Here is a 57,671-nt window from a genome sequence, read left to right as displayed (position 1 = left end):
ACCACGTGCACCTTGCAGACGCCGTCGGTCGGCCACTCGCGTTCCTCGCTGCCCACCGCCACCCACGTCGCGGGCGCGTAGGACAGGCCGTGGCCGAACGGGTACAGCGGCGTCGGGTCGACGTTGCTGACCTCGGAGCGCCGCCCGAGCTGGGGGCTCAGGTAGGTCGAGGGCTGGGTCGACCCGGCGCCGGGGAAGCTCACCGGGAGCCGGCCGGACGGGTTCACGCGTCCGCCGAGCACCCCCGCGAGCGCCGCCGCGCCCTCCTGGCCGGGGTAGAAGCCGCACACGACGGCGGCGAGCCGGTCGGCCTGCCGCGACAGGTCGTAGGGGCGGCCGGACAGCAGCACGAGCACCACCGGCATGCCGGTGCCGAGCACCGCCTCCAGCAGCTCCTCCTGCCGTCCCGGCAGCTTCAGGTCCTCGGCGTCGCAGCCCTCGCCGGACGTGCCCCTGCCGAACAGACCGGCGTGGTCGCCGAGCACGACGACGCAGACCTCGGCCTGCCGGGCGGCCTCGACGGCCTCGGCGATCTCCTCGTCCGTGCCGCCGAGCACCGGGCAGCCGAGCGCGAACACCACGTCGTGGTCCTCGCGCAGCGCGTCCAGCACCGTCGGGACGTCGATGCCCATGTCGACGTCCGGGTGGTGCACGCCGACGTGCAGGGGGAACGAGTAGCAGCCCATCATCGCGCCGGCCTCGTCCGCGCGGGGACCGACGACGGCCAGGCGCTTGCCGGACAACGGCAGCACGCCGTCGTTCTGCAGCAACACGATCGACCGCTCGGCGACCTCGCGGGCCAGTGCGCGCGACTCCTCGTCGTCGAGGTCCACGTTGGACTCGGCGGCGGGGGAGTAGCCGGGGTCGAGCAGACCCAGCTCGAACTTCTGCGCCAGCACGCGGGACAGCGCCCTGTCGACGAGCTCCAGGTCGACGCGGCCGTGCTGGAGGCCCTCCAGCAGCGGCTCGCCGAAGCAGTCCACGGTGGGCAGCTCGACGTCGATGCCCGCGGTGAGCGCGAGCGCGGCGGCGTCCTCACGGCCGGCGGCGACGCCGTGCAGCTTGTGCAGGAACGCCACCGAGAAGTAGTCGGCGACCACGGTCCCGGTGAAGCCGTACAGGTCGCGCAGGCGGTCGGTGAGCAGCGTGGTGTCCGAGGCCGCGGGCACGCCATCGTTGTCGGCGTAGGAGTTCATCACCGACCTGGCGCCCGCCCGCAGTGCCATCTCGAACGGCGGCAGGATCACGTCCGCGAACTCGCGCGGCCCGATCGACACCGGCGCGTGATTGCGGCCGGCCCGCGAGGCCGAGTATCCCGCGAAGTGCTTCAACGTCGACACGACGCCCGACGACTCCAGGCCGGCGACGTAGGCCGACCCGATGGTGCCGACCAGGTGCGGGTCCTCGCCGATGGTCTCCTCGACACGACCCCAGCGCAGGTCGCGCGTGACGTCGAGGACGGGCGCGAGGCCCTGGTGCACGCCGAGGCGGCGCATCGACTCGCCGATCTTCGCGGCCATGCGCCGCACCAGGTCCGGCTCGAAGGTCGCGCCCCAGCCCAGCGGCGACGGGTACACCGTGGCCTGCCAGGCGGCGAGCCCGGTCAGGCACTCCTCGTGCACCACCGCGGGAATGCCGAACCGGCTCGACTCGATGACCTGCCGCTGGGTGCGGGCGAGCGTGCGCGCACCCACCTCCGGCGCGATCGGCCGGGTGCCGAAGACGCGGGTGAGCTGACCGATGCCGTTGCTGGTCAGCGCGTCGAAGTCCTGTGGCGTCACGGCGAACTCGTGCTGGTGCGGTGCCATCTCGCCGACGGCGTCGATGCCCACCCAGATGCCCTGCAGCTGGGCGATCTTCTCCTGCGGCGTCATGCGGGCGACGAGGTCGCGCACGCGGTCGGCCACGGGGACGTGGGGGTTGCGCCAGAGCTCGGCCGGCGTCGTGGCTTCTGTTGTCACAGGAACGACCTCACGGAGTCAGGGGGCGGGTCGACTGCCGGACGACCAGCTCGGTGCCGAGGGTGATGTGGGTGTCGGCGGGCTCGTCGCCGTTGATGAGCCGCACGAGCAGTTCGAGGGCGCGGTGGCCCATTTCGCGGATCGGCTGTTCCACCGTGGTGATCGGTGGTGTGCACAGCGCGGACTCGGGGATGTTGTCGAAACCGACCACCGACAGGTCCTCCGGCACGCGCAGCCCGAGCTCGAGCGCCGCGCCGATGGCCGCGATGGCGGTGGTGTCGTTGGCGGCGAACACGGCGGTCGGCCGGTCGGGCGCGCTCAGGAGCTCGCGTGCCGACGCGGCGGCGACCTCGGCGTCGTAGTCACCGCGGCGGACCAGGCTCTCGTCCACCGCGATGCCCGCGCTGGCGAGGGCTCCCCGGTAGCCGGTCTCGCGCTGCTGGGCGGACTTCAGGTCCTCGCGGCCGGTGAGCATCGCGATCCGGCGGTGGCCCAGCGCGAGCAGGTGCTCGGTCGCGAGCCGTCCGCCGTGCAGGTTGTCGGAGTCGACGGTCGGCAGCGCCGCGCGCCCGGTGTGCGGGTCGACCGCGACGACGGGCGTGCCGGGAATGCCTTCGAGGTCGACGGCGGGCGTGACCAGCACGGCGCCGTCGACGAGGGTGCCGCTGAGCCGCGTCAGGTAGCGGTGCTCCCAGCCCTGCGGGTCACCGGTCCGGCCGCCGGCCGAGTAGACGACCAGTTCGAAGCCCGTGCCGCGGATGGCGTCCGCCGCGCCCTTGAGCAGTTCGGTGCTGAACGGCTCGATGTCGGCGACGAGGATCCCGATGACGTTCGTGCGGTGGTTGCGCAGGCTCTGCGCGACGAGGCTGGCCTCGTAACCCAGTTCCTTGATCACGGCCGTGACCCGCGCGAACGTGTCCGCTGAGACGCCGTACCGCTGGTTGAGGACCTTGGACACGGTGGCCACCGAGACGCCGGCTTGGGCGGCGACGTCTCGAATGGTGACGCGTTGGCGAGGAGGCACCGGCTCAGGCTAGCCGTGTAAAACGTTATCGACAACGATTGACACGAGGCGGGCTGAGGCGGGAGTCTCTTGCCCCAACACACGCAGTCCAACTCGGCCGACGTCGTCAGGAGTGGACCCCTCATGCGTTCCAAGAAGCCCCTTGCTCTCATCGCCGCCGCGGCGTTAGTGCTGGCCGGGTGCAGTGGTGGAGGCTCAGACGCCTCCACCGAAGGACCGGTCACGCTCACCTGGTGGCACAACCGCACCACCGAGCCCATGAAGTCGAAGTGGCAGCAGATCGCCGACGACTTCCACAAGAGCCACCCGAACACCTCGTTCACGATCGAACCGATCCAGAACGAGCAGTTCCAGACCAAGGTGCCCCTGGCCTTGCAGGGCAGCACCCCACCGGACCTCTACCAGCAGTGGGGCGGCGGCGCGCTCGCCGACCAGCTGAAGTCCGGCAAGGTCGCCGACATCACGCAGGCGTCGTCGGGCTGGATCGGCCCGCTCGGCAAGAACGCCGACGGCTGGAAGGTCAACGGCAAGCAGTACGGCGCGCCGTACCTCGTCCACGCGGTCGGGTTCTGGTACCGCAAGGACCTCTTCACCGCCGCGGGAGTCACCTCGGCGCCGAAGACGCTGGACGAGCTCAACGCGGCCGTCGCCAAGCTCAAGGGCGCGGGCACGGTGCCGATCGCCATCGGCGGCAAGGACCGCTGGCCCGACGCGTTCTACTGGGCCTACTTCGCGGTGCGCCAGTGCTCGGTCGACACGCTGAAGAAGGCCGTCGAGAAGACCGAGCTGACCGACCCGTGCTTCCTCAAGGCGGGGGAGAACCTCAAGGCGTTCCTGGACACCAAGCCGTTCCAGGAGGGCTTCGTCGGGACGCCCGCCCAGCAGGGCGCCGGCAGCTCGGCCGGCATGCTCGCGAACGGCAAGGCCGCCATGGAACTGCAGGGCGACTGGAACCCGGACGTGATGCAGGCGCTGACCGAGGACAAGGAGCTCAGCTCCAAGATCGGCTGGTTCCCCTTCCCGACCGTGCCGGGCGGACAGGGCGACCCGAGCGTGCTCGTGGGCGGCGGTGACGGGTTCTCCTGCACCACCCGCGCGGCCCAGGCGTGCGCGGAGTTCCTCGGTCACATCGTGAGCGACGACGTGCAGAAGATCCTCGCCGAGACCAACTCCGGTCTGCCGGTGACCCCCGCGGGTGTGGCCGCGCTGAAGAGCGAGAACCACAAGACGATCGCCGACACCGTGAGCAAGGCGTCGCACCTGCAGCTCTACTTCGACACCGCGTTCCCGACCAAGGTCGGCCAAGCCCTGAACGACACCATCGCGAACTTCTTCGCGGGTCAGGGCGGACCCGACACCATCGTGAAATCGGTGAGCGAAGCAGCCGCCGGGAACAAATGATGAGTGCCGCGATCACCACGCGGCCGCCGACCGCCCCCGTGCCGCACGCGCCAGCGGCCGGGGGCACCCGGCGGCGGTCCCGACTCCGCACCCGCCTCGAGCTGGCCCTGCTGCTGGCCCCGGCACTGGTGTTGTTCGTCGGGTTCGTCATGATCCCGATCGGGGTCGCCGCGTACTACAGCCTCTACTCGTGGAGCGGCTTCGGCCCCCTCACGGACTTCGTGGGGCTCGACAACTACGTCGACGCCCTGTCCGGTGACGTCTTCCAGAGCGCCGTCGGGCACAACCTGATCATCGCGGTGCTGTCCATCGTCGTGCAGCTGCCGCTGAGCATCGGCCTGGCGATGCTGCTCAACCGCAAGCTGCGCGGCCGGACGTTCCTGCGCATGGTCGTCTTCGCGCCGTACGTGCTGTCCGAGGCCGTGACCGCCGTGATCTGGCTGCTCATGTTGCAGCCGGGCGGGTTCGTCGACGAGATCCTGCGCGCGGTGGGACTCGGCGGCCTCGTGCAGCTGTGGCTCGCCGACCAGTCGATGGTGCTCTACACGCTGTTCCTCGTGATCACGTGGAAGTACATCGGGTTCGGCGTGATCCTGTTGCTGGCAGGGCTGCAGGGCGTGCCGGAGGAGCTGCGGGAAGCCGCCGCCCTCGACGGCGCGAGCCCCTGGCAGATCACCCGGCACGTCGTGCTCCCGTTGCTGGGCCCGACGATCCGCGTGTGGATCTTCCTGTCGGTGATCGGGTCGCTCCAGCTGTTCGACCTGGTCTGGATCATGACGCTCGGCGGTCCCGCCAACGCGTCCACGACCATGGCGGTCTACCTGACCGACCACGGCTTCAAGCGCTACGAGTTCGGCTTCGGCAGCGCGGTCGCGGTGATCCTGTTCATCATCTGCTTCGTCTTCGCATTGTTCTACCAGCGGTTCGCCCTGCGCCGGGACACCGAGGGCGCCGTGACGTCGGGGGTGCGCTGAGGTGTTGCGCCGCAACAACATCACCGGGTACGTGGCCGCGATCGCCGTCGTCGGCGTGACGGTGGTGCCGCTGCTGTTCGTCGTGCTGGGCGGTTTCCGCACCACGGCGCAGATCAACTCCTCACCCGCCGGCCTGCCGGGTCCGTTCGTCTTCGACAACTACGTCGAGGTCGCCACCTCGCCGCAGTTCTGGCGGCTGCTCGGCAACAGCGCGCTGATCGCGGTCATCGCGACGACGCTCGCGGTCGGGCTCGGCTCGATGGCGGCGTTCGCGCTGTCCCGCTACGCGTTCCGGGGCAGGGAAGGGCTCTACACCCTGTTCACGCTCGGCCTGCTGTTCCCGCTGGGCGTCGCGGCGCTGCCGCTGTACCTGTGGCTGCGCCAGCTCGGCCTGCTGGAGAACCCGCTCGGCGTCGCGATCCCGGAGGCGGCGTTCTCGCTGCCGGTGACGATCGTGATCCTGCGGCCGTTCATGCACGCGATCCCCGGTGAGCTCGAGGACGCGGCGCTGCTCGACGGCGCGGCGAAGCTGGGCTTCTTCTGGCGGATCCTGCTGCCGCTGTCGAGGCCGGCGCTGATCACGGTGTCGGTGCTGGCGTTCGTCACCAGCTGGAACTTCTTCCTGTTGCCGCTGCTGGTGTTCAACGACTCCACGAACTTCACGCTGCCGCTCGGCGTGGCCATGTTCCAGTCAGAGCACACGCAGGACACCGCGAAGGTCCTCGCCTTCACCGCGCTGTCCATGATCCCCGCGCTCACGTTCTTCGTGCTCGCCGAACGCCGCATGGTCGGAGGCCTCACCGGCTCGGTGAAGGGCTGACTCACAAGGGAGTGAATCCGTGCGAACCCGATTAGCCGTTGGTGCCGCGGTGTTGATGGTGCTGACGCAGACCGTCCCCGCGTCAGCCGCGGGACCTCTGAAGCACAGCACGAACCGGTGGGTGGGCAGCGCGGTGGCTGCCCAGCACCTGGCCGCCGAGGCGGACTACCAGAAGGTGCTGACGCGCGAGTTCGACAGCGTCACGCCCGAGAACGAGATGAAGTGGGGCACGGTCGAGGCCGTGCGCGGCCAGTACGACTGGTCCGGCGCGGACGCGATCGTGGACTACGCCAAGAAGACCGGCAAGTCGATCCGCGGGCACACGCTGGTGTGGCACAGCCAGCTGCCCGACTGGGTCGGCGGCCTGGAGGCGGCGGAGCTGCGCGGCGTCGTCCGGCAGCACATCGCCGTCGAGGCCGGCCGCTTCCGCGGCAAGATCCGGGCGTGGGACGTCGTCAACGAGGCGTTCAACGAGGACGGCACGCGCCGGCCGACGGTGTTCCAGACCAAGCTCGGCGACGGCTACATCGCCGACGCGTTCCGCTGGGCCCACGCCGCCGACCCGTCGGCGAAGCTCTACGTCAACGACTACAACATCGAAGGTCTCAACGCGAAGAGCGACGCGACCTACGAGCTCGTGAAGTCGTTGAAGCGCCAGGGAGTCCCGATCCACGGCGTCGGGATCCAGGCGCACCTGTCGCTGATGTACGGGTTCCCGGAAGGCGTGCGGGAGAACATCCAGCGGTTCGCCGCGCTCGGCGTGGACGTCGCGATCACCGAGGCCGACGTGCGGATCCCGTTGCCCGTCACGCCGGAGAAGCTCACCGCCCAGGCCGACTACTTCGGCCAGGTGTGGGACGCCTGCCACGCGGTGAAGCGGTGCGTCGAGTTCACGACGTGGGGCTTCACCGACCGGCACTCGTGGGTGCCGGACGTGTTCCCCGGTGAGGGCGCGGCCTGCCTGTTCGACGAGAACCTGCGGTCCAAGCCCGCGTACCACCGGCTGAACCACCGCTAGTGGCGCGACTCGGAACGTCGGCGAGGTAATACACGCTCAGCAGGACACCTCGCGGCACCGCCCCCACGCCCCCGTACAACCAGTACGAGGACGTGGGGGCGGCACCACGATGCGCCCGTCTGACCGCGCATTCCCCCGGCAACGTTCCGAGCCACACCACTAGAAGCCTCGCGGGGTGACCGGGAGTTTGCGGCACTCCCGGTCACCCCGCCTGCCTCATCGGCGGGTGGCGACCGCGTGTTGCAGCAGGGCCAGTGCCTGCTTCGCCACGACGTTGAACATCCCCATGGTGGTGTCCCGGGTGCCGAGGACCACCAGCAACGTGTCGGCGTCGACGGCGAACACGCCGACCTGCCCCGAGTCCCCCTCGAAGAACACCGCCCGCGGGTTGCCGACGCCCGCCTGCGCGGTGAACTGGCCGGCCAGACCGGCGGCCGCCGCGGCCATCGCCGCCACCCCGTCGTCCTCGATGCCGCGCGTGACGCCGCACAGCACCAGGCCGTCCCTGGTCGCGATCAGCACGCCGTTGATCGAGATCGAGTCGATGTCGCCGTGGACGTCGCGCAGCGCCTCCGTCATCAGCTTCGCGACGGAGCCCTGCCCGATGGGCCTGGACATCGGCGCAGCCGCCTCCGGCATGGCCCTGCGCCTGCGCATGGGCAGCGCGCCGTGGTCGTGCGCTGCCTCTGTGGCCATGTCGCTCACACCGTCAGGTCGGCTTCGATGCCCCGCAGGCTGTGCCGGGCTAGCGCGAGGTTGGCCCGCTCCCGGTCCAGCACGAGGTAGAGGAACAGCATCGAGTCGCCGCGCTGACCCGGCTTGAGCAGGCGGATCAGGTGGTACTGGCGGTTGAGCGTGATCAGGATGTCCTCGATCTCGTCGTTCAGCTTGAGGGCCTGGATCACCCGCTGCTTGGAGCGCACCACCTCGGTGTTGCCGGCCGCCGCCACCTCGAGGTTCAGCCAGTCGCCACCGCCGATCGAGCCGAGCGACATGCCGCTGTCGTAGTCGACGAGCGCGGCACCCACCGCTCCGCTGATGTTCATTGCTTCTTTCAACGCCGTTTCGATGTTCATTCGACGACTCTCTGCTCGTGCGCGACCTGTCACTCACGGCGACGACGTGGGCGAACTTCCCCGAAATCCGCTGGCAGGGCCGCGTGATCTGATCACCCTACGTCGCGATCGCAGTAGTGGAACTGCCGTTTGGAGCAACGTGGTCACGAGTTCCGTCCGTTTAGGACCGAACGTTCACTCCACACTGGACGATCACCGTTCCCAGTCTTCGTTGCGGTGTGGGCACCGTGTTGTCACGTCCATGAGATACGAAACTTATTCGTATTGTCCTACGGTCGCGGCGTCGTGCTGGAACTCGAGGCAGGAGTCGAGCCGTGAGGTCGACGAGAGCGGTTGCCGTCGTCGGGGTGGTCGTGGCGAGCGTGCTGGCGGGCGCGGAGGTCCCCGCCGCGGCCGCACTGCCCACCACCGGGACGTTCTCGGTGCTGAGCTACAACGTGGCGGGGCTGCCGGAGGGGCTCTCCAGCGGCAACCCGAGGGTGAACACGCCGGTCATCAGCCGGCGCATCGGGCGGTACGACGTCGTCCACGTGCAGGAGGACTTCAACTACCACGCGGCGCTCTACGCCGGCGACGACCACCCGTTCCGCACGCCCACCAGCGGCGGTGTACCGTTCGGCGACGGGCTGAACACGCTGTCCTCCTACCCGTACTCCGAGCTCACACGGGACAAGTGGGACAGGTGCAACGGCACCGACTGCCTGACGCCGAAGGGGTTCACGTTCTCCCGCGTGCGGTTCGCGGAGGGCGTCTACGTCGACTTCTACAACGTGCACTCCAACGCGGGGACGGCGGAGGCGGACCTGGCCGCCCGCCGCGCCAACATCACCGAGCTCTCCCGCGCCATCACGGCCAACTCGGCGGGCAACGCGGTCGTGGTCGCGGGTGACACCAACACCCGCTACACCCGCGCCGGGGACAACATCCGGGACCTCGTCTCCGCCAACGGCCTCACCGACGCGTGGGTGCAGGAGGAACGCGGTGGCGTGCCGCCCGCCGCCGGCAGCCCTGCGCTGGTGTGCGACGACGCCGCCGTGACCGACGCGTGCGAGGTCGTCGACAAGATCCTGTTCCGCGGCAACAGGTACATCTCGCTGGAGCTCACCCGGTACGCCAACGAGAACGCCGCCTTCCGCACCGCGGACGACGAGATGCTCTCCGACCACTACCCGATCACGGCGGGCTTCCGGTGGACGCTCGACCCCGCCCTGTCGCTCAGCGACGTCTCGGGCGGCCCGCACGGGACCCCGTTCACCGACGTCGCCGCGGTCCCGGCCGGACAACGCGTCACCTCGGTGAGCCTCCGCGCCGGTGCGCGCGTCGACCAGGTCGGGCTCGCGCTCGCCGACGGCACGTCGTTCAGCCACGGCGGGAACGGCGGCACCGCGCAGCAGCTGGCGCTGGCCGCGGGGGAGCACCTCACGTCCGTGACCCTGCACTCGGGGCAACGCGACGGGCGCACGAGGATCTTCCACGCCCGCTTCACGACGAACACCGGCCGCACGCTGTCCGGCGGCACGGAGACGCCCGACGCCGTCACCTACACCGCGCCGCCGGGGTTCCAGATCGCCGGGTTCCACGGCCGGGCCGGCAGCGAGATCGACTCGCTCGGCGTGATCTTCACCCGGATCGCGTGACCGGTGCCGCGCAGATCGCCGATCCCCCTGGTGGCGCTGCTCGCCGCCGCCTGCACCGCCGAGCCGGTCCCGAGCGCACCGGCCGGGACGTTCCCGCGGGCCACCACCGAGCAGGAGGCGTCCGCCGAGGTGGTGCGCGGTGTCGTCGACGGCCGCACCGTCGAGCTGGCGGACGGGGTGCGCGCCCGGATCTCCCTGCTCGACCCGCCCGCCCCCTGCTGGGCGGCCGCCGCGCGGGAGTTCGCGGAGACGACGCTGCGGGGCCGGCCCGTGCGGTTCACGAGCATCATCCCCGGTGAGGTCGCCCTGCAGCTCCCGGACGGCACCGACTACGCCTACCTCGCCGTGCGGCAGGGAGTCCTGCGGGCCAGGGGAGCGGCGGGCGCGCTCGCCGAGGCGGAGAAGACCGCGGAACAGGAGGGCCTCGGCCTGTGGGGGTACCCCTGCCGGGGCTCGGGGACCGCACCGGCCACGCCGGGCTGACCCGCCGTCCGGCGCTGTGCGGGAGCCGGGGTTCCCGCTACGGTCGGGGTGGAGCGCCGCCTCGCCCCGACCGTCCACAGTGGAGGAACCTGTGCACAGGACGAGATCCACGGCACTGCTCGTCACCGCGTTCGCCACGGCGGTGACCGCCACCGGCACGGCGTGCGCGGCCCCGGCACCGGTCGCGGCCGGCCCGCTCACCCACGCGCACACCGCGGGCCGCGTCACGAAGGCGGGCCAGTACACCTGGCCCGGCGTCTACTTCGAGGGGCGGTTCCGCGGCACCGGCGTCGGGATCGTGCTGAACGACCCGGCCAACGACTACGACGTGCAGGTCGACGGCAGGACCACCGCGACCCTCGTGACACCCGGCAGCACCACCTACCGGGTCGAGGGCCTCGACGACGGCGAGCACCGCGTCCGGGTGGTCAAGCGGACCGAGAGCCCGTGGCAGGCGGGACAGTTCGGCGGGTTCGTCGCGGCGGAGGGCGGGAAGGTCCTGCCCAGGCCCAGGGCGCGCACCCGGCAGATCGAGTTCGTCGGCGACTCGCTGACGGCGGGCTACGGCAACATGTCGGCCGGCCGCGACTGCTCGGCCACCGGCGGCGTCGCCCGCAACACCAACACCGACCTGAGCTTCGGGGCGCTCACCGCCCGCGCGCTGGACGCCGACTACCAGGTCAACGCGTTCTCCGGCCTCGGCGTCGTGCGCAACTACGACGGCCACTCCGCCGGCACCAGCTACCGCACCTACTACGACCGGGCGTTGCTGAACGTGGAGGGCGACGTGTGGCGCAACCCCGGCACCTGGCGGCCGGAGGTCGTCGTGGTGGGCCTGGGCACCAACGACTTCTCCACTCCGGTCAAGCCGGGCGAGCCGTGGACCCCGGAGAGTCTCGTCACCGAGTACAAGGCCGCCTACCAGGGCTTCCTCGGAAAGCTGCGCACCAGGTACGGCCCGGCGACGACGATCGTCGTGGGCGTCCCGGAGGCCACGGGGACGTTCGCGGACGCGGCCCGGCAGGTCGTGGAGGACCTCGGCGACGCCCGCGTCCGGTACTGGAACTACGCCGACCCGGCGCTCGACCGCCTCGGGTGCGACTGGCACTTCTCGGCCCGCGACCACCGGCTGATCGCGGACAAGCTCCGCGACTACCTGGCGGGGCTGTCCCTGCGCTGGTGAGCGGGACAGCCCCGGCGGGTCACCTGGGGTCGAGCACGAACAGCGGGATCAGCCGGTCGGTCTTCTCCTGGTACTCGGCGTAGTTGGGGAACGCCTCGACGGCCCGGTCCCACCACTCGGCCCGCTCGGCGCCGTCGACCTCGCGGGCGACGTAGTCCTTGGTCTCGGTGCCGTCCTGCAGGCGGATCTCCGGGTGGGCCACGATGTTGTGGTACCAGGTCGGGTGCTCGGGAGCCCCGCCCTTGGACGCCACGACCGCGTAGCTGCCCTCGTGCTCCACCCGCATCACCGGGGTGTAGCGCAGTTCGCCGGTCTTGGCGCCGCGCACCGTGAGCAGCACGATGGGCCTTCCGGTGACCTTGATGCCCTCGGTGGTGCCGGTCTCCAGGATCTGCGCCGTCTGGTCGCGCACCCACTCGGTGGGGCTGAGCTTCACGTCTGCCATGTCCACGATCAACGATTCTGGCGCAGCTCGCATTCCCCCGCAGGTCAGTGCGCGGCGAACTGCACGTTCGTGGTCTGCACGGCGTCGGGCCGCACCGGCAGCGCCGGGACCTCCAGGCGTTCGCCGTAGACGTCGGTGATCGCGAGGGCACCGCCGCAGCCCGCGCCGGTCTCGGAGAGGAAGTAGTTGTAGTCGGCGCGCTTCAGCTGCCGCCACTGGCCGCCGGCCCGGACCTCCAGCCGTGCGACGGTGTTGCGGTGGTCGATCGCCTGGATCCCGCACCAGTACTGGCTGGAGCCGGACTTGTAGCGGATCGCGACCGGCTTCTGCGTCTGCGGGCTGACCAGCGTCCAGGTGATCGGGATCTCGCCCTTCACGGGCGGCGCGAGCTGGGCGAACGCCTGCGCGCTCAGGTCGAGATGACCGGACCGGCACTCCGGGCAGAGGTTCGTAACCCGCACGGTGACGCTCTTGCCGCCGGACCTCACCAGCAGGTGCGCGCCGCAGGCGGCGGAGCCCTCGAAGTCCGGCGCGTTGATCGCCGTGGTGAGGGGGTCCGGGCCGGGGGTGTAGGAGCAGGCGCCGCCGCCGTCGGAGTCGTAGAACGTCGCGATGCCGGACCGCTCCTCGCCCGGCTTGACCTTCCCGGCCAGGACGGGCGCCGCCGGCCGGGTGGTGGTGGTCGCCGGTGGCGTGGTCGTCGTGGTGCTCGTGACCGCGGTGGTCGTGGTGGTGGGTGCGGTGGTCGCGGGCGCGGTGCTCACGCCGGCCGCCGCCACGGGAGCACCCGCGACGCCCGGCCGGTCGCGCAGCACCGCCACGCCGAGGATCGCGACGAGCGCGACCAGGACGAACAGAACGGGACCGGTGCGTCTCACCGCCGAACCATAGTCCGCTGCACGGCGATGAACACCAGCAGCAGGACACCGATGACGATTTTCGTCCACCACGAGCTGAGCGTGCCCTGGAACGAGATCAGCGTCTGGATCGTGCCGAGCACCAGCACCCCGACGACGCCGCCGAGCACGTACCCGACGCCGCCCGCCAGCAGCGTCCCGCCGATGACGACGGCCGCGATGGCGTCCAGCTCCATGCCGACGGCGTGCAGGCCGTAGCCGGAGAGCATGTACAGGCTGAACAGCAGGCCCGCCAGCGCCGAGCAGAACCCGCTGATGACGTAGACGCCGACCTTGGTGCGCGCGGTCGGCAGACCCATCAGCAACGCGGACGACTCGTTGCCGCCGACCGCGTAGACCGTGCGGCCGAAGCGCGTGCGGTGCAGCACGTACATCGCGGCGAGCACGACCAGCAGCGCGATCACGACGTTGTAGGTGATGGTGACGCCGCCGGGCAGCTCGATCGCGGCGGTGGCGACGTCGCGGAACGTGCTGTTCTTGATCGACACCGACTCGACGCTGATCAGGAAGCACAGCCCGCGGGCCAGGAACATGCCGGCCAGCGTGACGATGAACGGCTGGATGTCGAACTTGTGGATCACGATCCCCATCAGCAGTCCGAGCGTCGAGCCGATGAGCAGCACCGCGAGCACGACCAGCGGCACCGGCCAGCCCGCCCGCAGCCCCGCGGCGGTGACCATCGTCGAGAGCGCGACCACGGACCCGACGGACAGGTCGATGCCGCCGCTGAGGATCACGAACGTCATGCCGGCGGCGAGCACGATCAGGAAGGCGTTGTCGATGAACAGGTTCGCGACCACCTGACCGGACGCGAAGCCGTCGTAGCGCGCCGACCCGACCCCGAAGGCGAGGACGAACAGCACGACGGTCGCGATGACGGGCAGGAACCGCGACGGCACCCGTTGGGCGAGAGCGGTCATGACGAGACGGCCACCTTCCGGAAGCTCAGTGCCGCACGGGCCTTCGGCGCCTGCACCAGGCACACGGCGATGACGACGATCGCCTTGAAGACCAGCGTCACCTCCGGGGCGACGCCGATCGTGTAGACGGTGGTGGTGAGAGTCTGGATGATCAGCGCGCCGATCAGCGTGCCGGTGAGCGAGTACCGGCCGCCCGCGAGCGACGTGCCGCCGATGACGACGGCGAGGATGGCGTCCATCTCGATCCACAGCCCGGCGTTGTTGGCGTCGGCGGCGCTGACGTTCGAGCTGATCATCAGCCCGGCGATGCCCGCGCAGACCGCGGCGAACACGTAGACCGTCCAGATGATGGTCCGCGACCGCACCCCGGCCAGCCGCGAGGCCTCGGGGTTCACGCCGACCGCCTCGATGAGCATGCCCAGCGCGGTCCTGCGGGTCACGAACGCCACCGCGCCCAGCACCGCCAGGCTGATCAGGATGGACGTCGGCAGCACCACGAACCCCGCGCCGACCTGCTTGTAGGCGGTGTTGTTGACGGTGACGATCTGCCCCTCGGTCACCAGCATGGCGACACCGCGGCCCGCGGTCATCAGCACCAGCGTGGCGATGATCGGCTGGATGCCCAGCCCCGCCACGAGGAAACCGTTCCACAGCCCCAGGACCGCGCACAGCACCAGCGCGATCGCCATGCCGGCGATGGCCGTGCCCGCGTCCCCGGACGATCCGATGTGGACGCACGTGATGGCGCCGGCGATGGCGGCGACCGCGCCGACGGACAGGTCGATGCCCCTGGTCGCGATCACCAGGGTCATGCCCAGTGCGATCAGCAGGGTCGGCGCGCCGTTCTTGAGGACGTCGACCAGGCCGCCGTAGAGGTGGCCGTCCTGCATGCGCAGGTCGAAGAACGACGGGGTGACGACGAGGTTGAGCAGCAGCAGGGCCACCAGGGCGACGAGCGGCCAGATCAGCCGGTTCTTCACGACACCACCTTCTCGGTCTCCGGCGCGGACCCGCCCGCGATCAGCTCGACCACCTCGTCCACACCCGTCGCCGACCCGTCCAGCTCGGCGATCTTGCGGCGGTCGCGCAGGACCACGATCCGGTCCGCGATGCGCACGACCTCCTCCAGCTCCGCCGAGATGAACAGCACGGCGGTGCCCTCGGCGGCCAGCGTTGTGACGAGCTGCTGGATCTGGGCCTTGGCGCCGATGTCGATGCCGCGCGTCGGCTCGTCCAGGATCAGCAGCCGCGGTTCGGTGACGAGCCAGCGCGCCAGCAGGACCTTCTGCTGGTTGCCGCCGGACAGGGTGCGCACCAGCGCGTCCGGGTTGGCGGGGCGGATGTCCAGCGCCTTCAGGTACTTCTCGACGAGCTGGTCCTTGGTGCGGCGGGGGAGCGGGCGCGTCCAGCCGCGCGCCGCCTGCATCGCGAGCACCAGGTTGTCGCGGATCGACAGGTCCGCGACGAGACCCTCGCCCTTGCGGTCCTCCGAGCTGAACGCGATGCCCGCCGCGATCGCCGAACGGGGACCGCGCAGTCGCAGCGGTTTGCCGTCCACGACCAGCCTGCCGGAGTCCGCGCGGTCGGCGCCGAAGAGCAGCCGGGCGAGCTCCGTGCGGCCGGAGCCGAGCAGACCGGCGAGGCCGACGACCTCGCCCGCGTGGATCTCCAGGTCGAACGGCTCGATCGCGCCGCGCTTGCCGAGACCGGACGCCTCCAGCAGGACGGGACCGTTCACCCGGTGCTTCTCCGACGCGTCCTCGATCGCCTCCAGCGCGCCGAGGTCGCGGCCGATCATCTGCGCGATGAGCGTGCGCCGGTCGACGTCCGCGGTGAGGTGCTCGCCGACGAGGCTTCCGTTGCGCAGCACCGTCATCCGGTCGGAGATCTCGTAGACCTGGTCGAGGAAGTGCGACACGAACAGGATCGCGACGCCCTCGTCGCGCAGCACGCGCATGATCCGGAACAGCTCGGCGACCTCGCCGGCGTCCAGGCTGGACGTCGGTTCGTCGAGCACCAGCACGCGGCAGTCGACCGCGATCGCGCGGGCGATCGCGACCAGCTGCTGCACCGCGATCGGGTGCTCGCCCAGGCTCGACGCCGGGTCGATGTGCACGCCGATGCGCGCGAGCACCTCCGCGGCCCGCCTGCGCATCGCGGGGAAGTCGATGCCGCCGAGCTTGCGCGGCTCGCGGCCCAGCAGGATGTTCTCCGCGACCGTGAGGTTCGCGCAGAGGTTGACCTCCTGGTAGACCGTGCTGATCCCGGCGTGCTGGGCCTCGCCGGGGGAGGAGAACGCCACGTCGTCGCCCCCGAGCGAGACGTGGCCGCTGTCGGGGCGGTGCACGCCGGTCAACGTCTTGATCAGGGTGGACTTGCCGGCGCCGTTCTCACCCATGAGGGCGTGCACCTCGCCGGGGAACAGCCGGAAGTCGACGTCCTGCAACGCCTTCACGCCGGGAAACGCGAGGCTGATGCCCCGCATCTCGACGACGGGTGGCGGCGACTCGGTCATGGGCTCTGGCTTTCGTCGCTGGGGCCACGGGGCCCGTCACCGGATGCGCCGGGTGACGGGCCCCGCGGGGCTGGGGGATCCTGCCTGCGGCGGGGACTCAGTACTGGCGCTGCGGGAGCGCGGCCTTGGCCTGCTCCTGCGTGAACGTGCCCTCCTCGGTCACGACCCGCGCCGGCACCTCCTGACCCGCCACGACCTTCTTCGCGAGGTCCATGAGCTGCTTGCCCAGCAACGGGTTGCACTCCACGATGAAGTTGATCTCGCCGTTGGACAGGGCGGTCATGCCGTCCTTCACCGCGTCGACGGTGATGATCTTGATGTCCTTGCCGGGCACCTTGCCGGCGGCCTTGATCGCCTCGATCGCGCCGAGACCCATGTCGTCGTTGTGCGCGTAGACGACGTCGATCTTCGGCTGGGACTTGAGGAACGCCTCCATGACCTGCTTGCCGCCGGAGCGCGTGAAGTCACCGGTCTGCGACGCGACGACCTTGATGTCCGGCTTGGAGGCGATCTTCTCCTCGAAGCCCTTCTTGCGGTCGATCGCCGGCGCGGCACCGGTGGTGCCCTGCAGCTCCACCACGTTCGCGGGGCCGGTGGTGTTGGCGACCAGCCAGTCGCCCGCCTTGCGGCCCTCCTCGACGAAGTCCGAGCCGAGGAACGTCTTGTAGAGCGAGGTGTCGTCCGAGTCGATCGACCGGTCGGTGAGGATCACCGGGATGTTGGCGCGCTTGGCCTCCAGCAGCACCGTGTCCCAGCCCGTCTCGACGACCGGGCTGAACGCGATCACGGAGACCTTCTGCTGGATGTAGGACCGGATCGCCTTGATCTGGTTCTCCTGCTTCTGCTGCGCGTCGGAGAACTTCAGGTCGATGCCGGCGGCCTTCGCCTCGTCCTGGATCGACTTGGTGTTGGCCGTGCGCCAGCCGCTCTCGGCGCCGACCTGGGCGAAGCCCATCGTGATGGTGTCGCCGCCGGACGAGCCGGTGCTCCCACCACCTCCCGAGCCACAGGCCGTGAGCGCGCTCAGCAGGACCACGCTGGCGACTGTCGTGATCTTCTTCAGCACTGGGATTCCTCCGGGGTGACGGCTTTGTCGCGGAGCAGGACCGCGTGTCCGCGGTATCAGGCTGCCAAGAGTGAACGTTCACAACTACGGCGTCAAGACCTTGCCCGTAACGAAGTCGCAGTCCTATGTTAACGCTCACTTCCGAGCGGGGAGGAAACCGTGCTTCGCTTGCACGCCCTGGTCTGCGCCGCGCTCGCGGCGAGTCTGCTGGTCGCCGTTCCCGGTTCGGGGACGGCCGCCGAGACCGACTACACGATCCGGATCGACGCCGGCAAGAAGGGCGCGTCCATCGACGACTCGATGTACGGGGTGTTCTTCGAGGACATCAACCGCGCCGCGGACGGCGGCCTGTACTCCGAGCTCGTGCAGAACCGTTCGTTCGAGTACGACCTCGCCGACAACGCGGGCTACACCGGACTGACGTCGTGGGCGCCGCACAGCGGCACGGTCGACGTCGCCGACGACACCGGCCGCCTGAACGAGCGCAACCGCCGCTACCTCAGGCTCGGCTTGCCCGCCGGCGTCATCAACTCCGGCTACAACAGCGGAATCGCCGTGCAGCAAGGGCAGCGCTACGACTTCTCGGTGTGGGCGCGCACGGACCAGGCCGCGACGCCGCTGACCGCCACGCTCACCGACCCGGCGGGAACGCCGCTGGGCGACCCGGTGCGGGTGCAGGTCCGCGGCGACGGCTGGGCCCGCTACACCGGCACGATCCGCGCGAGGCAGTCCACGACGACCGGCCGGCTGCTCGTGACCGGTGGCGGCACGGGAACCCTGCGCCTCGACATGGTGTCGCTGCTGCCGCAGGACACCTTCAAGGGCCACGGCCTGCGCCGCGACCTCGCCGAGAAGGTCGCCGCCCTGAAGCCCGGCTTCGTCCGGTTCCCCGGCGGCTGCCTCGTCAACACCGGCAGCCACCACGGCTACGACGCGCCGAACTGGGAACGCCGTCGCTCCTACCAGTGGAAGGACACCATCGGACCGGTCGAGCAGCGCGCCACCAACTGGAACTTCTGGGGCTACAACCAGTCCTACGGCCTCGGCTACTACGAGTACTTCCAGTTCTCCGAGGACGTCGGCGCCATGCCGCTGCCCGTCGTGCCCGCCCTCGTCACCGGCTGCGGCCAGAACCGCGTCACCGACGACCCCGCGCTGCTGCGACGGCACATCCAGGACACGCTGGACCTGATCGAGTTCGCCAACGGTCCCGCCGACTCGACCTGGGGCCGCAAGCGCGCGGAGATGGGCCACCCCGGGCCGTTCAAGCTCACGCACCTCGCCGTCGGCAACGAGGAGACCCTGCCGGACGAGTACTTCGCGCGGTTCACCGAGTTCCGCACGGCGATCAACGCGCGGTACCCCGACATCACCGTCGTCGGCAACTCCGGCCCGGACGACACCGGCGGCACGTTCGACCGCCTCTGGCAGCTCAACAGGCAGGCCGGTGTCAAGATGGTGGACGAGCACTACTACAACAGCCCGAGCTGGTTCCTGGAGAACAACGACCGCTACGACTCCTACGACCGCACCGGTCCGAAGGTGTTCCTCGGCGAGTACGCCTCGCAGGACAACACGTTCTTCAACGCGCTGAGCGAGGCCGCGTTCATGACGGGCCTGGAGCGCAACGCCGACGTCGTGAAGCTCGCCTCCTACGCGCCGCTGCTGTCCAACGAGGACTACGTGCAGTGGCGGCCGGACATGATCTGGTTCAACAACCACGCGTCGTGGGGCTCGGCGAGCTACGAGGTCCAGAAGCTCTTCATGAACAACGTCGGCGACCACGTCGTGCCCAGCACCGCCTCCGCCACGCCGTCGGCCGAGGCGCCCATCTCGGGCGCGATCGGGCTCTCGACGTGGGCGACGGCCGCGATCTACGACGACGTGACCGTGACCGGCGCGTCCGGCCAGGCGCTGTTCGCCGACGACTTCTCCGGCACCGACGAGAAGTGGACGAAGTCCGGTCGTGGCGCGTGGAACGTCGTGAACGGCGCGTACGTCCAGTCCGACGCCGCCGCCGAGGACGCGCTCGTCACGGCGGGGGACAGGACGTGGCAGGACTACACGCTGAACGTCAAGGCCACCAAGCAGTCCGGCCGTGAGGGCTTCCTCGTCGCGTTCGGCGTGCAGGACACCGGCAACTACTACTGGTGGAACCTCGGCGGCTGGAACAACACCCGGTCCGCGGTCGAGAAGGCGGCCGGCGGCGGCAAGAGCGTCCTGGTCTCCGACGGCACCCGGATCGACGCCGGCCGCACCTACGACGTCCGGGTCGAGGTCCGCGGCCGCCACGTCGCGCTCTACCTCGACGGCCGGAAGTGGGGCGAGTTCACCGACGACGCCGTCGCCGAGCCGTTCCGCCAGGTCGTCACCCGCGACCTCGCCACCGGCGAGCTCGTCGTCAAGGTGGTCAACGCCCAGGACGACGCCGCTCGCACCCGGATCGACCTCGGCGTCCCGGTGGCCTCCACGGCGCGGGCGACCGTGCTGCAGGGCCGGCCCGACGACGTGAACACCGAGTTCACCCAGCCGATCCGCCCCCGCTCCGAGCAGGTGCGGGTGGCGAGCAGCTTCACGCACACGTTCCCGCCGAACTCCGTCACGTTCCTCCGGATCAGGAGCCGCTCGTGATCACCCGACGATCCCTGCTCGCGACCGGCGGCCTGCTGGCCGCGACCGGCGCGCTCACCTCCGCCGCACCCGCCACCGCCGCCGACGACCCGCCCGCCGGGCTGCCGACCGGCAACCCCCTGGTCGAGCAGCGCGCCGACCCGTTCGTCACCCCGCCGACCGACGGCATGTACTACCTCACCGGGTCCGTCCCGGAGTACGACCGGGTCGTGATCCGTGGCGCGTCCACACTGGACGGTCTGTCGTCCGCCCGCGAACGCACGATCTGGCGTCGCCCGGCCTCCGGCGCGATGGGCGGCTACATCTGGGCTCCGGAACTGCACCGCATCGACGGCAAGTGGTACGTCTACTTCGCCGCGGGGGACAAGGACGAGCCGTTCCGCATCCGCACCTACGTGCTCGAGTCCGTCAACGCCGACCCGCGCGAGAGCGGGTGGGTGCTGCGCGGGCAGATGGTGACGGCGTGGGACACGTTCACCCTCGACGCCACCACGTTCGCGCACCGCGGCAAGCGCTACTTCCTGTGGGCGCAGAACGAACCCGGCATCGACACCAACACCAACCTCTACCTCGCCGAGATGGCTTCGCCGCTGGCCCTGCGCACCGCGCCGGTGCGGATCGCGACGCCCACGCTGCCGTGGGAGGTGCAGGGCTTCAAGGTCAACGAGGGGCCCGCGGTGCTGGTCCGCAACGGCCGCGTGTTCGTGACGTTCTCGGCGAGCGCGACCGACGCCCGCTACTGCATGGGCCTGCTGACCGCCGACGAGAACGCGAACCTGCTCGACGCGCGGTCGTGGACCAAGTCGCCGTCGCCGGTGTTCACGACGCACGCGCCGACCTCGCAGTACGGGCCTGGGCACAACTCGTTCACCACGGTCGGCACCACCGACGTGCTCGTCTACCACGCGCGCGACTACCGCGACATCACCGGCGACCCGCTGTTCGACCCGAACCGGCACACCCGCGTGCAGAAGCTGCACTGGAACGTCGACGGCACGCCGTCGTTCGGCGTGCCCGTGGGTCGGGGCGGGCCGATCGTGCGGCTGTCCCCTGTGGACGCCCCGGCGCTGGTGGTGCGGCACTACGAGTACCGGCTGCGGGTGGACGGCAACGTCCGCGAGGTCGCCGACTCGCAGTTCCGGTTCGTACCGGGACTTCTCGGTTCCGGCACGGTCGCGCTGCAGTCGGTGAACTTCCCGGACCGGTACGTGCGAGCCGACTCAGGCTCGATCCGCATCGACCCGTTCGAGGACACGGACGCCTTCGGCCGGGCGGCGAGTTTCGTGCGGGTACCGGGACTTGCCGACAGCGCCGCGGTCTCGCTCCGCGTCGGCACGAACACGTACCTCGCGCACGACAACGGTCGCCTGGTCGTGGCGGAACCGGGTGGTGACCGCGACGCGCGCCGACGTGCCACATTCCGTCTCGGATGAGTGGACAATGAGCACTGCATCGATGCCGACCTGGTGTTATCGCTAACATCACCGGCGCAGATCAAGGATCGGAGACCGCTAGTGGAGAAGACCTCGCGTGACCCCGCGATGACCGATGTCGCACGACTCGCCGGGGTGTCGCACCAGACGGTCTCGCGTGTGCTCAACAACCACCCGAACGTCCGCGAGCAGACCCGGCTGCGGGTGCAGGCGGCCATCAAGGAGCTGGACTACCGGCCCAACCGCGCCGCCCGCGCGCTCGTGACCGGCAAGACCCAGCTGATCGGCGTGGTGGCGCAGAACTCGACGCTGTATGGCCCGGCCTCGCTGCTGTCCGCCTTCGAGGAGGCGGCGGCCGAGGCCGGGTTCGCGGTCAGCGTCGGCAGGGTGAAGGTCCTCGACCGCGCCTCCATCGCCGCCGCCGTGGAACGCCACCGCGACCAGCGCGTGGCCGGCATCGTGGTGATCGCCCCGACGTCGTCGGCCGCCGACGCGCTGGCCGACGTGCCCGCGGGCGTGCCGCTGGTGACGGTGGACGGCGACCCGGACCGCCCGACCGCGCTGGTGACCGTCGACCAGGGCGCCGGCGCGTTCGAGGCGACGATGCACCTGCTCCAGGCGGGGCACGAGACGGTGTGGCACGTGTCCGGTCCCGCCGACTGGTTCGACGCGGCCGGCCGCGTCGACGGCTGGCGCTCGGCCCTGGACGCCGCGGGCGCCGAGGTGCCCCCGGTCGTGACGGCGGACTGGAGCGCGGCGGCGGGCTACCGGGCCGGGCAGATGCTCGCCAGGATGCCCGAGGTGACGGCCGTGTTCTGCTCGAACGACCACCTGGCCCTGGGGCTGCTGAGGGCGATGAGCGAACGGGGCCGCCGCGTCCCGCACGACGTCAGCGTCGTGGGGTTCGACGACGTGCCCGAGGCGGCGTACTTCATCCCGCCGCTGACGACCGTGCGCCCGGACTTCGCCGCCGTGGCGCGGGAGACGCTCGGGCTGTTGCTCCAGCAGATCAGCGACGGGGGGACGACGGCGCAGCGGCGCACGGTCGCGCCGAAGCTGGTGAAGCGGGAGAGCGTGGCGCCACCGCCGCGGTAGCACGCTTTCCGGGGTGGAAACCGTTCCGGGGCGGGGACGGTGGAGCGGGTGAGCGCGCCACCGTCTCGTTAGGTGGGTGGGCGCGCCGCGTCCCTTCCCGGTCACCGCACCACCCGTGCCGGACTCCCGGCCGCTCTGCCCGGCCAGACGGCCCCCGGCCTGCCTGCGCGTTCCGCCAGGTGAGGCGAGTGCCCGCCGCGCCCGCCGGCTGCCCGAGGCACCCGGTCCGCGCCCGGTTTTGTCGTGCGCTCACGACTCTCATCATTTGGCGCCCTTGCAGGGAAATGACGATATATCGGGCGCATCTTGACTCGCAGATTGTTAGCGATAACACTCAGGTCGTGACTGACATGACGATCGACCGCGACGCGTGTGTGGTGGGTGTCGACTTCGGCACGCTGTCCGGTCGCGCCGTGGTCGTGCGCGTTCGCGACGGCGCCGAGCTCGGCACCGCTGTGCACGACTACCGCCACGGTGTCGTGGACCAGGTGCTGCCCGCCACCGGCCGGCCGTTGCCGCCGGAGTGGGCGCTGCAGGTTCCGGCAGACTACCTCGACGTCCTGCGCACCGCCGTCCCGCAGGCCGTCGAGGCGGCCGGGATCTCCGCGGACCAGGTGGTCGGCATCGGGACCGACTTCACCGCCTGCACGATGGTGCCGGTCACCGCCGACGGCACGCCGTTGTGCGAGCTGCCCGAGTTCGCCGGGAACCCGCACGCCTACATCAAGCTGTGGCGCCACCACGCCGCCCAGCCGCAGGCGGACCGGATCAACGAGCTGGCCCGCCAGCGCAAGGAGCCGTGGCTCGCGCGCTACGGCGGGCTCATCTCGTCGGAGTGGGAGTTCGCCAAGGGCCTGCAGGTGCTGGAGGAGGCGCCCGAGGTCTACGCCGCGATGGAGCACTGGGTCGAGGCGGCGGACTGGATCATCTGGCAGCTCACGGGCACCTACACCCGCAACGCCTGCACCGCCGGGTACAAGGGCATCCACCAGGACGGCGCCTACCCCGGCGCCGAGTTCCTCAAGAACCTCAACCCCGACTTCGAGACCTTCGTCGCCGACAAGCTCGACCACCCGCTGTCGCCGCTCGGCGGCAAGGCGGGCGAGCTCACCGCCGAGGCCGCGGCGTGGACCGGCCTGAAGCAGGGGATCGCGGTCGCGGTCGGCAACGTCGACGCGCACGTCACCGCCCCCGCCGCGCGGGCCGTCGAGCCCGGCCAGATGGTCGCGATCATGGGCACGTCCACGTGCCACGTCATGAGCGGCGACGTGCTGCGCGACGTGCCGGGCATGTGCGGTGTCGTCGACGGCGGCATCGTGCCGGGGCTGTGGGGGTACGAGGCAGGGCAGAGCGGCGTCGGCGACATCTTCGCGTGGTTCCTGCGCAACCAGGTGCCGCCCGCCTACCACGAGCAGGCGGCCGAGCGCGGCATCACCGTGCACGAGCTGCTGACCGAACTGGCCGCGCGGCAGGCGGTCGGCGAGCACGGGCTCGTCGCGCTCGACTGGCACAGCGGCAACCGGTCCGTGCTCGTCGACCACGAGCTGTCCGGTGTGGTCGTCGGCCAGACGCTCGCCACCAAGGCCGAGGACATCTACCGCGCTCTGCTGGAGGCCACGGCGTTCGGCACGCGCGTCATCATCGACGCCTTCACCGACGCGGGCGTGCCGGTGACCGAGCTCGTGATCGCCGGCGGGCTGCTCAAGAACCCGTTGCTGATGCAGATCTACGCCGACGTCGTGAACCTGCCGCTGTCGGTGATCGGCTCGGCGCAGGGCCCGGCCCTCGGCTCCGCCATGCACGCCGCGGTGGCGGCGGGGTCCTATGAGGACATCCGCGCGGCGGCCGCCGCGATGGGGTCGGTGACGCGCGACGCCTTCACGCCGGTGCCGGAGAACGTCGAGGCGTACCAACGGCTCTTCGACGACTACCTCGAGCTGCACGACTACTTCGGCCGCGGTGCCAACGATGTCATGCACCGGCTGCGCGGCTACCGGCGCACCGCCCTGGAGGGGAAGAGCTGATGTCCGCCACGACGGAGCTGCGCCGCACTGTCGCCGAGCTGCACCGCGAGCTGACGCGCTACGAGCTGGTCACCTGGACGGCGGGCAACGTGTCGGCGCGCGTGCCCGGCCACGACCTGATGGTGATCAAACCGTCCGGGGTGTCCTACGACGAGCTGGGTCCACACGCGATGGTCGTGACGGACCTGCACGGCACGTTGGTGGAGGGTGAGCTCGCGCCGTCCTCCGACACCGCGGCGCACGCCTACGTCTACCGGCACATGCCGGACGTCGGCGGTGTCGTGCACACGCATTCTCCTTACGCCACAGCGTGGGCCGCCCGCGGCGAGCCCATCCCGTGCGTGCTCACGATGATCGCGGACGAGTTCGGCGGGGACATCCCGGTCGGGCCGTTCGCGCTGATCGGCGACGACTCGATCGGCAGGGGCATCGTCGAGACGTTGCGCACCAGCAGGTCCAGGGCCGTGCTGATGCGCAACCACGGCCCGTTCACGGTCGGCGCGACGGCCCGTGCCGCGGTGAAGGCCGCCGTGCTCCTGGAGGACGTCGCGCGGACCGTCCACTTCGCACTCCAGCTCGGCAAGCCCGAGGTGATCGCGCAAGAGCACGTCGACCAGCTCTACGAGCGCTACCAGAACGTCTACGGCCAGTGAGCCCAGAAGGAGAGCACATGCCGGACAAGCCCCAGATCTGGTTCCTCACCGGCAGCCAGCACCTCTACGGCCCCGAGACGCTCGACCAGGTCGCGGCCCAGTCCCAGCAGATCGCGCGGATGCTGGCCGACTCCGGCCGGATCAGCACGGAGATCGTCTGGAAGCCGGTGCTGACCGACTCCGGCGCCATCCGCGGGGTCATGCAGGAGGCGAACAACGACCCGTCGTGCGTCGGCGTGATCGCGTGGATGCACACGTTCTCCCCGGCGAAGATGTGGATCACCGGGCTGGACCTGCTGCGCAAGCCGTTGCTGCACCTGCACACGCAGCTCAACGAGGCGTTGCCGTGGTCCACCATCGACATGGACTTCATGAACCTCAACCAGGCCGCGCACGGCGACCGCGAGTTCGCCTACGTGCAGACCAGGATCGGGGTGGCCCGCAAGACGATCGCCGGGCACGCGAGCGACCCGCTGGTGGCGGAACGGATCGACGGGTGGGCGCGCGCCGCCGCCGGTCGCGCGCACCTGCGGTCGCTGCGGCTCGCCCGCTTCGGCGACAACATGCGCGACGTCGCCGTGACCGAGGGCGACAAGGTCGAGGCGGAGCTGCGCTTCGGCGTCTCCGTCAACACCTACGGCGTCAACGACCTGGTGGCCGTGGTCGACGCGGTGGCCGACGCGGACATCGACCTGCTCGTCACCGACTACGCCGAGGCCTACCGGCTGAGCCCGGAGCTCGCGCGCGGGGGAGAGCGGCACGACTCGCTGCGCTACGCCGCCCGCATCGAGATCGGGCTGCGGTCGTTCCTCGACGACGGCGGGTTCGGGGCGTTCACCACGAACTTCCAGGACCTGGGCGGGTTGCGGCAGCTGCCGGGCCTCGCCGTGCAGCGGCTCATGGCCGACGGCTACGGCTTCGGCGGCGAGGGCGACTGGAAGACCTCGGCCTTGCTCGCGGCCGTGAAGGCGATGGGCGCCGGGATCGGCCGTGGCACGTCGTTCATGGAGGACTACACCTACCACTTCGGGCCGGGCGAGCCGAAGATCCTCGGCGCGCACATGCTGGAGGTGTGCCCGACGATCGCCGGCGACCAGCCGTCGTGCGAGATCCACCCGCTCGGCATCGGAGACCGCGAGGACCCGGTCCGGCTGGTGTTCGACGCCGCTCCCGGCCCCGCCGTCACGATCGGCCTCGCCGACCTCGGCGACCGCTTCCGGTTGGTGGCCAACGAGGTCACGGTCGTCCCGCCGGACGAGCCGCTGCCGAAGCTGCCCGTCGCGCGCGCCGTGTGGAAGCCCGCGCCGTCGCTCTCGACGTCCGCGGAGTGCTGGCTCACGGCGGGCGGGCCGCACCACACGGTGATGACGCAGGCCGTCGGAGCCGAGGTGCTGCGGGACTTCGCGCAGATGGCCGCGACGGAGCTCGTGCTGATCGACGCGGAGACGACGCCCGCGTCGTTCTTCGACCGGCTGCGCTGGAACGCCGCGTACCACCGCCTGGCGTCGGGCATCGTCTGACGCGACGGGCCGTCCGCTGGCGACGGGGGCGGAGCACATCGGGAACTCCCGGTGGGCTCCGCCCCCGTTCGCGTCGAACAGCGGCGGGCAGGACACAGCCGCCCGCCGTTCGGGAAGACGACGGGGCCGTCGTCGCCTCACCTGCACTCCCGGCGCGACCTCACGGGCACGTCGAGAGCCACGCCAGGATGCCAGCTGCTGTGAACGCTCACAAGTAGTTGAACCCTTCACGTTCCGGGGCCGTACTCCTGCTGTGCCGGCAGAAAACGTCCCCTACTCGTGAGGTTCGCCCATGTCCAACGCGCATGCACGACCGCAACGCAGCAAGAGGATCATGATCGCCGGAGTCGCGGTCGCCGCCACGCTGACCGCGGTGACCGCCGCCGTCGCCTTCGCCGGCGGCGAGGAGGTGACCGGCTCGATCGCGTGTCCTCAGCCCGTGGTCCCGGCGGTGCCCGCCGCGGCCCAGGCCGAGGTGCAGCGCGAGCTGGCCAACCTGGACAAGCAGATCGCCGAGGCGAACAACCGGCTGCGCACGTCCGCCGGTGAGGGTGGCCCGAACTTCGTGCAGAACGCGATCCTCGGTCCGCTGGCGAGCAAGCGCGTCGCGGCGCTGAACCGCATCGAGACGGCCATCGGCCGCGTCGCGGCGAAGCCGGAGGGCCTGGAGAGGTTCGCGACCTGCGGTCTCGGCCAGGCGCCCGCCGTGTCGGCGCCGCCGTCGACCTCCCAGGCCGCCGCGCCGACGCAGACGTCTTCCAACGGCGGCAACGCCGGCGGCGGCGCGATCGCGTGCCCGGCGCCGGTGGTGGAGAACGTGCCCGCGGCCGCGCAGGCCGAGGTGCAGCGCGAGCTCGCGAACCTGGACAAGCAGATCGCCGAGGCGAACAACCGGTTGCGCACCTCCGCCGGTGAGGGCGGGCCGAACTTCGTGCAGAACGCGATCCTGGGCCCGTTGGCGGACAAGCGCGTCGCGGCGCTGAACCGCATCGAGACGGCCATCGGCCGCGTCCAGGCGCGGCCGGAGGGTCTGGAGCGCTTCGCCACCTGCTCGCTGAAGTAGCCCCCCTCGGGGTGTCAGCGTCAGGCCCCCGCCTTCCCGGCGGGGCGAGCGTCTCTGGGAAGAGGTCCTGCCGGACGGTACGCGCCACCGTCCGTCAGGCCCTTGACGCGCCAGTAGGTTCTCGATAGATGTTAGCGCGAACATTGAGCGTTCAACGGAGAACCGATGCCTCGACTTCTCGCTCTGCTCGCCGTTTCGGCACTCGCGCTCACCACCGCCCCGGCCACCGCGGTCGCGGCCGAGTCCGTGGTGGTGCGGCCGGACCCGGCCTACCGGCAGGAGCCGTTCCAGGGCTGGGGAACGAGCCTCGTGTGGTTCGCGAACGCCACCGGCGGCTACCCGGACGAGATCCGCGACCGGCTGGCGGAGCTGCTCTTCGGCGAGGACGGCCTGAACCTGAACATCGCCCGCTACAACATCGGCGGCGGCAACGCCCCGGACGTGCCGCCGTACCTCCGCGCCGGCGCCGCGGTGCCCGGCTGGTGGAAGGCCCCGGCAGGCACGACCCGCACCGACACCGACTGGTGGAAGCCCGGCGACGCGCGGTTCTTCGACGCCGCGGCGGACCCGCGGCAGCGGTGGTGGGTGGACCGGGTCAAGAAGGACGTGACGCGGTGGGAGTCGTTCAGCAACTCGCCGCCGTGGTTCCAGACCGTGAGCGGCTACGTCTCCGGCGGCTTCGACCCGGACGCGGACCAGCTGCGCGAGGACCGGATCGGCGACTTCGCCTCCTACCTCGCGCAGGCGACGGCGGAGCTCGAACGCGCACACGGCATCCGGTTCGCCACCGTCGACCCGTTCAACGAGCCCAACACCTCGTACTGGCGCACGACCCTCGGCCCGGACGGCAACCCGACCGGCGGCCGCCAGGAAGGCGCCCACCTCGGCCCGGCGCTGCAGGCGAAGGTGCTGCCCGCGATGGCGGAAGCGTTGCGCGCCAACGGACTCCGGGCGTCCGTGTCGGCACCGGACGAGACCAACCCCGGCACCTTCGCGGACGACTGGGCGGGCTACCCGGCCTCGGCACGCGCGCAGGTCGGGCAGCTGAACGTGCACACCTACGGCACGGCCCGCCGCACGTCCGCCCGCGACATCGCCAAGGGTTCGGGCAAGCCGTTGTGGATGAGCGAGGTCGACGGCCATTGGGGCACCGGCCAGAGCTTCACGAGCATGGACCCCGGTCTGGGCATCGCCGAGCGCGTGATCGACGACCTGCGCGAGCTCGAACCGCGCGCATGGCTGCTGTGGCAAGCGGTCGAGGACTACGACAACATGAAACCCGGCGCCGAGTCGCCGGACGGCATGAACTGGGGCGTGGTGCAGATCCCGTTCGACTGCGGGCCGCGGGACACGCTCGCGACGTGCCCGGCGCGCGTCAACACGAAGTTCCACACCCTCCGCAACTTCACGCACTACGTCGAACCGGGGGACCGGCTGGTGAAGGTCGACACCACCACCGACGTCGCGGCCGTGCGCGGCGATGAGCTGAAATCGTTGGTGCACCTGAACAAGTCCGACCAGGCGCAGTCCGTGACGCTCGACCTGTCGGCGTTCGCGTCGGTGCGGCCGGGTGCTTCGGTCCGGCCGGTCGTGACGGACCGGCACGGCGCGTTGGTCAAGGGTGCCGCGGTGCGCGTCCAGGACCGCAAGGCGACGCTCCCGGTGCCGGCCAGGTCGGTCACCACGTTCGAGGTGAGCGGTGTCCGCGGCGTCAACGGCGCGGCCGCTCTCGGCGGCGAGTACCGGCTCACCGGCGCGCAGAGCGGCAAGTCCTTGGCGCCGTCGGGCACCTCGCTCGTCCAGCGCACCACCGACCTCGCCGCCGCGGACCAGGTGTGGCGCGTGGAGCGGCTGTCGGGCGGCTACAGCAGCCAGGCCCGGTTCTCGATCGTCAACGCCGCCACGGGACAGCGGATCGCGGCCGCGGCCGGCGCCGCGGTGCTGACCTCGTCCGACGGTCCGGCCGCGCGGTGGGTGCTGTCGTCCACGGGGGACGGCACGTGGACGTTCGTCAACGCCGAGAGCGGAAGCCTGCTGGACGTGGTCGGCGAGTCGCGTGAGGACGGTGCCCGGATAGGGCTCTACCACGCGACCTCGGGTGCCAACCAGCGCTGGTCTGCGACGTCCGTTGCGCGCGGCTAGCGGCCTGCTGGCGGCGCTGGTCCTGCTCACCTGCGCCTGCACGGCCGAACCCGCGACGCAGCCGGTGCCGCCGCCCACGCGCGTGCCGCTGAAGCCGCCCACGCTCGTGAACCAGGGAGTGCGCTGGCAGGGCGCGCTGCACTTCGTGCGGGACGTCCTCGACGGCAGGACCGTCGAGCTTGCCGACGGCACCCGGGTGCGGGTGGCGGGGCTCGTGACGCCGACCGGGTGTGCCGCGGAGGGCGCGCTCGCCTTCGCCCGGTCGACCCTGCTCGCCAGCGCCGTCCGCGTCACCACGTCGACGCCCGGCGAGGTCGAGCTGACGCTGGAGGACGGCACGGACTACGCGTTGCTGGCGGTCCGGTCGGGCGCGCTCAGAGCCGAGGACGGACCGCTGCTGAGCGTGGAGGCCGAGGCCGCCGCGGCCGACAGGGGCATGTGGGGACCGCCGTGCGACGGGTCGAACGCCACGCCGTCGTCCACCGCCGCGCAACGGACGACGACGGCGAAGGTCGTCCCGCTCCCGGTCCCGGTGACGACCACCGCTCCCGCGCGCACCACGACGCCCCCGGTCGCGCGGGCCTGTGCCGTCTCCTACCGGGTCACCGGCGAGTGGCCGGGCGGGTTCCAGGCCAACGTGGTCGTGCGCAACACCGGCTTCACGGCGGTCAACGGCTGGACGGCGCGGTGGACGTTCGCGGGCGGCCAGACCGTCCGGGACATGTGGAACGCGACCCCGCGCCAGTCCGGTGCGGCCGTCACCGCGGTCAACGCCGACTACAACCCGCAGATCCAGCCCGGCGCGTCGGTGCTGATCGGGTTCAACGGCACGCTGCGCGGCCCGAACCCGGTCCCGGGAGCGTTCACCCTGAACGGCAGGTCGTGCTCCGTGGAGTGATCACGCGCTGTCCCGCACGACGAGCGTGGACGGGTAGAACGTGGCACCACTGATGTCGCGGCGGTCGAGCACGGAGACCGCCGCGGCCGTGGCGATCTGCTCGACCGGGTGCGTGCTCGTCGTGAGCGCCGGGCGGACGAGACCGGCGAACGCGATGTCGTCGAACCCGGCAACCGCCACGTCGTCCGGCACCCGCAGGCCGAGCGCGGCCAGTCCGTCGAGGACACCGAGCGCGGTGAGGTCGCTGAGCGCGAACACCGCGTCGGTGTCCGGCCACCGCGCCATGATCTCCATGGCCGCCGCGGTGCCGCGGGCGGCCGTGAAGTCGCCGGGCACCACCCTCGGCCGGTCGCCGGTGTCGCGCAGCACCCGCCGGTACGCCTCGACCGCCCGCTCACCGCACGGCAGCCACGACGGACCGGTCACCATCGCGATCCGGCGCCGGCCGGTGCGGACCAGGTGCCGCACGACCCCGTCGGTGCCGGAGCGGTTGTCGACGTCGAACGACGGCACGTGACGGGCGCCGACCCCGACCGCGGCGACCCGCCCGCGCAGGCTGCGCGGCACGGCGTCGAGCGCCGGGCGCGTCGGGTTCACCACCACCAGGCCCCCGAGCCCGCGCCCGTCGGCGAGGCGTGCGAGTGAACCGGGGTCGTCCAGGGGTAGCCAGTGCAGTGAGACACCGACCTCGCGCTCGGAGGCGACGTGCGCCGCCGACGTCAGCACGCGCCCGACGTACGGGTCGTCGAGCACGGCCGCGGTGTGGCCGATGACGGCGATGGCGAGGCGCGTGCCCGTACGGGTGACCAGCGCGCGTGCGGACGCGTCCGGTACGTACCCCAGCGCGGCCACCGCCGCGGTTACCCTGTCGCGTGCCCGCTGCGATGCCGGTCCCTGTCCCGTGACGACACGTGAGGCGGTGGCCCGGGACACGCCCGCGGCCCGGGCCACGTCGTCCAGCGTGGCGGTGTGTTCCGTCATCCGGTCAGTATTGCGGTGGAAGCGCTTCCATGTGTGGGGTAAGCACTTCATGTATCGAGAAAGGAGAACCGGGATGTCGGTCACGGTGCCCCGCAACCAGGTTCGAGCCGCCGCCGCGGGGGTGGCGGTCACCTTCGGGCTCAACGGCGTCGCCGTGGCGACGTGGTTCGCCAGGGTCCCCGCCGCCCGCGACGCCCTGGGCCTCACGCCCGGCGCACTGGGTCTCCTGCTGCTGTCCATGTCGTTCGGCGCCTGCCTGGCGATGCTCACCGCCGGCGAGGTGACGCACCGCCTGCGGCCCAAGCTGACGGTGTCGGTCTCGGCCGTGACGGTCGCGGTGGGACTGGCCGTGGCGGGCGTCGGCATCGGCGCGTACCCGTCGCCGTGGCTGACGGCGATCGGCATCTTCACCCTCGGCTACGGCTCCGGCCTCTGCGACGTGGCGATGAACGTCGAGGCCGCGGAGGTCGAACGCGCCATCGGCAAGACCGTGATGCCGCGCTTCCACGCGATGTGGAGCCTTGGCACCGTTGCGGCGGCCGGCATGGCGTCCTTCGCGGCGTGGGCCGTGCTGCCCGTGACCGCGCACCTCGCCGTGGTGGCCGTGGTGGTGGCCGGCGGCACGCTGGTCGCGGCGCGGACGTACCGGTTCGCGGGTGAGGCGGACCACGGCAGGGGCAGCGGCGTCCTGGCGGCGTGGCGCGAGCCCCGCACGTTGCTGATCGGCCTGCTCGTCCTGGTGCTGGCGTTCACCGAGGGCACCGCGAACGACTGGGTGGCGGTCGCGTTCATCGACGGCCACGAGTTCGACCCGGCCCTGGGCGCCCTGGTCTTCGGCGTGTTCGTCACGACCATGACGTTCGGCCGGATCTTCGGCACGATCCTGCTGGACCGCTGGGGCCGGGTGCCGGCGATCGCCCTGTCGATGGTGCTGGCGGCCGCCGGCGTGGCCGTGGCGGTGTTCGCGTCGTCCGCTCTCGTGGCGGTCGTGGGTGTCGGCGTGTGGGGCCTCGGCACCGCGCTCGGGTTCCCCGTGGGGATGAGCGCCGCCGCCGACGACCCCGCACGTGCCGCGGCTCGCGTCTCGGTGGTCGCGGTCATCGGCTACACGGCTTTTCTCGCCGGGCCGCCGCTGGTCGGGTTCCTGGGGAACGAGGTGGGCGTGCTGCGGGCCTTGCTGATCGTGCCGATGTTGTTGTTGCCGGCTTTGGCGCTCGTGCCGATGCTGAAGCCGGTGAAGGAGTCTTCTACTCCGTGAACATCGTGAAAGAGCGCATCGCCTCGAAGCGCTGGGCGGCGAGGTCCTCGAGCGTGATCAGGAAACACCCGTAGTAGAACTCGCTCTGCGTGTCGAACTGGGCGAGCACCGCCCATTCCCGGACCAGCCGTTGCTCGTCCGAGCCGTTCGCCATCTGCGTGAACGGGCCGTCCGAGCTGCCGTGCTCGCTGCAGTACCCGCCGAAGCGCAAAGACGAGCCGCGGCCGGGTGCCGGCCAGAGCTCGCCGACCAGGTCACGCAGCTGCTCGACGTGCTTCAGCTCGTCGAGCAGCTCCTTCACCGCGTCCGGCTGGTGCTCGGCGTCGCGGTTCTCCAGCCACCGCGGCAGCTCCGGCTGGACCCAGGCGGTGATCCGGCGCTCGGGGAGGAGGAACGGTAGGGGCTCCATGAAGTGCGTCGTGCTGCCGGGGTCGCGCGGTGAGGCGACCACTTCGGTTTCCACGCCCGCCGGGACGTGCAGGACCAGCGAGTAGTCCGACTCGCCGTCGTTGTCCTCCACCGCCTCCATGTCCTCCTCGTGGTGGAGGAAGAAGAGCAGCGACCCGTCGGCGGGCAGGGGGAGTCCTTCGGCCAGGGGGAGTGCCGCGCAGTCGACGGAGCCGATGAACGGCAGCGCGCCCGGCCACTCCGTGCCGGCGGGTAACCGGGGGAGCCCGCCGAGCTGACCGACGACCTCCTCGCCGTCGCGGGCCTCGTCCGTCCACACCGCGAACCGGAGGTGCTCGGCGAACCTGCCGGCCTCGTCCTCCGGAACGCCCCGGTCGATCGCCGTCTGGCGGAACTGTTCGTAGCGGTTCATGGCGGAGCATGATCGCAGACCGGTGGGAGCGCTCCCCCTGACCGGTCCCGGTTCATGATCGATCACTCGCCGATCCATCCCGAGAAGAATTCGACCGCATTCGAGTCGAATTTCCGTCGAAAACCGGGACCGTCCGTCGAATGAATTCACTTCGTTGACGCACGGCGGACGCATTCGTAATACTCGTTTCACGATCGTGGACGGTGTTCAAGAATGTGAATCCTTTCTGAAGGGTATCCCGTCATGCGGCTTTTCGTCAGCGCGCTGGTTCTGGCCTGCGCGGGTGCCGGAGCGGTTCCGGCGCACGCCACCCCCGACCCGGCCCGGCAGGTGCTGCGGTCCGGGGACGGCTGGGCCTCCAGCGGGCCGGGCACCACCGGTGGCGCGCACGCTCCCGCCCGGAACGTGCACGAGGTGCGCACCAGGACCGAGCTGGTCGCGGCGCTGGCGTCGCCGGGGCCGCGGATCATCAAGGTGCGCGGGGTGATCGACGCCAACACCGGGCCGGACGGGACGCCGGCGCGGTGCGAGGACTACGCGGTCGACGGGTACACGCTCGCCGGGTACCTCGCGGCCTACGACCCGGCCACGTGGGGGTGGGAACGCGAGCCGGAGGGGCCGCTGGAGGAGGCGCGCAAGGCGTCGGCGAAGAAGCAGGAAGCGGCGATCGCGCTGAACGTCCAGGCCGACACCACCATCGTCGGGGTCGGCCGGGGCGCCGGCATCACGGGCGGCAGCCTGCGGATCCACGGCGTGGGCAACGTGATCGTGCGCAACCTGACCTTCCGGGACACCCGCGACTGCTTCCCGCAGTGGGACCCGACGGACACCAGCCCCGCCTCGCCGCCCGGCAACTGGAACTCGCTCTACGACTCGGTGTCGCTGCAACGCGCCGAGCACGTGTGGGTCGACCACAGCACGTTCACCGACGAGCCGAACACCGACAGCACCCAGCCGCTCCACTTCGGACGGCCCTACCAGGTGCACGACGGGCAGCTCGACATCACCAACGGCTCCGACCTCGTCACGGTGTCGCACAACGTCTTCGCCGAGCACGGCAAGACCATGCTGATCGGGTCGTCCAACTCGTCCACGACCGACCCCGGCAAGCTCAGGGTGAGCGTGCACCACAACGTGTTCCGCAACGTCCAGGAACGCGCGCCGCGCGTGCGGTTCGGGCAGGTGCACGTCTACGACAACCTCTACGAGGGCTCGCAGACCTACAGCTGGGGCGTCGGCGTCCAGTCGCAGATCTACGCGCAGAACAACTACGTCAAGGGCATCGCGCCCGAGAAGGTCGTCTACAACTGGGGCGGCACGGCCATCACCGACGTCGGCAACCTCGTCGACGGCCGTCCGGTCAGCCTGGTGAACGCGCACAACGCCGCCAACCCGGCCAAGCAGCTCGGCACCGACGCCGGGTGGACGCCGACGCTGAACCGCGGCCTGGAACCCGCCCACCGGGTCAAGCACCTCAGGGCGGGCGCGGAACCGGCCGGGCAGCACCTGGTGGTGGGGCAGGGCTTCGCCAGCGTCCAGGCGGCGATCGACGCGGCTCCGGCCGGCGGCGTCGTCACGCTCCCGAAGGGCACCTACCGCGAGGTCGTGAAGGTCCCGGCGAGCAAGCAGAACCTCACCATCAGGGGCGCCACCGGCAACGCGAGCGACGTCGTCATCGACTTCGACAACGCCAGCGGCACCAAGAAACCCGACGGCACCACGTACGGGACGACCGGCAGCGCGACGGCGACGCTCGCGGCGGACGGGTTCACCGCGCGAGACCTCACCTTCCGCAACTCCTTCGACCGCGCGAAGCACCCGGAGATCACCGCGACCCAGGCCGTCGCCGTCAAGGCCACCGGCGACCGGATGCTCTTCGACCGCGTCCGGTTCGAGGGCCACCAGGACACCCTGTACGCCGACACCGCGGCCACGACGACCCGTGCCCGCCAGTACTACCGGGACTGCGCCATCACCGGTGACGTCGACTTCCTCTTCGGCAGGGCGACGGCCGTCTTCGAACGCGCCACGATCACCGCGCTGAACCGCGGCCAGAACCCCAACGGCTACGTCACCGCCGCGAGCACCCGCAGGGACAACCCGTACGGGTTCCTCATCGTCAACTCGACGATCCGCAGCGACGCGCAGGCCGGGACCTACTTCCTCGGCAGGCCCTGGCACCCGAGCGGTGACCCGGACGCGATCGCGCAGGTCGTCATCCGCGACACCGAGCTGCCCGCCGCGGTCAAGGCGCAGCCGTGGACCGACATGTCGGGGTTCCCCTGGCGTGAGGCGAGGTTCGCGGAGTACCGCAACACCGGACCGGGCGCGGGAACCGGCGCCGACCGGCCGCAGCTCACCGACGCGCAGGCGCGGCAGCACACCAGGGACGCCTACCTGAGCGGGTGGAACCCCGCGTGAGGACCCGCACCTGGGCGCCGTACGCCCTGATCGCCCCGACGCTCGTGCTCATGGCGGTCTTCCTCGTCTACCCGATCGCGAGCGTCGGCTGGTTCAGCCTCCGCCAGCACACCGTGACGCAGCCGTGGAAGAACGGCTTCATCGGCCTGGAGAACTTCCGGCGGATGCTGTTCGAGGACGAGCTGTTCTGGCAGAGCCTCGCGTTCAGCGCCAAGTGGGTCCTCGTCGAGGTCGGGCTGCAGCTGGTGCTGGGACTCGTCCTCGCTCTGATCGTCAACGAGACGTTCGTCGGCCGCTCGGTGGCCCGCTCGCTGGTGTTCTCGCCGTGGGCGGTCTCCGGGGTGCTGACGACCGGAATATGGATCCTGCTCTACAACCCGTCGACGGGCGTCTTCCAGCAGCTCGCGCAGTGGGGGATCGGCGACCCCGGCACGTCGGTGCTCGGCGACCCGGCCACGGTGTTCCCCGCGACCGTCGTCACCGAGCTGTGGCGCGGGGTGCCGTTCTTCGCGATCCTCCTGCTCGCCGACCTGCAGACGATCCCGAACGACCTGTACGAGGCCGCGAGCGTCGACGGCGCGGGGCGGTGGCGGCGGTTCGTGAGCGTGACGCTCCCGCACCTGCGCGACGCGATCGTGCTGTCGACGTTGCTCAGGGCGGTGTGGGAGTTCAACAACGTCGACCTCATCTACACCCTCACCGGTGGCGGACCGGCGAACCAGACCACCACGCTGCCGCTCTACGTGGCGCGCAAGGCCGTCGACTCGCACGACTTCGGCTACGGCTCGGCGCTCACGACGGCCGGTTTCGTGATCCTGCTGTTCTTCTCGATCCTCTACCTGAGGCTGTCCAAGTTCGGGAGCCGGGCATGACCCAGACCCTCGTCCGGCCGCGGACCCCCGTCGAACCACCGGCGACACCGCCGAGGCGCCGCAAGCACCGCGACCCCGGCCGGTTCCTCCGGCTGCACCTGCCGCTCGTGCTCTACCTGTTGTTCACGCTCATCCCGTTCTACTGGATGCTCGTCTTCGCGTTCCGGCCGGCGGGGGAGACCGCGCTCGTGCCGTGGCCGGTCACGTTCGAGCACTTCGACACCGTGTGGAACGGCATCGGGTTCGGGCTCTTCTTCTCCAACAGCCTGATCATCGCGCTCGGCACGCTCGTGGTCGTCACGGTGTTCGCGCTGATGGGCGGCTACGCGCTGGCGCGCTTCCGCTTCCGCGGGCAGCGGCTGTTCCTGCTCGCGTTGCTGTGCACTCAGTTCATCCCCGGCGCGATGCTGCTGATCCCGCTGTTCGTGATCTTCAAGTCCGCCGGCCTGCTGAACAGCCTCACCGGCCTGGTGGTCGCGGACACGGCGTTCCAGCTGCCGCTGGCGCTGATCCTGATGAGCGGGTTCGTGCGCAACGTGCCGGTGGAGCTCGAGGAGGCCGCCATGGTCGACGGGTGCTCGCGGCTGCGGGCGTTCTTCGCGGTCACGTTGCCGCAGCTGCGCCCGGCACTGGTCGCGGTCGGGTCGTTCGCGTTCATCGGCGCCTGGAACAACTTCCTGTTCGCGCTGATGTTCGCGAGCAGGCAGGACAAGTTCACGCTGCCGGTCGGGCTGAGCTACGCGCTGGGCGAGTTCAACACCGACTTCGGGGCGCTCGCGGCGGGCGGTGTCGTCGCCGCCGTGCCGGTCGTGCTGGTTTTCGCCGTGGTGCAGCGGTTCCTGGTGCAGGGACTGAGCGCCGGAGCCGTCAAGGGATGAGGAGTGAGATGAAACGACTGCTGGTCGCGCTCGCACTGGTGGTGGGCGGCTGTTCGGCCGCGCAGGGCGGCCCGACGACGATCACGTTCTGGGACAACAACGGCGGCCCCGGCCGCACCCCGATCTACCAGGAGCTGATCAAGCGGTTCGAGGCGGCGAACCCGGACGTGAAGGTCGAGTACGTCGGCATCCCCAGCGCGTCCGTGCAGCAGAAGTACGACACGGCCATCGCCGGCGGGTCCACACCGGACGTCGGCGGCGTCACGACGTCCTACCTCGCGCACCTCGTCGGGCAGGACGCGCTGGAACCGGCCGACGAACGGCTGGAGAGCGGTCCGCTCAAGGGCAAGCTCATCCCCGGACTGCTGGAGACCGTGCGGCAGACCTCACCCGACGGCAAGCTCTACGCCGTACCCGCCTCCGGCAACCTCGACGTGGTCTGGTACCGCGCGGACTGGTTCGAGGAGAACAGGATTCCCGAACCGTCCACCTGGGACGACCTCACCAAGGCGGCCGCGACGCTCACGAAGCCCGCGGACAACAGGTACGGCTTCACCATTCGCGGCGGCGCTGGCTCGATCTTCCAGCTGCTGTCCGAGGCCTACTCCTACTCCGGCGTCGAGAAGTTCTACGACGGCGGCAAGAGCACGGTGTCCGACCCGCGCAACGCCGAGCTCGTGCGCAAGGTCGCCGAGCTGTACAAGAAGGCCACGCCCGAGGCGGACGTCAACAACAACTACACGCAGATGGTCGCCCAGTTCACCGGCGGCACGGTGGCGATGATGCACCACAACCTCGGCTCGACCGGCGACGTCATGAAGGCGCTGGGGCCGGAGAAGGTCAGCGCCATGCCGTTGCCGAAGGGCCCGTCGGGCAAGCGGACCGTGGTGCCGAACCCGACCGACGGCTTCGCGGTCTTCAAGGGCGGCAAGAACCGGGACGCCGCCTGGAAGTTCGTCGACTTCCTCGTCTCCGCGGAGAGCAACGGGTACTGGAACGAGAAGGTCGGCCAGATCCCCGCGAACACCGACGTGCGCGGCGCCGAGTGGATCCAGAGGAACCCGGCCGTGAAGATGGCGCTCGGCGTGCTGGAGGACCCGGCGACCGTGCTCGTCCCGGCACCGGTCTACCTGCCCGAGTACTCCTCGATCACCAAGACCGACACCGAACCGCTCTACCAGAAGGTGCTGCTCGGGCAGATGTCGGCGCAGCAGTTCCTCGACCAGCTCGCGGCCAAGCTCACGACCGCCCAGCAGGACTGGGAGAAGCGGAAGTGATCGAACGGGTCGCGGTGCGCACGTTCACGACGACGGCGTGCACCTCGGTCGACGCGGAGGGCCACCGGCACCCGTCGCCCGAGCACGAGGTCACCGAGGCGCTGCTGGAGGTCACCGACACCGACGGCGTCACCGGCTACTGCGCGGTCCAGCCCGACCAGCTCCGTCCCGCGGTGCTGGACCGGCACGTCCGGCCGGTGCTGCTCGGCCAGGACCCGTGGGACCGGGAACGGCTCTGGCGGCTGCTGGCACGACGGCAGCGCGGCTCGCACGGCGGGTTCACCGACCGCGCCCTCGGGTTCGTCGACACGGCGCTGTGGGACCTGGTGGCGCGCAGGGTGGAGCTACCGGCGTGGAAGCTCGCCGGCGGTGCCCGCGACCGGGTCCCGGCCTACGCCAGCACGATGTGCGGCGACACGGACGGCCTCGCGACGCCGGGCGACTACGCGGACTTCGCGAAGCACCTCGTGTCGGTGGGTTACCGGGCCATCAAGCTGCACACCTGGATGCCCCCGGTGCCCGGCGCGCCCAGCGTCTCCCGCGACGTCGAGGCGTGCCGGGCCGTGCGGGAGGCGGTCGGGCCGGACGTCGCGCTGATGCTCGACGCGAGCCACTGGTACTCACGGACCGAGGCGTTGCGGCTCGGCAGGGCGTTGCAGGAGCTGGACTTCTACTGGTTCGAGGAACCGATGGAGGAGGCCTCGGTCAGCTCCTACCGGTGGCTCGCGGAGCAGCTGGAGATCCCGGTGATCGGCCCGGAGGTGGCGTGGGGCAAGCACCACACCCGCGCCGAGTGGGTCACCGCCGGGGCGTGCGACATCCTGCGCGTCGGCCCGGCCGGCAGCGGCGGCATCACCCCGGTGCTCAAGACCGTGCACCTGGCCGAGGCGTTCAACCTGGACTGCGAGATCCACGGCAACGGATCGGCCAGCCTCACCGTGCTCGGCGCGACCGACGCGGGCCGGTGGTACGAACGGGGCCTGCTGCACCCGCACGTCGACTTCGACCGGGTCCCTCCGCACCGCAACGCCATCGCCGACCCGCTCGACCAGAACGGGAACGTGGTGCTGCCGGTGACGCCCGGTATCGGTGACGATTGGAACTCCGAGCACATCGGAGTTCACACTCTTGAATTGTGGTGAGAAATGCTCCGGCTGCCGGTCTGGGTATTTCCGCTGGTGAACGGGTCGTTGGACTCCTGAATGGGCGATGCGCACTGCCCTCGAGAAGTGCGCGAATTCATTGAGGAAGCATTTCGATCGTTCGACTCGAATATCTTCGAACCGGTTGACCGTCGCGTTTCATGCTGGTTTCGTGGGATGTACCGCCGCTCACCTATCGGGAGCGAGTAAATGATTCCACAACGCACAGCACTGATTTTCGCCGCCGCGCTGGCACTGGGCGCGGTGGCAGTTCCCCAGGCGACCGCGGCACCGTTCGGGCTGGTCGGCTGGGCCACTCAGGGAGGTGGCACGACCGGTGGCGGCAGCGCCTCGCCGATCACCGTCACCACCGCGTCCGCGTTCGTCGACGCCGCCAAGTCGTCGAGCGCGGCGGTGATCCGGGTCTCCGGCACGATCTCGCTGCCGAGCATGACGAAGGTCGCCTCGAACAAGACCATCGAGGGCGTCGGGTCCGGCTCGGCGATCACCGGTCAGGGTCTGAACATCGCGAACGCCTCCAACGTGATCGTGCGCAACCTCAACTTCCGCAACTGGGGTGACGACGCGATCAACGTGCAGTACTCGACCCGCGTGTGGATCGACCACAACAGCTTCTCCAACGGCTACGACGGCGCGGTCGACGTCAAGCGGGCCTCGGACTACGTCACGGTGTCCTGGAACAAGTTCTCCAGCCACAACAAGACGATGCTCCTGGGTCACAGCGACGACAACGGGTCGGAGGACCGCGGCAAGCTCCGGGTCACCTACCACCACAACTGGTTCGACGGGACGCAGCAGCGCCACCCGCGCGTGCGGTTCGGCAACCCGGTGCACGTCTACAACAACTATTACGGCGGTGTGACCTCGTACGGCGTCGCGTCGACCGTCGAGGCCGGGGTCCTGGTCGAGGGCAACTACTTCGAGAACACCGGGGACCCGTTCCACCGCGGCGAGGGCAGTTCACCCGGTGGGTCGCTCGTGGCTCGCAACAACCACTTCGTCAACTCGGGAACGGGTGACCAGGGCGGTTCGGTGAAGAGCCTTCCCTACTCGTACCCGCTCGACAGTGCGAGCACGGTGAAAAGCGTGGTCACGGCCGGTGCGGGAGCCGGTCGCGGCTGATCGGGCCAGGGGGCGCCCGCAGTGGCGCGGGCGCCCCCGTCCTCTTCTGGGACCGCTCCCAGAATTCCACTCGAAGAGAGCAGTAAGAGGAACCGGAAGACGAACCGCCGTTGGCCTGAGCGGGCGAGTGGAAAGCGCCTTCCAGACCACATCGCGCTACACCGGGGAGAAATCGGCTCCTGTGGTCCACGTTACAGTGCCGTGAACTCTGGGAGCGCTCCCAGTTGTCGAGAGGGCGGCGGCATGACTCGACGAACAGTGGCGTTGGCGGTCACGGCGGTGGTGCTGACCGGCGGGGTACCCGCCGTCGCGGCACCGGCCGCGGTGGCCTGCACCGTCACCTACAAAGTCACCAACGAGTGGAACAACGGATTCGGCGCAGCGGTGTCGATCCGGAACGACGGCGACGCGTTGAACGGCTGGAAACTCACCTGGACGTTCGCGGACGGGCAACGCGTCACCCAGGGCTGGAACGGCACGTTCGCGCAGAGCGGCGCCGTGGTGACCGTGACCAACCCCGACTGGGCGAGGAACCTGCCCTCGGGCGGCACGGCGGAGGTCGGGTTCAACGGCAGCAAGAGCTCCGCGAACCGGGCACCGACGGACTTCGCCGTGAACGGCGTGTCCTGCACGGGACCGAACCAGGCGCCCTCCGTGGCCCTGACGGCTCCCACGAGCGGCAGCAGCTACACGCTGCCCGCGTCGATCCCGCTGGCCGCGACCGCGCAGGACAGCGACGGCACGGTGGCGAAGGTCGACTTCTACGCCGGCGACACGCTGGTCGCGACCGACACGAGCTCGCCGTACACCGGGACGTGGACCTCGGCCCCGGCCGGTGACCACGTGATCACGGCACGGGCCACGGACAACCGCGGCGCCGTCACGACGTCGGCACCGGCGACGGTCAAGGTCCTGTCCGGACCGGCGGTCCTGGCGTCGCCGAGCACGGTCTCGGTGAAGCAGGGCGGGACGGCGACGTTCGACGTCTCGCTGGCGACGGCACCGAGCCAGCCGGTCACGGTCACGATCGCCCGCAGCGGCAGCACCGACCTGACGGCGAGCCCGGCGACGCTCACGTTCTCCGGCACCGCCAAGCAGACGGTGACGGTGACGTCGGCGAACAACGGCGGGGAGCTCGGGACCGCGACCTTCACGGCCTCGGCCACCGGGTACAGCCCGGCGACCGTGACGGCCAAGGAGATCGACCCGAACACCTCGGACTTCAACAAGGCGTTCCTCGACCAGTACAACAAGATCAAGGACCCGGCGAGCGGCTACTTCCGCAAGTTCGGCGACTTGCTCGTGCCGTACCACTCGGTCGAGACGCTGATGGTGGAGGCACCGGACCACGGGCACCAGACGACGTCCGAGGCCTACAGCTACTACCTGTGGCTGGAGGCGAGCTACGGCCGCGTCACCGGTGACTGGGCGCCGTTCAAGTCCGCGTTCGCGTCGATGGAGAAGTACATCATCCCCGCGAAGGCCGACCAGCCGACCAACGACAAGTACGACCCGTCGAAGCCGGCGACCTACGCGCCCGAGCACCCGCGGATGGACCAGTACCCGTCCGTGCTCAGCAGCACCGCGCCGGTCGGGTCGGACCCGATCGCGGCGGAGCTGAAGTCCGCGTACGGCAACTCGGACGTCTACGGCATGCACTGGCTCATCGACGTCGACAACACCTACGGCTTCGGCCGGTGCGGTGACGGCACGACGGCGCCCGCGTACATCAACACCTACCAGCGCGGCTCGTCGGAGTCGGTGTGGGAGACGATCCCGCAGCCCTCGTGCGACACGTTCAAGCACGGTGGCCCCAACGGGTTCCTCGACCTCTTCACCAAGGACTCGTCCTACGCCAAGCAGTGGAAGTACACCAACGCGCCGGACGCGGACGCCCGCGTGGTGCAGGTGGCGCTGCTGGCCCAGCAGTGGGCGACGGCGCAGGGCAAGGCCGGCGACATCTCCGCGGAGATCGGCAAGTCCGCGAAGATGGGCGACTACCTGCGGTACGCCATGTTCGACAAGTACTTCAAGCGCATCGGCAACTGCACGAGCCCGACGACGTGCCCCGGTGCGACCGGCAAGAACAGCGCGCACTACCTGATGTCCTGGTACTACGCGTGGGGCGGTGCGACCGACACGTCCGCCGGCTGGGCGTGGCGCATCGGTGACGGTGCCTCGCACCAGGGCTACCAGAACCCGCTGGCGGCGTACGCGCTGTCGAACGTGCCCGCGCTCAAGCCGTTGTCCGCCACCGGGCAGCAGGACTGGGCGACGTCGCTCGACCGGCAGCTCGAGATGCTGCAGTGGCTGCAGTCGGCCGACGGCGGTCTCGCCGGCGGTGTGACGAACAGCTGGGAGGGCCAGTACGCCTCGCCTCCCGCGGGCACGCCGACGTTCTACGGCATGTACTACGACGCCCACCCGGTGTGGCGCGACCCGCCGAGCAACCGGTGGTTCGGCTTCCAGGTGTGGGGGATCGAGCGCACGGCGGCGCTGTACCGGCTGACCGGTGACGCGCGCGCCAAGAAAATCCTCGACAAGTGGGTGCCGTGGGCGATCGCGAACACCACGACCGGCACGAACTTCCAGATCCCCGCGGACCTGGAGTGGTCGGGCGCCCCGGACTCGTGGAACGCCACGAACCCCGGTTCGAACGCGAACCTGCGGGTGCGGGTGCTCAACCACAACCAGGACGTCGGTGTGGCCGCGTCCTACGCCAAGGTGCTGCTGAACTACGCGGCGAAGTCGGGCAACGCCGCGGCCAAGACCACGGGTGAGGCGCTGCTGACCGGGCTGCTCCAGCACCAGGACAGCCTCGGCATCGCGACGCCGGAGACGCGGACCGACTACAACCGGTTCGACGACGTCTACAACACCAGCACGCTGGAAGGCCCGTACGTCCCGCCGGGCTGGACCGGGAAGATGCCCAACGGCGACACGATCGCGCAGGGCTCGTCCTTCCTGTCGATGCGGTCGATGTTCCGCAACGACCCGCAGTGGCCCAAGGTCCAGGCCTACCTGGACGGTGGTCCGGCGCCGACGTTCACCTACCACCGCTTCTGGGCGCAGACCGAGATCGCCACAGCGTTCTCGCTGCACGCAGAGCTCTACGGGTGAGGAGTCCCGAGATGAGGAAACGACTGGCGCTCTTGGCCGTGGCTGCCACGGTCGGCGCGGTGCTCGTGCAGACCGGCGGAACGGCGGTCGCGCACGGGTCGATGGTCTGGCCCGGCAGCCGCACCTACCTCTGCTACGAGGACGGCCGCGCCGGCAGCGGCGGCGGTGACATCCAGCCCACCAACCCGGCGTGCCAGGCGGCCGTGGCCCAGGGCGGGAAGCAACCGCTGTGGGACTGGTTCGGCAACCTGATCAGCAACGCCGCCGGGCGCCACCGGGACATCATCCCGGACGGCAACCTCTGCGGTCCCACCACGAAGTACTCCGCCTACAACCTCGCGCGCGCCGACTGGCCCGTGACGCAGGTGCAGGCGAACAGCACGGTCACCTTCCGGTACAACGCGTGGGCACCGCACCCCGGCACGTGGGAGCAGTACGTCACCAAGGACGGCTTCGACGTGACGAAGCCGCTCAAGTGGTCCGACCTCGAGTCGGCGCCGTTCGACAAGGTGACGAACCCGCCGCTGGCGAACGGCGAGTACGCGTGGCAGGCCAAGCTCCCCAACAAGTCCGGCCGCCACATCATCTACTCGCTGTGGCAGCGGTCGGACAGTCCTGAGGCGTTCTACAGCTGTTCGGACGTCACGTTCGGCGGTGGCACGGGCACGCCCGACACCACCGCGCCGTCCGCTCCCGGCACCCCGGTCGCCTCGGGCGTCACCAGCAGCTCGGTGAAGCTCGACTGGAGTGCCGCGACGGACAACGTGGGTGTGGCGTCGTACCGCGTCTACAGCGGTGGCCAGGTGGTCGCCACGTCGTCGACGAACTCGGCGACGGTGACCGGGCTGAGCGCGGACACGCAGTACTCGTTCACCGTGGTGGCGACGGACTCCGCGGGCAACGCCTCGCCGGCGTCCTCGGGCGTCACGGTGAGGACGTCGACCGGTGGTGGGACCCCGACGGGCTCCTGCACGGTGGCGTACTCGCGGGCGAGCACCTGGAACGGCGGCTTCACGGCCAACGTCTCGGTGACCAACGGCGGCACCTCCGCCGTCAGCGGGTGGGCGCTCAGCTGGGCGTTCCCGTCCGGGCAGCAGCTGACGCAGGCCTGGTCGTCGACGATCACCGTCGCGAGCGGGCAGGCCACCGCGAAGGGCGCGTCGTACAACGCGGATCTCGCACCCGGCGCCACGGCGACGTTCGGGTTCAACGCGAGCACGACGTCCACCCCGACGGATCCGACGTCGTTCACGCTCAACGGATCCGCGTGCGCCATCCGGTGATGAGGGTGCTGCTCGCCCTCCTGGTGGTGGGTTCGGTCGCGTTCGTCCTCCTCGTCGGACGCGCCGAACCCACCCCGGACCTGAGCCGGGGAGTCGACGGCGTGGCCGCCTGGCTCAACGAGCTCACCGACGAGTGCACGAGCGTCCGGCGTGGCGACGACTTCACGGACTTCGCCGGTCCGGTGCGGTCGAAGGTCTACGCGCCGTTCATCGCGGAGTGGGGGACCTGCGTCAAGCAGCCGTACGGACGGCTGGGACTGCTGGTCCTGCGGCCGGGCATCGAACAGGCCTGGCGGACGGCGCTCGCGAACGGCGAGGTCCGAGGCGACCCGGACCTCGCCTTCGGGGACGGCTTCGCCCTCACCGGCTCGATCGGCATGGAGCACCTCGGCCTCAAGAGACTCGAGTGCACGCCCACCGCGTGTTCGCTCGTGGAAATAAAGCACCACTGACAGACAGGAGATCCGGAGCAATGAAGCTCAACGGACAGAGGCGGTGGGCCGCGGCGGGAGTCGTGGTCGCCACCGCTGTGGCGACGTTCGGGGTGGCGATGAGCGCACCCGCGGGCGCCGCACCCGGATGCCGTGTCGACTACACGGCGAACAACTGGGGCGGCGGAGGTTTCGGCGCCTCGGTGAAGGTCACCAACCTCGGTGACGCCGTGTCGGGCGGCTGGACGCTGAAGTTCTCGTTCCCCGGAAGCCAGCGCGTGGCGCAGGGCTGGAACGCGACCTGGTCGCAGTCCGGCAAGGACGTCACCGCGACGAGCCTGTCGTGGAACTCGAACCTCGGCACCGGCGCGTCCATCGAACTCGGCTTCAACGGCAGCAACGCGGCCAGCGGTGACGCCAACCCGTCGACGTTCACCCTGAACGGCACGGCCTGCACCGGCACGGTGCCGACGAGCACGACCACCACGACCACCACGACGACGACCACGACGACGTCCGGTGGCAACGGCCCCGGCCGGGTGGACAACCCGTACGTCGGCGCGAAGCAGTACGTGAACCCGGACTGGTCGGCCAAGGCCGCCGCGGAGCCCGGCGGCAGCCGGATCGCGAACCAGCCCACCGCCGTGTGGCTCGACCGCATCGCGGCGATCACCGGCACCGTGGACTCCCGCGGCCTGGTCGGACACCTGGACGAGGCGGTGCGCCAGGCGGCGGGCTCACCACTCGTCATCCAGCTGGTGATCTACAACCTGCCCGGTCGCGACTGCTCGGCGCTCGCGTCGAACGGTGAGCTCAAGGCCGACGAGATCGGTCGCTACAAGACCGAGTACATCGACCCGATCGCGTCGATCCTGGCCAGGCCCGCGTACAAGGACCTGCGGATCGTCACCACGGTCGAGATCGACTCGCTGCCGAACCTCATCACCAACGTCTCGCCGCGGCCGACCGCGGTGCCGGCGTGCGACACGATGAAGTCGAACGGCAACTACATCACCGGTGTCGGCTACGCGCTCGCGAAGCTGGGTGCGGTGTCCAACACCTACAACTACCTGGACATCGGCCACCACGGCTGGATCGGCTGGGACGACAACTTCGGCCCGACGGCCGAGCTGCTGTTCCAGGCCGCGAACGCCTCCGGCAGCACCAAGGCGAACGTGCAGGGCTTCATCGCCAACACCGCGAACTACGGCGCCCTGAAGGAGCCGTACTTCAAGATCGAGGACTCGGTGAACGGCACCTCGGTCCGCCAGTCGAAGTGGGTGGACTGGAACCGGTACGTCGACGAGCTGTCCTACGCGCAGGCGTTCCGGCAGCGGGCCGTGCAGGCCGGCTTCGACGCCAACGTCGGCATGCTGATCGACACCAGCCGCAACGGCTGGGGCGGCAGCGCCCGTCCGACGGGCCCCGGCCCGACGACGACCGTCGACGCCTACGTCAACGGCGGCAAGCTCGACCGCCGCATCCACCTCGGCAACTGGTGCAACCAGTCCGGTGCCGGTCTCGGCGAGCGGCCGAAGGTGGCTCCGGAGTCGGGCATCGACGCCTACGTGTGGGTGAAGCCGCCGGGTGAGTCCGACGGCGCCAGCGAGGAGATCCCGAACAACGAGGGCAAGGGCGCGGACAAGATGTGCGACCCGACCTACACCGGCAACGTGCGCAACGGCAACAACCTGTCGGGTGCGCTGCCGAACGCCCCGCTGTCGGGCAAGTGGTTCTCGTCGCAGTTCCAGGAGCTCATGCGCAACGCCTACCCGGCGCTGTGACCTGAGGTGATGTGAGCGTGCCCATGCGGCCGGCCTCTGAATCGAGGCCGCGCCGCGTGGGCTCGCTCTTCCTGTCCGCGTTGATCTTGAGTCGGGCAAGTTCCCAGACGGTGGCGGATTCGTCTGGACCACCTTGTTGGCGCAATGTTAACGCGCACATAACTCTTGATGTCATCAGAAGGTGCTCCTTATGGTGTCGACACGCTCACCGGGTGTAGTGGCGAGAGGAGGCTGTGTGGTCACCATCGCGGACGTCGCACGACACGCCGGGGTAGCCCCCAGCACGGTCTCCTACGTCCTCACCGGCAAGAGAACGATCTCCGCGGACACGAAGTCGAGGGTCCGGGAGAGCATCAGGCAGCTGGGCTACCAGCCGCACGTCACCGACCGGGCGTTGTCGTCCAGCAGGACCAACGTCATCGGCCTGGTGCTCCCGCTGCGCGCGGGCACGCACCTGCCCGCGGTGATGCGCTTCGTCACGGCGGCGGTGACGACAGCGCGCAGGTACGACATGGACCTGTTGCTGATGACGGCGGACGACGGAGCGGCGGGACTGCGCAGGGCGGCGAACAGCGCGCAGGTCGACGGGTTCCTCGTGATGGACGTGGAGATGGACGACGAGCGGGTGCCGTTGCTGCGGCAGCTGTCCAAGCCGTCCGTCCTCATCGGACACCCGGCGGCGGCGCGCGGGCTCACGTGCGTGGACCTCGACTTCGAGGCGGCGGGCGCGAAGTGCGTCGACCACCTCGCGGACCTGGGGCACCGCTCCATCGGCTTCCTCGGCGCGCCGAGCGCGGTCTACCGGCGCAGCACGGGGTTCGCCCACCGCACGATGAACGGCTTCAGCGCGGCGGCGATGCGCAGGGGAGTGGCCGCGACGGCGTTGTCCGTCGAGGGCGACCACGACTCGGTGCTCAGGGCGACGAAGGCCCTGATCCGCGCCCACCCGTCGATGACGGCGCTGGTCGTGCACAACGAGGCGGCACTCGGCTGGATCACCACCTGCCTGCGCGCGGCCGGCCGGTCGGTCCCCGGTGACGTGGCCGTGGTCGCGATCTGCCCGGACGAGCTGGCCGAGCAGTCGTCACCGCTGCTCACCTCGGTGCGCCTGCCGGCGGAGGAGCTCGGCAGACACGCCGTCGACCTGCTGGTGGCGAAGCTGGAGGGCAAGCAGCCCCCACCGCTGCTGTTGCTGCCGCCCCGCCTGTCCCGGCGGGCCAGCACCCCGGACCCGGTCACCCACCGCAGCGCCACCGGCTGACCGGCACCGCCCGCGCTCGTCGCGCGGGCGGACCCCGACGGGCGGTCACCGGGGCATTCGCACGCGCGAAAACGCGGCGCGCGCGTGCGACCCCGTGTCACGGAGATCGTCCTGGAGGAGTGCGCGACCCGATCGGCGGAGCGGCCGTCGCGCACTCCTCCGCTTCGTACACTCGGCGGAATGGAACTGGCGGAAGCACTCGCGTCCCGGGTCGTCGTCCTGGACGGCGGCCTGTCCACGGCCCTGGAGCAGGCGGGCCACGACCTGTCCGACCCGCTGTGGTCGGCCAGGCTCCTGCTGTCCGACCCGGAAGCTCTGCGCGCCGCGCACCTCGCCTTCTACCGCGCGGGCGCCGAGGTCGCCATCACCGCAAGCTACCAGGCGAGCTTCGAGGGCTTCGCGCGCCGCGGCATCGGCCACGACGACACGGTCCGGTTGCTGCGCTCGTCCGTGGAGCTCGCGCGTTCCGCCGCGTCCGAAGTGGACGGACAGCGCTGGGTGGCGGCGTCGGTCGGCCCCTACGGCGCGGTGCTGGCGGACGGCTCCGAGTACCGCGGCCGCTACGGCCTGTCCCACCGCGAGCTGGTGGCGTTCCACGGTCCGCGCGTCGAGGCGCTCTGCTCCGCCGGACCCGACGTGCTCGCCGTCGAGACGATCCCGGACTCCGACGAGGCGTCGGCGGTGGTGGACGTGGTGCGCGGCAGCGGCGTGCCGATGTGGCTGTCGTACAGCGTCCGCGGTGACCGGACCTGCGCCGGGCAGCCCCTGGAGGAGGCGTTCGCCGTCGTGTCCGGTGTGGACGAGGTGGTCGCCGTCGGCGTGAACTGCTGTGCGCCGCAGGACGTGGCGGGCGCGGTGGCCGCGGCTCGCCGGGTGACCGGGTTGCCGGTGGTGGTGTACCCGAACAGCGGGGAGACGTGGGACGCGGGGGCACGGGGCTGGACCGGCGACGGGGGTGGGTTCGCGGCGTTGCCGGGGGAGTGGGTCGGTGGCGGGGCCCGGCTGGTGGGCGGGTGCTGCCGGACCGGGCCGGACGCGATCGGCGAGCTGGTGAAGGGGTTGCCGGCGGGGGCTTGAGCCGGGGGTCCGCTGCCGTCAGGCCTTCGTCTGGTACTCGCGGGCCACGTCCACCAGCAGCTGGTGCATGGCCAGCTCGGCCGGCGCGCGCAACCGGTCCTGCCGGTGCGCCAGCAGGATGCGGCGGGCTGGCACGTCCGTGCCCAGGGCGAGGACGCGGACGTCCGGGATCGGGTTGCGCACGGCGGTTCTGGGGGCGAGTGCGACGCCCAGGCCGACGCTCACCATCGCCTGCGCCTCCTGGTAGTCGTTGGCCTCGAAGGCGATCTTCGGGGTGAAGCCGGCCGCGCGGCAGCTGCGTTCCAGGACCTCGGCGACCGGGTGGTCGTGGGCGCGGACGATCCACTCCTCGTCGGCCAGCTCCGACATGGTCGTGAACCGCTTGCGGGCCAGGCGGTGGTCGGCGGCGACGACCAGCACGGTCGGGTCGTCGAGCAGCGGGGTCAGGGAGATGTCGGGCACGTCCACGCGGTTCCAGGCGTAGTCCCACAGCAGTGCGATGCCGACGGTTCCGTTCTCGAGCAGTTCGACCAGCTCGTCGAACCGGGTGCTGCGCACGTCCAGGCGCAGGTCCGGGTACTGGCGGCGGAAGCGGCTCACGACCAGGGGGAGCAGGGCGCTCGCGACGGTCGGGAACACGCCCACCGAGATCGTGCCGCGGCGCAGGCCCGCCAGTTCGGCGAGGTCGGCCTCTGCGGCGCTGAGGCGGCGCAGGACGTGCCGCGCGTGGCCCGCCAGGAGGGCTCCCGCCTCGGTGGGGCGCACGCCCCTGGCCTGCCGGTGCAGCAGCGGCTGACCGGCCTCTACCTCCAGCCTGCGCAGCTGCTGCGACACGGCGGACGGGGTGTAGCCGAGCTGTTCGGCGGCGGCGGTCATCGAACCCGTGTCGACCACGGCGGCGAGCAGCGCCAGGCGTCGGACGTCCAGCACGGCGGCTCCTCGTTCCAGAAACTTCGACACGTCCGGTTCACGCATCGGTGACTTGCGTGCAGCTTAGCTTCACCCTTTCACGCCAGATCAATGCCCAGAGTGCCGCAAAGACACCTCAAAAGCACCCGCACAAGCATGAAGCAAAACTTCACGGGTCTTCAGAACTTGTCGATTGTGTTCATGCTCGCCGCGCGTCACGGTTGCCGTCGTTCCCGCCGACGTGGAGGAGTGGCTGTGCGAGAGATACCGGCGACGTGGATGCGCGGTGGCACCAGCAAGTGCTGGGTGTTCGAGCGCGACGTGCTCGCGGTGCCCGGCCGCGGTGTCGACGAGGTGCTGCTGCGGCTGTACGGCAGCCCCGACCCGCGCCAGGTCGACGGCGTCGGCGGCGCGACCTCCACCACCAGCAAGGCCGTGGTGCTCGCCCGCGGCGACCGGCCGGGCATCGACGTCGAGTACACGTTCGCCCAGATCGGCATCAGCGACGGGCGGGTCGACTGGACCAGCAACTGCGGCAACTGCTCGGCCGTCGTCGGGCCCTACGCGCTGCGCCGTGGCTGGGTGCGGCCCACCGGTGACGTCACCACGGTGCGCATCAACAACACCAACACCGGCCAGCTGATCGTCGTCGACGTGCCGACGCCCGCGGGCCGGGTGACCGAGGAGGGCGTGGACGTCATCCCCGGCGTGCCGCAGCCGGGACTCGGCGTGCGGCTGTGGTTCGTCGACCCCGCCGGGCGGACGACCGGGGCGCTGCTGCCCACGGGCAACGCCGTCGACGTCGTGGACGGGGTGCGGGTGACGCTGCTCGACGCCGGGGCGCCCGTGGTGCTCGTCGCGGCCGACGAGGTCGGTGCCGACGGCGAGGCCACCCCGGCCGAGCTCGACGCCCGGGAGGACCTGCTGGGCAGGCTCGACCGGCTCCGGCGCGCCGCGGCCGTCCGCATGGGGCTCGCCGCCGACCCGGCCTCCGCCGCGCGGGCGACGCCCAAGCTCGCCCTCGTCAGCGCGGGTCACCCCGGGCGGTCCGACGTGACCGTGCGGATGCTGTCGATGGGACGGACGCACCCCGCGCTGGCGATCACCGGCAGCGTCGCGCTCACCGCGGCGGCCCGGACTCCGGGTACGGTGCTCTCCCGGTTCACCGCCGGGGAGCAGGAGGTGCTGCGCCTGGACACTCCGGCCGGAGTCGTCACGACGAGCTCGGGCACCCGCGACGGGCTGCTCGCGATCGGCGTCACCCGCACCACCCGCCGCATCGGCGACGCGACCCTCGTCCTGCCCGACGACGAGAACGCGACCACGACACCGGCCGCCGCGCCGGCCGCCTGATCCGCTCCGTCCCGCCCGGACGGAGCCGTCGGGGCAGGCCGAACGACCCAAGAGGACAATGATGTCATCACAGATAATCGCGATCCTGGTCCTGGGCGCCATGTTCGTCGTCGCCACGGTGCTGCCGATCAACATCGGCATCCTCGCGCTGGTCGCCTCGTTCCTCGTCGGCACGTTCGTGTTCGGCCTCGAGGACAAGGAGATCTTCGAGGGCTTCCCGGTCTCGCTGTTCATCACCGTCGTCGGAGTCACCTACCTGTTCTCCGTCGCCAAGCTCAACGGCACCATCGACCTGCTGGTGCAGGGCGGGATCCGGCTCGTGCGCGGCCGCGCGATCCTGGTGCCGTGGGTGCTGTTCGCCGTCGCGGCCGCGCTCACCGCGCTGGGCACCTTCACCCCGGCGGCCGTCGCGCTGCTGGTGCCGGTCGGCATGAGCTTCGCCTTCACCTACCGCATCAGCCCGCTGATGATCGGCATGATGGTGATCTGCGGTGCCCACGCCGGCGCGTTCTCTCCTATGGCCGTGTCCGGCGCGCTCGTCTACGGCATCGTGGCGAAGTCCGGCCTGACGATCTCCCACGCAGCGTTGTTCTTCGCCAGCATGGGCTTCAACCTGCTGCTGGCCGCCGGCACCTACGTGATGCTGCGCCGCCGCGGCGAGGAGAGCTTCGTCGAGTACCCCGACGACGGGACGCCTGAACCGGACACGTCCGCGCCGAGCGGTGGAGGGGTCGCCGTCGCGACCAGGCCGCGGACGTCCGTCGTGACGTGGCGGCAGCGCGCCACCCTCGCGGCGCTGGTCGTGCTCGTGGTCGGCGCCCTCGCGTTCCACCTCCAGATCGGGTTCCTCGCGCTGGCCGCGGGCGCCGTGCTGGCCCTGCTCGACCGCGAGAACCTCGGCAAGGCCGTCGAGGGCATCAGCTGGCCGACGATCCTGCTGGTCGCGGGCATGGTCACCTACGTCGGCGTGCTGGAGCACTCCGGCACGATCGACTGGGTCGCCCACGGCGCGGTGGGACTGGGCGCGCCGCTGCTGGTCGCGCTGGTGCTGTGCGTCATCGTCGGAGTCACCTCGGCGTTCGCCTCGTCGACCGCCATCCTCACCGCGACCATCCCGATGGCGATCCCGCTGCTGCTCACGGACTCGCTGCCGGTCGTGGGCGTCGTCGCCGCCATGGCCATCTCCACCACGATCGTCGACGTCTCGCCGTTCTCCACCAACGGCGCGCTGGTCCTCGCCAACGCCCGCGGCGTCGACCGGACCCGCTTCTACCGCCAGGTCATCTCCTACACCTGCGTGATCGTGGGGCTCGGCCCGGTCGCGGCCTGGGCCGTGCTGGTGCTGCCCGGCGGGTTCTGAGTGCCGGACCGGTGGGCACCCGCCTACTCCGTTTGCCGGAGCGGGAGGCGGGTATCCACCGGTCGTTGATTCGGCGACAACAACTGGGGCAGTCCTTGACCGGGTGTCAGTCAGGTGGGGAAGAACCGTCGCAGCTGGTCGACGGCGTCAGTGCCGGGCTTCCGGACGAGTCGCCGCCGCTCGTGCACATCCGGCGGTGGCTGCGGACGACGTTCCGCGGCTACCCCGACGACCTGCTCGACGACGTCCTGCTGGTGTGCACGGAGCTCGTCAGCAACGCCTACGACCACGCGTGCGGCCCGCGCGACGTCCGGGTGGCGCAGGACGCCGGGGGACGGGTCATCCGCGTCGAGGTGGACGACGGGAGCCCGCGGGCGCTGCCCACTCCCGGTGTGTCCTCGCTGGGGTCGTTCCGCGGCCGCGGCATGACGCTCGTGGACGCCGTGACGAGCCGCTGGGGAGTGCTCGACCGCGGCGACCGCAAGACGGTCTGGGCGGAGTTCCTGCTCGGCTCCTGACGGTGTCGAACGCGTTCGACTCTCCTTGACCGCAAGGGTTTCCTCCTCCACAGTTTGGTGGACGCGACCGTGTTCGCAGGAGTCGCCTCTCCGCGACGTGACCGCCGTGCGGGCACAAGCGCGCGACCGACCGCTGGCGCAAGCGGTCGGCCGGACGTCCTGGTCGCGTTCTCCCCACCTCGACGAAGAGGAGCACGCCCATGGCCGGATCAGGCCATCACCCGTCCACCCCCGTCCCCCGCGCCAGAGGACGTCGCCTGGCGGGAGTCACCGCCGCCGTCGCCGTCCTGCTCGGCGGTCTGGTGGCGGCTTTCACCGCGGCACCCGTGTCGGCGGCGACCGTCGACACGACCGCCTGGTACGTGCTGGTGAACCGCAACAGCGGCAAGGCCCTGGACGTCTACAACCTCGCCACGAACGACGGCGCGCGCATCACCCAGTGGGCGCGCAACGACGGCAACCAGCAGCAGTGGCAGTTCGTCGACTCGGGCGGCGGCTACTACCGCCTGAAGTCCCGGCTGTCGGGCAAGGTTCTCGACGTCTACAACTTCTCCACGGCGGACGGCGGCAGCATCGTCCAGTGGTCCGACTCGAACGGCACGAACCAGCAGTTCCGCCTCGCCGACTCCGACAGCGGGTACGTGCGGCTGGTGAACCGCAACAGCGGCAAGGCCGTCGAGGTCCAGGGCGCGTCCACCGCGGACGGCGGCAACGTCGTCCAGTACAGCGACTGGAACGGCGCCAACCAGCAGTGGCAGCTGGTCCGCGTCAGTGGCGGCACGGGCCCGACCACGACGACGACCACGCCGCCGGGCGGCACGTGCCAGCTGCCGTCCAGCTACCGCTGGTCGTCGACCGGCCCGCTGGCGCAGCCGAAGCAGGGCTGGGTGTCGCTCAAGGACTTCACCCACGTCGTGTACAACGGCAAGCACCTGGTCTACGCGACGACCCACGACACGGGATCGACCTGGGGCTCGATGAACTTCGGGACGTTCACCAACTGGTCGGACATGGGCTCCGCCAGCCAGAACGGCATGAGCTCGGGAACGGTCGCCCCCACGCTGTTCTACTTCGCGCCCAAGAACATCTGGGTGCTGACCTACCAGTGGGGCCCGACCGCCTTCAGCTACCGGACGTCGAACGACCCGACCAACGCCAACGGCTGGTCGGCGGCGCAGCCCCTCTTCACGGGCAGCATCTCCGGCTCCGGCACCGGCCCGATCGACCAGACGCTCATCGGCGACAGCCAGAACATGTACCTGTTCTTCGCCGGTGACAACGGGAAGATCTACCGGGCGAGCATGCCGATCGGGAACTTCCCGGGCAACTTCGGCTCGTCGTACACGACGATCATGAGCGACACCCAGGCGAACCTGTTCGAGGGCGTCGAGGTCTACAAGGTGCAGGGCCAGAACCAGTACCTGATGATCGTCGAGGCCATGGGCAGCGGCGGGCGCTACTTCCGCTCGTTCACCTCCAGCAGCCTCAACGGGTCCTGGACGCCGCAGGCCGCCAGCGAGAGCAACCCGTTCGCCGGCAAGGCCAACAGCGGTGCCACGTGGACGAACGACATCAGCCACGGCGACATCGTGCGCAGCAACCCCGACCAGACCAAGACCATCGACCCCTGCAACCTGCAGCTGCTCTACCAGGGCCGCGACCCGAGCTCGGGCGGTGACTACGGTCGCCTGCCGTACCGGCCCGGTGTCCTGACGCTGCAACGCTGACCGCGTGCGACGGGCCGGCTCCCAGAACTCGGGGAGCCGGCCCGTCGTGTTTCAGGGGGTGCCACCCCCCCCACTTCGGTCAGACGACCTGGCAGGCGGAGCCGTTGAGGCTGAACGAGTCCGGCTTGCCGGCGTTGCCCGAGTGCGTCGCCTGGAAGCCGATCGTGACCGACGCGCCGGGCGCGATCTGCCCGTTGTAGGACGCGTTCGTGGCCGTCACGCGGCCGGAGGCGGGGGAGTAGCTCGCGTTCCAGCCGCCCGTGATCGTCTGCCCGCCGGGCAGGGTGAAGGCCAGCGACCAGCCGTTCACGGCCGTCGTGCCGGTGTTGGTGAGCGTGATGTTCGACGTCAGGCCCTCGGCCCACGCGTTGATCGTGGCGCTCACCCGGCACGGCCCCTGCGGGGGAACCGTCGTCGTCGTGCTCGTGGTGGTCGTCGTGGTCGTGGTGGTGGTCGTCGTACTCGTCGGGTCGGTGCCGCCGGCGAACTGGGTGAGGAACTTCCACGCCTCACCGGAGGTCCAGGTCTGCCAGCCGGTGCCGCCGGAGTCGAGCGGGTTCGGCGTGTGCCCGCCGTCGAACGCGGCCCAGACCACGGGATACCCCGCGCGGCAACCGCTGTAGGTCGTCACGATGTGCCGGCGGCTGCCGGCCGCGGGCTCGGGGGCGTTCTGCGGGGTGCAGCCGTTGTTGCGCACGAAGGTGTCGCGCAGAGCACGGCCCTGGCCGATGCCGAGGACGTTGTCGCTGATGCCGTGGATGCCCAGGTACCCGATCGGCTGCGTGCCACCGTCACACCCGCTGAGCTGCGCGCCCGAGTAGACGACCACGGCCCGGAAGACGGTGGAACGCGCACACGCCACGGCGTAGGACATGGAGCCGCCGTAGCTCCAGCCACCGGCGAAGCGCTGGGTCGTGTCGATGCAGAGGCTGGAGTCGAGCAGCGCCACGAGGTCGTCGACGAACTTCAGGTCCTGGCCGCCGGGGTTGGCCCAGCCGTTGTTGTTGCCCTGCGGAGCCACGAAGATCGTGCCGTTGTTCGCGGAGTCGGAGAGCTTGCGCAGGCCGTAGTAGGACCAGTTGTAGCCGTCCGACCCGCCGGAGTCGACGTCGTTCGCGGTGCCGTTGAGCCAGTGGAAGCCCACGAACAGGCGGTAC

At 70.5% G+C, this 57,671-nt stretch carries 47 protein-coding genes (1 of these 47 running past the window's edge); 33 read left to right on the top strand and 14 right to left on the bottom strand.

What is annotated here, in order from left to right; all coding sequences use genetic code 11:
* On the bottom strand, window positions 1–1,961 hold the 5' portion of the coding sequence (locus VF330_RS02965; RefSeq protein WP_330849911.1) for a beta-glucosidase family protein. Its footprint begins 337 nt before the window's first position; 1,961 of the gene's 2,298 nt are visible here — the first part of the coding sequence; its start codon is at window positions 1,959–1,961; its stop codon lies off the left edge, out of view.
* Between the two features lie 10 nt (window positions 1,962–1,971).
* Window positions 1,972–2,985, bottom strand: coding sequence for a LacI family DNA-binding transcriptional regulator (locus VF330_RS02960; protein ID WP_330849910.1), 1,014 nt, complete (start codon window positions 2,983–2,985; stop codon window positions 1,972–1,974).
* Between the two features lie 123 nt (window positions 2,986–3,108).
* Here VF330_RS02960 and VF330_RS02955 point away from each other — a divergent pair, with 123 nt between their 5' ends.
* Genes VF330_RS02955 through VF330_RS02940 form a run of 4 tightly spaced genes read left to right on the top strand, consistent with a single transcriptional unit; the run spans window position 3,109 to window position 7,198 of the window.
* Window positions 3,109–4,386: an extracellular solute-binding protein gene (locus VF330_RS02955; RefSeq protein WP_330849909.1), complete on the top strand. Its 1,278-nt coding sequence runs from the start codon at window positions 3,109–3,111 to the stop codon at window positions 4,384–4,386.
* On the top strand, window positions 4,386–5,360 hold the full coding sequence (locus VF330_RS02950) for a sugar ABC transporter permease (protein WP_330849908.1): 975 nt from the start codon (window positions 4,386–4,388) through the stop codon (window positions 5,358–5,360). The genes VF330_RS02955 and VF330_RS02950 overlap by 1 nt, the downstream gene beginning before the upstream one ends.
* 1 nt (window position 5,361) lies before the next feature.
* Window positions 5,362–6,180: a carbohydrate ABC transporter permease gene (locus VF330_RS02945; RefSeq protein ID WP_330849907.1), complete on the top strand. Its 819-nt coding sequence runs from the start codon at window positions 5,362–5,364 to the stop codon at window positions 6,178–6,180.
* Between the two features lie 55 nt (window positions 6,181–6,235).
* Window positions 6,236–7,198 (top strand): endo-1,4-beta-xylanase, encoded by a 963-nt coding sequence (locus tag VF330_RS02940; RefSeq protein WP_330849997.1) that lies wholly within the window; start codon window positions 6,236–6,238, stop codon window positions 7,196–7,198.
* A 216-nt stretch (window positions 7,199–7,414) separates the two neighbouring features.
* On the opposite strand, the gene VF330_RS02935 is transcribed toward VF330_RS02940, so the two are convergent.
* Window positions 7,415–7,894, bottom strand: a complete 480-nt coding sequence (locus VF330_RS02935) for a roadblock/LC7 domain-containing protein (protein ID WP_330849906.1) — start codon at window positions 7,892–7,894, stop codon at window positions 7,415–7,417.
* Between the two features lie 5 nt (window positions 7,895–7,899).
* The gene (locus VF330_RS02930) at window positions 7,900–8,274 is read right to left on the bottom strand and encodes a hypothetical protein (RefSeq protein ID WP_330849905.1); all 375 of its coding nucleotides are present in this window, start codon (window positions 8,272–8,274) and stop codon (window positions 7,900–7,902) included.
* A gap of 314 nt (window positions 8,275–8,588) precedes the next feature.
* Between VF330_RS02930 and VF330_RS02925 the strand changes: the two genes are divergently transcribed.
* The 3 genes from VF330_RS02925 to VF330_RS02915 all read left to right on the top strand — a co-directional run bounded on the left by VF330_RS02925 (window position 8,589) and on the right by VF330_RS02915 (window position 11,577).
* The gene (locus VF330_RS02925) at window positions 8,589–9,911 is read left to right on the top strand and encodes a jacalin-like lectin (protein ID WP_330849904.1); all 1,323 of its coding nucleotides are present in this window, start codon (window positions 8,589–8,591) and stop codon (window positions 9,909–9,911) included.
* Between the two features lie 3 nt (window positions 9,912–9,914).
* Window positions 9,915–10,394: a hypothetical protein gene (locus VF330_RS02920; RefSeq protein WP_330849903.1), complete on the top strand. Its 480-nt coding sequence runs from the start codon at window positions 9,915–9,917 to the stop codon at window positions 10,392–10,394.
* A 91-nt stretch (window positions 10,395–10,485) separates the two neighbouring features.
* The gene (locus tag VF330_RS02915) at window positions 10,486–11,577 is read left to right on the top strand and encodes an SGNH/GDSL hydrolase family protein (RefSeq protein ID WP_330849902.1); all 1,092 of its coding nucleotides are present in this window, start codon (window positions 10,486–10,488) and stop codon (window positions 11,575–11,577) included.
* Window positions 11,578–11,596: 19 nt separating this feature from the next.
* On the opposite strand, the gene VF330_RS02910 is transcribed toward VF330_RS02915, so the two are convergent.
* From VF330_RS02910 to VF330_RS02885, 6 genes are all read right to left on the bottom strand, one after another.
* Window positions 11,597–12,022 (bottom strand): nitroreductase family deazaflavin-dependent oxidoreductase, encoded by a 426-nt coding sequence (locus VF330_RS02910; RefSeq protein ID WP_330849996.1) that lies wholly within the window; start codon window positions 12,020–12,022, stop codon window positions 11,597–11,599.
* Window positions 12,023–12,066: 44 nt separating this feature from the next.
* A complete protein-coding gene (locus VF330_RS02905) occupies window positions 12,067–12,900 on the bottom strand; it encodes an expansin EXLX1 family cellulose-binding protein (protein ID WP_330849901.1) in 834 nt (277 codons plus the stop codon).
* Complete coding sequence (yjfF, locus tag VF330_RS02900; RefSeq protein WP_330849900.1) at window positions 12,897–13,859, bottom strand: galactofuranose ABC transporter, permease protein YjfF; 963 nt, start codon at window positions 13,857–13,859, stop codon at window positions 12,897–12,899. Before yjfF ends, VF330_RS02905 begins: the two co-directional genes overlap by 4 nt.
* On the bottom strand, window positions 13,856–14,839 hold the full coding sequence (locus VF330_RS02895; protein ID WP_330849899.1) for an ABC transporter permease: 984 nt from the start codon (window positions 14,837–14,839) through the stop codon (window positions 13,856–13,858). Before VF330_RS02895 ends, yjfF begins: the two co-directional genes overlap by 4 nt.
* The gene (locus tag VF330_RS02890) at window positions 14,836–16,374 is read right to left on the bottom strand and encodes a sugar ABC transporter ATP-binding protein (protein ID WP_330849898.1); all 1,539 of its coding nucleotides are present in this window, start codon (window positions 16,372–16,374) and stop codon (window positions 14,836–14,838) included. Before VF330_RS02890 ends, VF330_RS02895 begins: the two co-directional genes overlap by 4 nt.
* A 97-nt stretch (window positions 16,375–16,471) precedes the next feature.
* Window positions 16,472–17,446, bottom strand: coding sequence for an ABC transporter substrate-binding protein (locus tag VF330_RS02885; RefSeq protein WP_414675326.1), 975 nt, complete (start codon window positions 17,444–17,446; stop codon window positions 16,472–16,474).
* A 153-nt stretch (window positions 17,447–17,599) separates the two neighbouring features.
* On the opposite strand from VF330_RS02885, the gene VF330_RS02880 reads away from it, so the two are divergent.
* The 9 genes from VF330_RS02880 to VF330_RS02840 all read left to right on the top strand — a co-directional run bounded on the left by VF330_RS02880 (window position 17,600) and on the right by VF330_RS02840 (window position 30,899).
* The gene (locus VF330_RS02880) at window positions 17,600–20,071 is read left to right on the top strand and encodes an alpha-L-arabinofuranosidase C-terminal domain-containing protein (RefSeq protein WP_330849896.1); all 2,472 of its coding nucleotides are present in this window, start codon (window positions 17,600–17,602) and stop codon (window positions 20,069–20,071) included.
* Entirely contained in the window at window positions 20,068–21,504 is a 1,437-nt protein-coding gene (locus VF330_RS02875; protein WP_330849895.1) for a family 43 glycosylhydrolase, read from the top strand. The genes VF330_RS02880 and VF330_RS02875 overlap by 4 nt, the downstream gene beginning before the upstream one ends.
* Before the next feature lie 108 nt (window positions 21,505–21,612).
* Window positions 21,613–22,599 (top strand): LacI family DNA-binding transcriptional regulator, encoded by a 987-nt coding sequence (locus VF330_RS02870; RefSeq protein ID WP_330849995.1) that lies wholly within the window; start codon window positions 21,613–21,615, stop codon window positions 22,597–22,599.
* Between the two features lie 350 nt (window positions 22,600–22,949).
* Complete coding sequence (gene araB, locus VF330_RS02865; RefSeq protein WP_330849994.1) at window positions 22,950–24,623, top strand: ribulokinase; 1,674 nt, start codon at window positions 22,950–22,952, stop codon at window positions 24,621–24,623.
* Window positions 24,623–25,276 (top strand): L-ribulose-5-phosphate 4-epimerase, encoded by a 654-nt coding sequence (locus tag VF330_RS02860; RefSeq protein ID WP_330849894.1) that lies wholly within the window; start codon window positions 24,623–24,625, stop codon window positions 25,274–25,276. Before araB ends, VF330_RS02860 begins: the two co-directional genes overlap by 1 nt.
* A gap of 17 nt (window positions 25,277–25,293) precedes the next feature.
* Window positions 25,294–26,796, top strand: coding sequence for an L-arabinose isomerase (araA, locus tag VF330_RS02855; RefSeq protein WP_330849893.1), 1,503 nt, complete (start codon window positions 25,294–25,296; stop codon window positions 26,794–26,796).
* A 292-nt stretch (window positions 26,797–27,088) separates the two neighbouring features.
* The gene (locus VF330_RS02850) at window positions 27,089–27,859 is read left to right on the top strand and encodes a hypothetical protein (RefSeq protein ID WP_330849892.1); all 771 of its coding nucleotides are present in this window, start codon (window positions 27,089–27,091) and stop codon (window positions 27,857–27,859) included.
* A 165-nt stretch (window positions 27,860–28,024) separates the two neighbouring features.
* The gene (locus VF330_RS02845; protein ID WP_330849891.1) at window positions 28,025–30,001 is read left to right on the top strand and encodes an RICIN domain-containing protein; all 1,977 of its coding nucleotides are present in this window, start codon (window positions 28,025–28,027) and stop codon (window positions 29,999–30,001) included.
* Window positions 29,958–30,899, top strand: a complete 942-nt coding sequence (locus VF330_RS02840; RefSeq protein WP_330849890.1) for a cellulose-binding domain-containing protein — start codon at window positions 29,958–29,960, stop codon at window positions 30,897–30,899. Before VF330_RS02845 ends, VF330_RS02840 begins: the two co-directional genes overlap by 44 nt.
* Here the strand turns inward: VF330_RS02840 and VF330_RS02835 are convergent, their stop codons facing one another.
* Complete coding sequence (locus VF330_RS02835; RefSeq protein ID WP_330849889.1) at window positions 30,900–31,880, bottom strand: LacI family DNA-binding transcriptional regulator; 981 nt, start codon at window positions 31,878–31,880, stop codon at window positions 30,900–30,902.
* 73 nt (window positions 31,881–31,953) lie between these two features.
* On the opposite strand from VF330_RS02835, the gene VF330_RS02830 reads away from it, so the two are divergent.
* Window positions 31,954–33,138 (top strand): MFS transporter, encoded by a 1,185-nt coding sequence (locus VF330_RS02830; RefSeq protein ID WP_330849888.1) that lies wholly within the window; start codon window positions 31,954–31,956, stop codon window positions 33,136–33,138.
* Here the strand turns inward: VF330_RS02830 and VF330_RS02825 are convergent.
* The gene (locus VF330_RS02825) at window positions 33,128–33,958 is read right to left on the bottom strand and encodes a DUF1963 domain-containing protein (protein ID WP_330849887.1); all 831 of its coding nucleotides are present in this window, start codon (window positions 33,956–33,958) and stop codon (window positions 33,128–33,130) included. The two genes, VF330_RS02830 and VF330_RS02825, sit on opposite strands and share 11 nt — an antisense overlap.
* 243 nt (window positions 33,959–34,201) lie before the next feature.
* Between VF330_RS02825 and VF330_RS02820 the strand changes: the two genes are divergently transcribed.
* The 12 genes from VF330_RS02820 (at window position 34,202) to mmuM (ending at window position 50,647) form a co-directional block, all read left to right on the top strand.
* On the top strand, window positions 34,202–36,379 hold the full coding sequence (locus VF330_RS02820) for a pectinesterase family protein (protein ID WP_330849886.1): 2,178 nt from the start codon (window positions 34,202–34,204) through the stop codon (window positions 36,377–36,379).
* Window positions 36,376–37,251, top strand: a complete 876-nt coding sequence (locus VF330_RS02815; protein ID WP_330849885.1) for a sugar ABC transporter permease — start codon at window positions 36,376–36,378, stop codon at window positions 37,249–37,251. Before VF330_RS02820 ends, VF330_RS02815 begins: the two co-directional genes overlap by 4 nt.
* On the top strand, window positions 37,248–38,129 hold the full coding sequence (locus VF330_RS02810; RefSeq protein WP_330849884.1) for a carbohydrate ABC transporter permease: 882 nt from the start codon (window positions 37,248–37,250) through the stop codon (window positions 38,127–38,129). Before VF330_RS02815 ends, VF330_RS02810 begins: the two co-directional genes overlap by 4 nt.
* Before the next feature lie 8 nt (window positions 38,130–38,137).
* On the top strand, window positions 38,138–39,406 hold the full coding sequence (locus VF330_RS02805) for a sugar ABC transporter substrate-binding protein (RefSeq protein ID WP_330849883.1): 1,269 nt from the start codon (window positions 38,138–38,140) through the stop codon (window positions 39,404–39,406).
* Window positions 39,403–40,548: an enolase C-terminal domain-like protein gene (locus tag VF330_RS02800; protein WP_330849882.1), complete on the top strand. Its 1,146-nt coding sequence runs from the start codon at window positions 39,403–39,405 to the stop codon at window positions 40,546–40,548. The genes VF330_RS02805 and VF330_RS02800 overlap by 4 nt, the downstream gene beginning before the upstream one ends.
* 210 nt (window positions 40,549–40,758) lie before the next feature.
* Window positions 40,759–41,691, top strand: a complete 933-nt coding sequence (locus VF330_RS02795) for a polysaccharide lyase family 1 protein (RefSeq protein WP_330849881.1) — start codon at window positions 40,759–40,761, stop codon at window positions 41,689–41,691.
* A gap of 243 nt (window positions 41,692–41,934) precedes the next feature.
* On the top strand, window positions 41,935–44,811 hold the full coding sequence (locus tag VF330_RS02790; RefSeq protein ID WP_330849880.1) for a glycoside hydrolase family 48 protein: 2,877 nt from the start codon (window positions 41,935–41,937) through the stop codon (window positions 44,809–44,811).
* Between the two features lie 11 nt (window positions 44,812–44,822).
* On the top strand, window positions 44,823–46,094 hold the full coding sequence (locus tag VF330_RS02785) for a lytic polysaccharide monooxygenase (RefSeq protein ID WP_330849879.1): 1,272 nt from the start codon (window positions 44,823–44,825) through the stop codon (window positions 46,092–46,094).
* Window positions 46,094–46,546, top strand: coding sequence for a hypothetical protein (locus VF330_RS02780; RefSeq protein ID WP_330849878.1), 453 nt, complete (start codon window positions 46,094–46,096; stop codon window positions 46,544–46,546). Before VF330_RS02785 ends, VF330_RS02780 begins: the two co-directional genes overlap by 1 nt.
* Window positions 46,547–46,566: 20 nt before the next feature.
* Window positions 46,567–48,309 carry a glycoside hydrolase family 6 protein gene (locus tag VF330_RS02775; protein ID WP_330849877.1) on the top strand — a complete coding sequence of 581 codons (1,743 nt, stop codon included), beginning with the start codon at window positions 46,567–46,569 and terminating at the stop codon, window positions 48,307–48,309.
* A gap of 235 nt (window positions 48,310–48,544) precedes the next feature.
* Entirely contained in the window at window positions 48,545–49,570 is a 1,026-nt protein-coding gene (locus tag VF330_RS02770) for a LacI family DNA-binding transcriptional regulator (RefSeq protein ID WP_330849876.1), read from the top strand.
* Between the two features lie 180 nt (window positions 49,571–49,750).
* Window positions 49,751–50,647: a homocysteine S-methyltransferase gene (gene mmuM / locus VF330_RS02765; protein WP_330849875.1), complete on the top strand. Its 897-nt coding sequence runs from the start codon at window positions 49,751–49,753 to the stop codon at window positions 50,645–50,647.
* Window positions 50,648–50,665: 18 nt separating this feature from the next.
* On the opposite strand, the gene VF330_RS02760 is transcribed toward mmuM, so the two are convergent.
* Window positions 50,666–51,577 (bottom strand): LysR family transcriptional regulator, encoded by a 912-nt coding sequence (locus tag VF330_RS02760; RefSeq protein WP_330849874.1) that lies wholly within the window; start codon window positions 51,575–51,577, stop codon window positions 50,666–50,668.
* Between the two features lie 234 nt (window positions 51,578–51,811).
* Here VF330_RS02760 and VF330_RS02755 point away from each other — a divergent pair, with 234 nt between their 5' ends.
* The 4 genes from VF330_RS02755 (at window position 51,812) to VF330_RS02740 (ending at window position 56,514) form a co-directional block, all read left to right on the top strand.
* Entirely contained in the window at window positions 51,812–52,909 is a 1,098-nt protein-coding gene (locus VF330_RS02755) for a PrpF domain-containing protein (protein ID WP_330849873.1), read from the top strand.
* Window positions 52,910–52,970: 61 nt separating this feature from the next.
* Window positions 52,971–54,269 (top strand): SLC13 family permease, encoded by a 1,299-nt coding sequence (locus VF330_RS02750; protein ID WP_330849872.1) that lies wholly within the window; start codon window positions 52,971–52,973, stop codon window positions 54,267–54,269.
* 95 nt (window positions 54,270–54,364) lie between these two features.
* Window positions 54,365–54,787: an ATP-binding protein gene (locus tag VF330_RS02745; RefSeq protein WP_330849871.1), complete on the top strand. Its 423-nt coding sequence runs from the start codon at window positions 54,365–54,367 to the stop codon at window positions 54,785–54,787.
* A 200-nt stretch (window positions 54,788–54,987) separates the two neighbouring features.
* Window positions 54,988–56,514 (top strand): non-reducing end alpha-L-arabinofuranosidase family hydrolase, encoded by a 1,527-nt coding sequence (locus VF330_RS02740; protein WP_330849870.1) that lies wholly within the window; start codon window positions 54,988–54,990, stop codon window positions 56,512–56,514.
* Window positions 56,515–56,593: 79 nt separating this feature from the next.
* Here VF330_RS02740 and VF330_RS02735 read toward each other — a convergent pair.
* A partial coding sequence (locus VF330_RS02735; RefSeq protein WP_330849869.1) for a cellulose binding domain-containing protein occupies window positions 56,594–57,671 on the bottom strand: 1,078 nt, incomplete at its 5' end.

The sequence above is a fragment of the Lentzea sp. genome, assembly GCF_036380075.1.
Taxonomy (GTDB): Bacteria; Actinomycetota; Actinomycetes; order Mycobacteriales; family Pseudonocardiaceae; genus Lentzea.
The sequence above is the reverse complement of the archived record's forward strand: the minus strand, read 5'-3'. Positions and strand labels throughout refer to the sequence as shown.

What these genes read in the sequence shown, in the direction of transcription:
- VF330_RS02955 (WP_330849909.1), top strand. Translation starts at nt 3,109, where the DNA reads ATGCGTTCCAAGAAGCCCCTTGCTCTCATCGCCGCCGCGGCGTTAGTG.
- VF330_RS02950 (WP_330849908.1), top strand. Translation starts at nt 4,386, where the DNA reads ATGAGTGCCGCGATCACCACGCGGCCGCCGACCGCCCCCGTGCCGCAC.
- VF330_RS02940 (WP_330849997.1), top strand. Translation starts at nt 6,236, where the DNA reads ATGGTGCTGACGCAGACCGTCCCCGCGTCAGCCGCGGGACCTCTGAAG.
- VF330_RS02935 (WP_330849906.1), bottom strand. Translation starts at nt 7,894, where the DNA reads ATGGCCACAGAGGCAGCGCACGACCACGGCGCGCTGCCCATGCGCAGG.
- VF330_RS02930 (WP_330849905.1), bottom strand. Translation starts at nt 8,274, where the DNA reads ATGAACATCGAAACGGCGTTGAAAGAAGCAATGAACATCAGCGGAGCG.
- VF330_RS02910 (WP_330849996.1), bottom strand. Translation starts at nt 12,022, where the DNA reads ATGGCAGACGTGAAGCTCAGCCCCACCGAGTGGGTGCGCGACCAGACG.
- yjfF (WP_330849900.1), bottom strand. Translation starts at nt 13,859, where the DNA reads ATGACCGCTCTCGCCCAACGGGTGCCGTCGCGGTTCCTGCCCGTCATC.
- VF330_RS02890 (WP_330849898.1), bottom strand. Translation starts at nt 16,374, where the DNA reads ATGACCGAGTCGCCGCCACCCGTCGTCGAGATGCGGGGCATCAGCCTC.
- VF330_RS02870 (WP_330849995.1), top strand. Translation starts at nt 21,613, where the DNA reads ATGACCGATGTCGCACGACTCGCCGGGGTGTCGCACCAGACGGTCTCG.
- araB (WP_330849994.1), top strand. Translation starts at nt 22,950, where the DNA reads ATGACGATCGACCGCGACGCGTGTGTGGTGGGTGTCGACTTCGGCACG.
- VF330_RS02860 (WP_330849894.1), top strand. Translation starts at nt 24,623, where the DNA reads ATGTCCGCCACGACGGAGCTGCGCCGCACTGTCGCCGAGCTGCACCGC.
- araA (WP_330849893.1), top strand. Translation starts at nt 25,294, where the DNA reads ATGCCGGACAAGCCCCAGATCTGGTTCCTCACCGGCAGCCAGCACCTC.
- VF330_RS02850 (WP_330849892.1), top strand. Translation starts at nt 27,089, where the DNA reads ATGTCCAACGCGCATGCACGACCGCAACGCAGCAAGAGGATCATGATC.
- VF330_RS02845 (WP_330849891.1), top strand. Translation starts at nt 28,025, where the DNA reads ATGCCTCGACTTCTCGCTCTGCTCGCCGTTTCGGCACTCGCGCTCACC.
- VF330_RS02835 (WP_330849889.1), bottom strand. Translation starts at nt 31,880, where the DNA reads ATGACGGAACACACCGCCACGCTGGACGACGTGGCCCGGGCCGCGGGC.
- VF330_RS02830 (WP_330849888.1), top strand. Translation starts at nt 31,954, where the DNA reads ATGTCGGTCACGGTGCCCCGCAACCAGGTTCGAGCCGCCGCCGCGGGG.
- VF330_RS02825 (WP_330849887.1), bottom strand. Translation starts at nt 33,958, where the DNA reads ATGAACCGCTACGAACAGTTCCGCCAGACGGCGATCGACCGGGGCGTT.
- VF330_RS02820 (WP_330849886.1), top strand. Translation starts at nt 34,202, where the DNA reads ATGCGGCTTTTCGTCAGCGCGCTGGTTCTGGCCTGCGCGGGTGCCGGA.
- VF330_RS02810 (WP_330849884.1), top strand. Translation starts at nt 37,248, where the DNA reads ATGACCCAGACCCTCGTCCGGCCGCGGACCCCCGTCGAACCACCGGCG.
- VF330_RS02805 (WP_330849883.1), top strand. Translation starts at nt 38,138, where the DNA reads ATGAAACGACTGCTGGTCGCGCTCGCACTGGTGGTGGGCGGCTGTTCG.
- VF330_RS02795 (WP_330849881.1), top strand. Translation starts at nt 40,759, where the DNA reads ATGATTCCACAACGCACAGCACTGATTTTCGCCGCCGCGCTGGCACTG.
- VF330_RS02790 (WP_330849880.1), top strand. Translation starts at nt 41,935, where the DNA reads ATGACTCGACGAACAGTGGCGTTGGCGGTCACGGCGGTGGTGCTGACC.
- VF330_RS02785 (WP_330849879.1), top strand. Translation starts at nt 44,823, where the DNA reads ATGAGGAAACGACTGGCGCTCTTGGCCGTGGCTGCCACGGTCGGCGCG.
- VF330_RS02780 (WP_330849878.1), top strand. Translation starts at nt 46,094, where the DNA reads ATGAGGGTGCTGCTCGCCCTCCTGGTGGTGGGTTCGGTCGCGTTCGTC.
- VF330_RS02775 (WP_330849877.1), top strand. Translation starts at nt 46,567, where the DNA reads ATGAAGCTCAACGGACAGAGGCGGTGGGCCGCGGCGGGAGTCGTGGTC.
- mmuM (WP_330849875.1), top strand. Translation starts at nt 49,751, where the DNA reads ATGGAACTGGCGGAAGCACTCGCGTCCCGGGTCGTCGTCCTGGACGGC.
- VF330_RS02750 (WP_330849872.1), top strand. Translation starts at nt 52,971, where the DNA reads ATGTCATCACAGATAATCGCGATCCTGGTCCTGGGCGCCATGTTCGTC.
- VF330_RS02740 (WP_330849870.1), top strand. Translation starts at nt 54,988, where the DNA reads ATGGCCGGATCAGGCCATCACCCGTCCACCCCCGTCCCCCGCGCCAGA.